53 protein-coding genes (2 of these 53 cut by a window edge) are annotated in these 56,937 nt (G+C 60.8%); 34 read left to right on the top strand and 19 right to left on the bottom strand.

Going from position 1 to position 56,937, the window contains the following annotated elements; translation table 11 throughout:
• Together GXB78_RS10790 and GXB78_RS10785 are read left to right on the top strand one after the other, a co-directional pair.
• Positions 1-675: the 3' portion of a purine-cytosine permease family protein gene (locus GXB78_RS10790; protein WP_329515374.1), read on the top strand. It extends 792 nt beyond the left edge of the window; 675 of the gene's 1,467 nt are visible here — the last part of the coding sequence; its start codon lies beyond the left edge, outside the window; it ends in the stop codon at positions 673-675.
• The gene (locus GXB78_RS10785) at positions 668-1,597 is read left to right on the top strand and encodes a PfkB family carbohydrate kinase (RefSeq protein ID WP_329515373.1); all 930 of its coding nucleotides are present in this window, start codon (positions 668-670) and stop codon (positions 1,595-1,597) included. The genes GXB78_RS10790 and GXB78_RS10785 overlap by 8 nt, the downstream gene beginning before the upstream one ends.
• 181 nt (positions 1,598-1,778) lie before the next feature.
• Here GXB78_RS10785 and GXB78_RS10780 read toward each other — a convergent pair whose 3' ends face one another.
• The 4 genes from GXB78_RS10780 to GXB78_RS10765 all read right to left on the bottom strand — a co-directional run bounded on the left by GXB78_RS10780 (position 1,779) and on the right by GXB78_RS10765 (position 3,629).
• On the bottom strand, positions 1,779-2,159 hold the full coding sequence (locus tag GXB78_RS10780; protein ID WP_329515372.1) for a Rho termination factor N-terminal domain-containing protein: 381 nt from the start codon (positions 2,157-2,159) through the stop codon (positions 1,779-1,781).
• Positions 2,160-2,220: 61 nt separating this feature from the next.
• Positions 2,221-2,478, bottom strand: a complete 258-nt coding sequence (locus GXB78_RS10775) for a hypothetical protein (RefSeq protein ID WP_101156278.1) — start codon at positions 2,476-2,478, stop codon at positions 2,221-2,223.
• A 44-nt stretch (positions 2,479-2,522) separates the two neighbouring features.
• Complete coding sequence (locus GXB78_RS10770) at positions 2,523-2,867, bottom strand: hypothetical protein (RefSeq protein ID WP_329515371.1); 345 nt, start codon at positions 2,865-2,867, stop codon at positions 2,523-2,525.
• Between the two features lie 84 nt (positions 2,868-2,951).
• Positions 2,952-3,629: an HD domain-containing protein gene (locus tag GXB78_RS10765; protein ID WP_329515370.1), complete on the bottom strand. Its 678-nt coding sequence runs from the start codon at positions 3,627-3,629 to the stop codon at positions 2,952-2,954.
• A 225-nt stretch (positions 3,630-3,854) separates the two neighbouring features.
• On the opposite strand from GXB78_RS10765, the gene GXB78_RS10760 reads away from it, so the two are divergent.
• The 6 genes from GXB78_RS10760 (at position 3,855) to GXB78_RS10735 (ending at position 9,725) form a co-directional block, all read left to right on the top strand.
• Positions 3,855-4,337, top strand: a complete 483-nt coding sequence (locus GXB78_RS10760; RefSeq protein WP_329515369.1) for a GNAT family N-acetyltransferase — start codon at positions 3,855-3,857, stop codon at positions 4,335-4,337.
• A 180-nt stretch (positions 4,338-4,517) separates the two neighbouring features.
• Positions 4,518-5,507 carry a 2-dehydro-3-deoxygalactonokinase gene (locus GXB78_RS10755; protein ID WP_329515368.1) on the top strand — a complete coding sequence of 330 codons (990 nt, stop codon included), beginning with the start codon at positions 4,518-4,520 and terminating at the stop codon, positions 5,505-5,507.
• A 19-nt stretch (positions 5,508-5,526) separates the two neighbouring features.
• The gene (locus tag GXB78_RS10750; protein ID WP_329515367.1) at positions 5,527-6,147 is read left to right on the top strand and encodes a 2-dehydro-3-deoxy-6-phosphogalactonate aldolase; all 621 of its coding nucleotides are present in this window, start codon (positions 5,527-5,529) and stop codon (positions 6,145-6,147) included.
• 62 nt (positions 6,148-6,209) lie between these two features.
• Complete coding sequence (dgoD, locus tag GXB78_RS10745; RefSeq protein ID WP_329515366.1) at positions 6,210-7,358, top strand: galactonate dehydratase; 1,149 nt, start codon at positions 6,210-6,212, stop codon at positions 7,356-7,358.
• Between the two features lie 191 nt (positions 7,359-7,549).
• Entirely contained in the window at positions 7,550-8,860 is a 1,311-nt protein-coding gene (locus tag GXB78_RS10740) for an MFS transporter (RefSeq protein WP_329515365.1), read from the top strand.
• 61 nt (positions 8,861-8,921) lie between these two features.
• On the top strand, positions 8,922-9,725 hold the full coding sequence (locus tag GXB78_RS10735; RefSeq protein ID WP_016770958.1) for an IclR family transcriptional regulator: 804 nt from the start codon (positions 8,922-8,924) through the stop codon (positions 9,723-9,725).
• Positions 9,726-9,734: 9 nt separating this feature from the next.
• On the opposite strand, the gene GXB78_RS10730 is transcribed toward GXB78_RS10735, so the two are convergent.
• Entirely contained in the window at positions 9,735-10,787 is a 1,053-nt protein-coding gene (locus GXB78_RS10730) for an NAD(P)-dependent alcohol dehydrogenase (RefSeq protein ID WP_039760107.1), read from the bottom strand.
• Between the two features lie 190 nt (positions 10,788-10,977).
• On the opposite strand from GXB78_RS10730, the gene GXB78_RS10725 reads away from it, so the two are divergent.
• On the top strand, positions 10,978-11,868 hold the full coding sequence (locus GXB78_RS10725) for an AraC family transcriptional regulator (protein WP_016770956.1): 891 nt from the start codon (positions 10,978-10,980) through the stop codon (positions 11,866-11,868).
• Between the two features lie 184 nt (positions 11,869-12,052).
• Here GXB78_RS10725 and GXB78_RS10720 read toward each other — a convergent pair whose 3' ends face one another.
• Positions 12,053-13,717, bottom strand: a complete 1,665-nt coding sequence (locus GXB78_RS10720) for an electron transfer flavoprotein-ubiquinone oxidoreductase (RefSeq protein WP_039760105.1) — start codon at positions 13,715-13,717, stop codon at positions 12,053-12,055.
• A 550-nt stretch (positions 13,718-14,267) separates the two neighbouring features.
• On the opposite strand from GXB78_RS10720, the gene GXB78_RS10715 reads away from it, so the two are divergent.
• The 10 genes from GXB78_RS10715 to GXB78_RS10670 all read left to right on the top strand — a co-directional run bounded on the left by GXB78_RS10715 (position 14,268) and on the right by GXB78_RS10670 (position 23,697).
• Entirely contained in the window at positions 14,268-15,017 is a 750-nt protein-coding gene (locus GXB78_RS10715) for an electron transfer flavoprotein subunit beta/FixA family protein (protein WP_253504288.1), read from the top strand.
• Positions 15,018-15,019: 2 nt separating this feature from the next.
• Entirely contained in the window at positions 15,020-15,949 is a 930-nt protein-coding gene (locus GXB78_RS10710) for an electron transfer flavoprotein subunit alpha/FixB family protein (RefSeq protein WP_016770954.1), read from the top strand.
• 81 nt (positions 15,950-16,030) lie between these two features.
• Positions 16,031-16,852, top strand: coding sequence for a substrate-binding periplasmic protein (locus GXB78_RS10705; protein WP_329515364.1), 822 nt, complete (start codon positions 16,031-16,033; stop codon positions 16,850-16,852).
• 9 nt (positions 16,853-16,861) lie between these two features.
• Positions 16,862-17,224, top strand: coding sequence for a DUF4398 domain-containing protein (locus tag GXB78_RS10700; RefSeq protein WP_329515363.1), 363 nt, complete (start codon positions 16,862-16,864; stop codon positions 17,222-17,224).
• Positions 17,221-18,033 (top strand): OmpA family protein, encoded by an 813-nt coding sequence (locus tag GXB78_RS10695; protein WP_329515362.1) that lies wholly within the window; start codon positions 17,221-17,223, stop codon positions 18,031-18,033. Before GXB78_RS10700 ends, GXB78_RS10695 begins: the two co-directional genes overlap by 4 nt.
• A gap of 201 nt (positions 18,034-18,234) precedes the next feature.
• A complete protein-coding gene (locus GXB78_RS10690) occupies positions 18,235-19,674 on the top strand; it encodes an aminotransferase-like domain-containing protein (RefSeq protein WP_024013893.1) in 1,440 nt (479 codons plus the stop codon).
• A gap of 78 nt (positions 19,675-19,752) precedes the next feature.
• Complete coding sequence (locus tag GXB78_RS10685; protein WP_329515361.1) at positions 19,753-20,226, top strand: translation initiation factor 2; 474 nt, start codon at positions 19,753-19,755, stop codon at positions 20,224-20,226.
• Positions 20,227-20,389: 163 nt separating this feature from the next.
• Positions 20,390-20,644 carry a YkgJ family cysteine cluster protein gene (locus tag GXB78_RS10680; RefSeq protein WP_329515499.1) on the top strand — a complete coding sequence of 85 codons (255 nt, stop codon included), beginning with the start codon at positions 20,390-20,392 and terminating at the stop codon, positions 20,642-20,644.
• Between the two features lie 40 nt (positions 20,645-20,684).
• A complete protein-coding gene (locus GXB78_RS10675) occupies positions 20,685-21,290 on the top strand; it encodes an START domain-containing protein (RefSeq protein ID WP_329515360.1) in 606 nt (201 codons plus the stop codon).
• A gap of 313 nt (positions 21,291-21,603) precedes the next feature.
• Positions 21,604-23,697, top strand: coding sequence for an LTA synthase family protein (locus tag GXB78_RS10670; protein WP_329515359.1), 2,094 nt, complete (start codon positions 21,604-21,606; stop codon positions 23,695-23,697).
• Positions 23,698-23,774: 77 nt separating this feature from the next.
• Here GXB78_RS10670 and GXB78_RS10665 read toward each other — a convergent pair whose 3' ends face one another.
• The gene (locus tag GXB78_RS10665) at positions 23,775-23,927 is read right to left on the bottom strand and encodes a DUF3309 family protein (protein WP_003183939.1); all 153 of its coding nucleotides are present in this window, start codon (positions 23,925-23,927) and stop codon (positions 23,775-23,777) included.
• 331 nt (positions 23,928-24,258) lie between these two features.
• On the opposite strand from GXB78_RS10665, the gene GXB78_RS10660 reads away from it, so the two are divergent.
• From GXB78_RS10660 to csrA, 3 genes are all read left to right on the top strand, one after another.
• Positions 24,259-25,074: an SDR family oxidoreductase gene (locus GXB78_RS10660; protein ID WP_329515358.1), complete on the top strand. Its 816-nt coding sequence runs from the start codon at positions 24,259-24,261 to the stop codon at positions 25,072-25,074.
• A 63-nt stretch (positions 25,075-25,137) separates the two neighbouring features.
• Positions 25,138-25,470, top strand: a complete 333-nt coding sequence (locus GXB78_RS10655) for a YnfA family protein (protein WP_329515357.1) — start codon at positions 25,138-25,140, stop codon at positions 25,468-25,470.
• Positions 25,471-25,603: 133 nt separating this feature from the next.
• Positions 25,604-25,789 (top strand): carbon storage regulator CsrA, encoded by a 186-nt coding sequence (gene csrA / locus GXB78_RS10650; protein ID WP_024013891.1) that lies wholly within the window; start codon positions 25,604-25,606, stop codon positions 25,787-25,789.
• A 5-nt stretch (positions 25,790-25,794) separates the two neighbouring features.
• Here csrA and GXB78_RS10645 read toward each other — a convergent pair whose 3' ends face one another.
• From GXB78_RS10645 to GXB78_RS10630, 4 genes are all read right to left on the bottom strand, one after another.
• Positions 25,795-26,022: a YheU family protein gene (locus GXB78_RS10645; protein WP_003172962.1), complete on the bottom strand. Its 228-nt coding sequence runs from the start codon at positions 26,020-26,022 to the stop codon at positions 25,795-25,797.
• A 169-nt stretch (positions 26,023-26,191) separates the two neighbouring features.
• Complete coding sequence (locus GXB78_RS10640; RefSeq protein WP_329515498.1) at positions 26,192-27,382, bottom strand: osmoprotectant NAGGN system M42 family peptidase; 1,191 nt, start codon at positions 27,380-27,382, stop codon at positions 26,192-26,194.
• Positions 27,383-27,554: 172 nt separating this feature from the next.
• Positions 27,555-29,303 carry an N-acetylglutaminylglutamine synthetase gene (gene ngg / locus GXB78_RS10635; protein WP_329515356.1) on the bottom strand — a complete coding sequence of 583 codons (1,749 nt, stop codon included), beginning with the start codon at positions 29,301-29,303 and terminating at the stop codon, positions 27,555-27,557.
• A gap of 3 nt (positions 29,304-29,306) precedes the next feature.
• The gene (locus GXB78_RS10630) at positions 29,307-31,079 is read right to left on the bottom strand and encodes an N-acetylglutaminylglutamine amidotransferase (RefSeq protein ID WP_329515355.1); all 1,773 of its coding nucleotides are present in this window, start codon (positions 31,077-31,079) and stop codon (positions 29,307-29,309) included.
• 363 nt (positions 31,080-31,442) lie between these two features.
• Between GXB78_RS10630 and GXB78_RS10625 the strand changes: the two genes are divergently transcribed.
• Complete coding sequence (locus GXB78_RS10625) at positions 31,443-36,269, top strand: NEL-type E3 ubiquitin ligase domain-containing protein (RefSeq protein WP_329515354.1); 4,827 nt, start codon at positions 31,443-31,445, stop codon at positions 36,267-36,269.
• 3 nt (positions 36,270-36,272) lie between these two features.
• Here GXB78_RS10625 and mnmC read toward each other — a convergent pair whose 3' ends face one another.
• Entirely contained in the window at positions 36,273-38,252 is a 1,980-nt protein-coding gene (gene mnmC, locus GXB78_RS10620; protein ID WP_329515353.1) for a bifunctional tRNA (5-methylaminomethyl-2-thiouridine)(34)-methyltransferase MnmD/FAD-dependent 5-carboxymethylaminomethyl-2-thiouridine(34) oxidoreductase MnmC, read from the bottom strand.
• Between the two features lie 347 nt (positions 38,253-38,599).
• On the opposite strand from mnmC, the gene pap reads away from it, so the two are divergent.
• Positions 38,600-40,114, top strand: coding sequence for a polyphosphate:AMP phosphotransferase (gene pap / locus GXB78_RS10615; RefSeq protein ID WP_329515352.1), 1,515 nt, complete (start codon positions 38,600-38,602; stop codon positions 40,112-40,114).
• Between the two features lie 103 nt (positions 40,115-40,217).
• Positions 40,218-41,402, top strand: coding sequence for a thiolase family protein (locus tag GXB78_RS10610; protein WP_329515351.1), 1,185 nt, complete (start codon positions 40,218-40,220; stop codon positions 41,400-41,402).
• Positions 41,403-41,541: 139 nt separating this feature from the next.
• On the opposite strand, the gene GXB78_RS10605 is transcribed toward GXB78_RS10610, so the two are convergent.
• Entirely contained in the window at positions 41,542-41,736 is a 195-nt protein-coding gene (locus tag GXB78_RS10605; RefSeq protein WP_329515350.1) for a DUF6316 family protein, read from the bottom strand.
• A 43-nt stretch (positions 41,737-41,779) separates the two neighbouring features.
• Between GXB78_RS10605 and GXB78_RS10600 the strand changes: the two genes are divergently transcribed.
• On the top strand, positions 41,780-41,914 hold the full coding sequence (locus tag GXB78_RS10600; protein ID WP_329515349.1) for a hypothetical protein: 135 nt from the start codon (positions 41,780-41,782) through the stop codon (positions 41,912-41,914).
• Between the two features lie 31 nt (positions 41,915-41,945).
• Positions 41,946-42,905 (top strand): DMT family transporter, encoded by a 960-nt coding sequence (locus GXB78_RS10595; protein WP_329515348.1) that lies wholly within the window; start codon positions 41,946-41,948, stop codon positions 42,903-42,905.
• A 109-nt stretch (positions 42,906-43,014) separates the two neighbouring features.
• Here GXB78_RS10595 and GXB78_RS10590 read toward each other — a convergent pair whose 3' ends face one another.
• Complete coding sequence (locus tag GXB78_RS10590) at positions 43,015-44,409, bottom strand: class II fumarate hydratase (protein WP_101156376.1); 1,395 nt, start codon at positions 44,407-44,409, stop codon at positions 43,015-43,017.
• 191 nt (positions 44,410-44,600) lie between these two features.
• Here GXB78_RS10590 and GXB78_RS10585 point away from each other — a divergent pair, with 191 nt between their 5' ends.
• The 7 genes from GXB78_RS10585 to GXB78_RS10555 all read left to right on the top strand — a co-directional run bounded on the left by GXB78_RS10585 (position 44,601) and on the right by GXB78_RS10555 (position 52,442).
• A complete protein-coding gene (locus GXB78_RS10585; RefSeq protein WP_016770936.1) occupies positions 44,601-45,116 on the top strand; it encodes a DUF2059 domain-containing protein in 516 nt (171 codons plus the stop codon).
• Positions 45,117-45,128: 12 nt separating this feature from the next.
• Positions 45,129-45,428 carry a BolA family protein gene (locus GXB78_RS10580; protein WP_329515347.1) on the top strand — a complete coding sequence of 100 codons (300 nt, stop codon included), beginning with the start codon at positions 45,129-45,131 and terminating at the stop codon, positions 45,426-45,428.
• 186 nt (positions 45,429-45,614) lie between these two features.
• Positions 45,615-46,556, top strand: coding sequence for an oxygen-dependent tRNA uridine(34) hydroxylase TrhO (gene trhO, locus GXB78_RS10575; protein ID WP_329515346.1), 942 nt, complete (start codon positions 45,615-45,617; stop codon positions 46,554-46,556).
• Positions 46,557-46,591: 35 nt separating this feature from the next.
• Entirely contained in the window at positions 46,592-47,194 is a 603-nt protein-coding gene (locus GXB78_RS10570; protein ID WP_329515497.1) for a DsbA family protein, read from the top strand.
• Positions 47,187-49,004 (top strand): ABC transporter ATP-binding protein, encoded by a 1,818-nt coding sequence (locus GXB78_RS10565; RefSeq protein ID WP_329515345.1) that lies wholly within the window; start codon positions 47,187-47,189, stop codon positions 49,002-49,004. Before GXB78_RS10570 ends, GXB78_RS10565 begins: the two co-directional genes overlap by 8 nt.
• A 137-nt stretch (positions 49,005-49,141) precedes the next feature.
• Positions 49,142-51,601, top strand: a complete 2,460-nt coding sequence (locus GXB78_RS10560; RefSeq protein ID WP_329515344.1) for an EAL domain-containing protein — start codon at positions 49,142-49,144, stop codon at positions 51,599-51,601.
• A gap of 79 nt (positions 51,602-51,680) precedes the next feature.
• Positions 51,681-52,442 (top strand): TenA family transcriptional regulator, encoded by a 762-nt coding sequence (locus tag GXB78_RS10555; protein ID WP_408005123.1) that lies wholly within the window; start codon positions 51,681-51,683, stop codon positions 52,440-52,442.
• A 104-nt stretch (positions 52,443-52,546) separates the two neighbouring features.
• On the opposite strand, the gene GXB78_RS10550 is transcribed toward GXB78_RS10555, so the two are convergent.
• From GXB78_RS10550 to GXB78_RS10530, 5 genes are all read right to left on the bottom strand, one after another.
• Positions 52,547-53,473 carry a GGDEF domain-containing protein gene (locus tag GXB78_RS10550; protein WP_329515342.1) on the bottom strand — a complete coding sequence of 309 codons (927 nt, stop codon included), beginning with the start codon at positions 53,471-53,473 and terminating at the stop codon, positions 52,547-52,549.
• Positions 53,474-53,835: 362 nt separating this feature from the next.
• Positions 53,836-54,576 (bottom strand): YciK family oxidoreductase, encoded by a 741-nt coding sequence (locus GXB78_RS10545; protein ID WP_024013876.1) that lies wholly within the window; start codon positions 54,574-54,576, stop codon positions 53,836-53,838.
• An 84-nt stretch (positions 54,577-54,660) separates the two neighbouring features.
• On the bottom strand, positions 54,661-55,332 hold the full coding sequence (gene mupP / locus GXB78_RS10540) for an N-acetylmuramic acid 6-phosphate phosphatase MupP (protein ID WP_329515341.1): 672 nt from the start codon (positions 55,330-55,332) through the stop codon (positions 54,661-54,663).
• A gap of 4 nt (positions 55,333-55,336) precedes the next feature.
• A complete protein-coding gene (gene ubiG, locus GXB78_RS10535) occupies positions 55,337-56,035 on the bottom strand; it encodes a bifunctional 2-polyprenyl-6-hydroxyphenol methylase/3-demethylubiquinol 3-O-methyltransferase UbiG (RefSeq protein WP_007908399.1) in 699 nt (232 codons plus the stop codon).
• Between the two features lie 58 nt (positions 56,036-56,093).
• A protein-coding gene (locus GXB78_RS10530) for a TRZ/ATZ family hydrolase (RefSeq protein ID WP_329515340.1) crosses the window boundary here: on the bottom strand, positions 56,094-56,937 show its 3' portion. Its footprint extends 491 nt past the window's final position; 844 of the gene's 1,335 nt are visible here — the last part of the coding sequence; the start codon falls outside the window, past its right edge; the stop codon is at positions 56,094-56,096.

Genomic DNA, 56,937 nt, shown 5'->3' with positions numbered 1-56,937 from the left:
GTGCTGCTGATCACCCTCGGCGGCTTGCTCTCGGTGGGCAACAATGACCTGGCGTCGGCGACTGACCCGATCGTGGCGATCCGCGACATGCTGCCAACCTGGATGGCCGTGCCGTACCTGATCACCGCGTTCGGCGGCCTGCTGCTGTCGAACAACCTGTCGGTGTACTCCGCCGGACTGACCACGCTGACCCTCGGCCTCAAGGTCAAACGCGTGTACGCGGTGGTGGTCGACATCGTCGCGATCTTCGCCGGCTCGATCTACTTCATGCTGATCGCCGACAGTTTCTACGGCCCGTTCATCACCTTCATTTCCCTGTTGGCAGTGCCGATCACTGCGTGGGTGGGGATCTTCGTCGTTGATCTGATTCACCGTCACTACTACAGCCCCAAAGACCTGCTCGACGTCAGCCCGAGCAGCGCCTACTGGTATCGCGGCGGCATCGAATGGCGCGCGTTCGGCGCCTGGGCGATTGCAATTGTGCTCGGTTTCAGCTTCACCACCATCGGCACCACGGCGGAAAACGTCTGGTTCAAGGGCTTTCTGTCCGACTCCTGGCTGGGCCACAACGGCCTCGGCTGGATCGTGACCTTCGTCGTCGCCGGTGGCCTTTATCTGATACTCGGCGGCGCGAAGGATCGTCGCGCCGCGCAATCCGAGAATGCTCATGCCTAAGATGTTGCACACCGGCCAGGTGATCATCGACCTGGTCATGGCCGTGGAAAAACTGCCGCAGATTGGCGGCGACGTGCTGGCGCAGTCGGCAGGGTTCGAAGCCGGCGGCGGTTTCAACGTGATGGCGGCGGCGGTGCGTAACGGCTTGCCGGTGGTCTATCTCGGTCGCCATGGCACGGGACGTTTCGGTGATCTGGCGCGCCAAGCGATGCAGGCGGAAGGTATCTGCATCGGCATCCGCGAACCGGCCGAGCGCGACACGGGTTTGTGTGTGGCGCTGACCGATGCCTCGGCGGAACGCAGTTTCATTTCCTACATCGGTGCCGAAGGCGAGGTGACCGAGGAGGACCTGAACAGCGTGGCAGCCGAGCCCGGCGATTACGTTTATCTCAGTGGTTACAGCCTGCTGCATGAGGGCAAGGCGCAGGCGTTGCTCGACTGGACACTGGCGTTGCCGGCATCGATTAATGTGGTGTTCGATCCGGGACCGCTGGTGGAATCGCCTGATGCGCCGATGATGCAGACGTTGCTGCCACGCATTGATGTGTGGACCAGCAATAGCGTCGAAGCGCTGCGGTTTACCGGGGCTGATGAGATTGGCGCGGCGATGGATCGTCTTGCCAGGCTTCTGCCCGAGAGCGTGTTGATGGTGGTGCGCGACGGGCCGCAGGGTTGCTGGATTCAGCAGCGCAGCGAACGTCGGCAGGTGCCGGGATTCGCTGTGAAAGCAGTGGACAGCAATGGCGCTGGCGACGCGCATGCCGGGGTGTTTGTGGCTGGGTTGGCGCAGGGGCTGGATGCTCTGGAAGCGGCGCGGCGAGCCAATGCGGCGGCAGCGCTGGCGGTGACTCGATGGGGGCCTGCGACTTCGCCGGGGACGACTGAGGTGGATGCTTTTATCCGCGAGTCCTGCGGCGACTGATAAATGGCTATCGCGAGCAGGCTCACTCCTACATCGGATCTGTGTCGTACACAAATCTCCTGTAGGAGCTGCCGAAGGCTGCGATCTTTTGGGACGCAGAGCGTCCCCGGCTGCATTCCCACGCAGAGCGTGGGAACGATCAAGATCGCAGCCTTCGGCAGCTCCTACGGTGGGCGTCGTTCTAGCCCGCCTTGCGCAACGCCTCGATCAATTCCTGCTTGCGCATGGACGAGCGCCCCGGAATGTTCTTCGCCCGGGCCTCTTTCATCAGGCTATCGACCGTCTGCGTATCCTTCGAAGTTTCGCTGTTGCGCGAATGGCCCTTGCGACTGGCCACCGCGCGGCGCGATGACTCTTTGCGCTCTTGCGACTTGGCGCTCGCCGGTTTTTTGCGCCCCGAGCCAGCGGACTTCTCGCCGCCGCCGGATTGCTTATTCACCGTCGCCCAGGCGCGAGCTTCGGCTTCATCTTTCGACACGCCCTTTTTCTCGTAGCTGTCTTCGATGTGCTCGGCCTTGCGCTTTTGTTCGCTGGTGTATTTGTCTTTGCTTCCACGAGGCATGGGATTTCTCCTCAAGTTGCGGATCCGGCCGCTCGCCGTTTCGACGGCGAGCGGCTTGGCACTACTGCAGATCCAGTTTGCGCGCCGCTTCGACGCCGGCTGAACTGAGCTTGATCGGCAGGTTCAGCGAGTGTTCGCCCGCTTCGCTGCAGGTCACATGACCATGGTGAATCAGCCCGCGATCCTGCAGGGAGGCGAGGGCGCTGGCCACGACTTTCTCGCCCCGGTAATTATCCAGCACCTCCTTGCCCAGGCCATTGGGATGGGCGTGGAGCAGGCGGGTGAGAACTTCTTTTTCCAGGTCTTTGTCGACGTTCATGGTTACCTCTTCATGGGAGTGAATAGGGCGCTCGCGTCGGCGAACTACTGACCGGCACCTTCGGAACCGGAGCCACCGGTGGTGGTTTTCGAGCCGACACCCGGGCCGGCATTGTCAGGGGGAGTGGCGGGAGAATCAGGCGTGTTCATGCCGCCCTGACGCCCTGGATCGCTGCCCTGGGTGCGCGGGTCGGTGCCGGTGGCTGGCGGCTGATTGATCAGCGGCACACCGGAGCCATCGGTGTTCATACCGGGGGCACTGTTGATGGCGGGCGCGCGTGGCGGGGTCGGATCGGTTGGGCCAGTGCCCGCTGCCGTGGACGACGCGGCGAACACCGCAGGGCAGAGCAGGGCGCTGAAGACGAAAGCGGTCAACCTTGACGGGATCATAGGGCTTCTCCAGTGATTGGAATCCTTACCCTTGGTTGGTCAGCCCTGAAGACGGATTGGTGCCTGATGATCGACGAACGGTCTTCATTGATGTGGCGTGTTTGCTGTTTGGACGATGCCGATTTCTTCCTTGAACTGCTCCATGAAGCCCTTCAGGCGTTGATGGCGAATCTGCGCCAGCCGCTGGCCGGTCGCGGTCTGAAAACCGTTGGCGAGATGCAGCAGTTTGGTCTGGAAATGATCGAGGCAAAAACGCGTGTCGTCGTACTCGCGCTCAAGCGCTTCGGGATCCTCTGGGTCGTACAGCGCCGAGCCCATGCGTCCGGCAACGTAGAAGGTTCGGGCAACGCCGAGCATGCCCAGCGAGTCGAGGCGGTCGGCGTCCTGGACGATTTTCGCTTCGAGGGTCAACGGGGTGATGTTGGCAGAAAAACTGTGGGTTTCGATGGCGTGGGCGACCTTGCTGATTTTCTCGTCGGGCCAGTTGATATCCTTCAGTGCGGATGACGCTTTGTCCGCTGCCAGTCGTGAGGCCTGCGAGCGCAGCGGGGCGTTTTTCTCGACCGATACGCAATCGTGCAGCAGCACCGCTGCGAGCAATACCTCGAGATCGCCGCCTTCGGTTGCATGCAAGGTGCGTGCGTTGTGCCAGACCCGTTGCAGGTGAGCGAGGTCGTGGGCGCCGTCGTCTGACGGTTCCAGTGCGTGCCGAATCAGCGCTGATGCCAGTGTCTCCATCGGCGCAAAACATTTAACGGTCATAAGCATCCTTTCAGAAAGTGCGATATCAACTGTGGGAGCGAGCCTGCTCGCGAAGACATTATGTCAGTTGACTCGAGGCTGACTGGAAGGACGCTTGCGCGAGCAGGCTCGCTCCCACAGGGGCAGCAGTGTTCAGCAAATTGGGCAGGTCAGTATGTTTTGCCATGTGACGCGCGCCGCTGCGCGCCTTAGTATGGCGCTTTAATTTGCACACAAGGCCCGTCCATGACGATCGAAATCCGCCCGGCGACCCCCAGCGATGCGCCGCAAATCCTCGCCTTCATCACCGAACTGGCAGATTTCGAGAAGGCCCGTCACGAAGTCATCGCCAGCGTCGCCGACATCGAACGCAGCCTGTTCGGCGAAGGCGCCACCGCCCATGGCCTGATCTGCCTGCGCGACGGCTTTCCGATCGGCTTCGCGGTGTTCTTCTTCAGTTACTCAACGTGGCTGGGCAGCAACTGCCTGTATCTTGAAGACCTTTACATCACTCCCGAACAACGCGGCGGCGGCGCCGGCAAAACCCTGCTGCGCCACCTGGCAAAAATCGCCTGCGCCAACGACTGTGGCCGCTTCGAATGGAGCGTGCTGGAATGGAACACCCCGGCCATCGAATTCTACAAATCCCTCGGCGCCCAACCCCAGGAGGAGTGGGTGCGGTATCGCATGGATGGCAAGGTGTTGCGCGAGTTCGCCGAAGGAAACTGAATTTCTAAAGTAAATCGCAGCCGTCGGCAGATTCTGCTCACTCTGTAGGAGCTGCCGAAGGCTGCGATCTTTTTTTGTTTTCATCCCAAAATATGGGATTGATATTTATATATTGAGATTTTAGCTCGCCCGGGTTTATAGTCCGTCGCACTCACTGCCAAAAACAAAACAGGTGAAGCGATGCAGGCGCAATTGATCGCGCTCGATTGGGGGACAACCTCATTACGTGCTTACAAACTCGCGGCGGACGGTGTGGTGCTGGAGCAGCGTGCGCTGTCGTCCGGGATCATGCAGTTGCCCAAGACCCCGCGAATCATCCACGGTCGCGAGTGCGCCGATGGTTTTGAACTGGCCTTCGACGGGGCCTGCGGTGACTGGCTCGACGCGCAGCCGGATTTGCCGGTGATCGCTTGCGGTATGGTCGGCAGTGCCCAGGGTTGGCGCGAAGCGGCTTACTGCGAGACGCCGGCCGACGTCGCCCAACTCGGAAACTCCCTACAGACCGTTATCAGTCTTCGCGGCACGCCAGTGCATATCGTCCCGGGCGTGATCCAGCGTTCGCGTCTGCCCAATGTAATGCGCGGCGAAGAAACCCAGGTCCTTGGCGTACTGCAAAATCTGCCGGCCGAGGCGGGTAACGACCTGCTGATCGGCCTCCCCGGCAGCCACTCGAAATGGGTGGAAGTGGTCGATGGCCGCATCACTCATTTCGACACCTTCATGACTGGCGAAGTCTTCGCCGTACTCAGCGAGCACAGCATCCTCGGCCGTACCCAACAACCGAGCGCGACCTTCGATGCGCAGGCGTTCGATCGCGGCGTGCAAATCGCGTTGTCGGCGGATGCCGAGCTCGGCGTGCTGTCGACCCTGTTCAGCGCCCGCACCCTCGGCCTCACTGGTGAACTGAGCCCGAGCGCTCAAGCGGATTATCTCTCCGGCCTGATGATCGGCCATGAGCTGGCCGCGCTCGCCAATGTGCAGCGGCGCCGTCGCAACCAAGCGAATCTTCCATCGATCGTGCTCATCGGCAATGCGCAACTGTGCTCACGTTATCGCCGTGCCCTCGACGCCTGCGGCTTTGCTCGGGTGACGCTGGCCGAGCAGGCTACCGAGCGTGGCCTGTGGCAACTGGCGCGTGCCGCCGGACTGATCGATTCCTCATCCCGTTAACCCTGACTGGAGGCCTGACATGCTCAAGCAAGCACTGGCACAAAACGGTCTGATCGCGATTCTGCGTGGCCTGCAACCGCAGGAAGCGGCGGCTGTCGGAGAAGTCCTTTACGCCGCCGGATTTCGCGTCATCGAAGTACCGCTCAATTCCCCATCGCCGTACGAAAGTATCCGCATCCTGCGTGATGCGCTGCCCGCCGATTGCCTGATCGGTGCCGGCACGGTGCTCACCCCCGAGCAGGTCGAGCAGGTGAAAGCTGCTGGCGGACAAGTGATCGTCATGCCGCACAGCGATGCCAAGGTGTTGCGCGCGGCGAAAGCGGCGGGGCTGTACCTGTCGCCGGGCGTGGCCACGCCGACCGAAGCCTTCGCCGCATTGGCGGAGGGTGCGGACATTCTCAAGCTGTTTCCGGCCGAGCAAATGAACCCGGCCGTCGTCAAAGCCTGGCTCGCGGTGTTGCCAGCCGGCACGGTGCTCGCGCCGGTCGGCGGCATTACACCGGACAACATGCAGGCCTTTATCGACGCTGGTGTGAAAGGCTTCGGCCTCGGTTCCGGCCTGTTCAAACCGGGCATGACCCCGCAGCAAGTGGAGGTCAATGCCAAGGCCTACGTGGCTGCCTGGAAAGCCCTGCGTTGAGAATTTTTTGGCGCTGTGTGCGCTGCATCTAATAAAAGCTGCATTTACAAAAGAGAGCAGAGATGAAAATCACCAAACTCACGACCTTCATCGTTCCGCCGCGCTGGTGCTTCCTCAAGGTCGAAACCGACGAGGGCGTGACCGGTTGGGGCGAGCCTGTGGTCGAAGGGCGCGCGCACACGGTCGCCGCTGCGGTGGAAGAATTGTCCGACTACCTGACCGGCAAAGACCCACGCAATATCGAAGACATCTGGACCGTGCTCTATCGCGGCGGCTTCTACCGCGGCGGTGCGATCCACATGAGTGCGCTGGCCGGTATCGACCAGGCCCTGTGGGATATCAAAGGCAAGGCCCTCGGCGTCTCGGTCAGCGACTTGCTCGGTGGCCAGGTGCGCGACAAGATTCGCGTGTATTCGTGGATCGGCGGCGACCGTCCGGCCGATACCGCGCGTGCGGCGAAAGAGGCGGTGAGCCGCGGGTTCACTGCGGTGAAAATGAACGGCACCGAAGAGCTGCAGTTCCTCGATACCTTCGAGAAAGTCGACCTCGCGCTGGCCAACGTCGCTGCCGTGCGTGATGCGGTCGGGCCGAACGTCGGCATTGGTGTCGACTTCCATGGCCGCGTGCACAAGCCGATGGCCAAGGTACTGATGAAGGAACTCGATCCGTACAAGCTGATGTTCATCGAAGAACCGGTGCTCAGCGAAAACTACGAAGCGCTGAAAGAACTGGCGCCGCTGACCAGCACACCGATTGCTCTCGGCGAGCGCTTGTTCTCGCGCTGGGATTTTAAACGGGTGTTGAGCGAAGGCTACGTCGACATCATCCAGCCGGACGCGTCCCACGCCGGCGGCATCACCGAAACCCGCAAGATCGCCAACATGGCCGAAGCCTACGACGTCGCGCTGGCCCTGCATTGCCCGCTGGGGCCGATCGCGCTGGCAGCCTGTTTGCAACTCGACGCGGCTTGTTACAACGCGTTTATCCAAGAGCAGAGCCTGGGCATCCATTACAACGAGAGCAACGACTTGCTCGACTACGTGAAGGACCCGCGGGTGTTCGACTACGACCAAGGCTTCGTGAAGATTCCGAACGGCCCGGGGCTGGGCATCGAGATCAACGAGGAATACGTGATCGAACGCGCCGCCGTCGGCCACCGCTGGCGCAACCCGATCTGGCGCCATGCCGATGGCAGCTTTGCCGAGTGGTGAGTCTCTGACTCGCTAGCATCAGATCGTTCCCACGCTCTGCGTGGGAATGCCTCAATGGACGCTCTGCGTCCGCTGCTGGGACGCGGAGCGTCCCGGGCTGCATTCCCACGCGGAGCGTGGGAACGATCAGTTCTCCGAGGGAGAGGAGATCTGCGTCATGACCTCAACAAACACAAGAAGAGGCATCTCTCATGCAAACGCACACCCTCTCCGGGCAGGCGTCTTTAGTCACGCCTAGCCGCAAGCGGTTTTTCATCATGGTGTTGCTGTTCATCACCGTGGTCATCAACTACCTCGACCGCAGCAACCTGTCGATTGCCGCGCCGGCGCTGACCAGTGAGCTGGGCATCGATCCGGTTCACGTCGGTCTGATCTTCTCCGCTTTCGGCTGGACCTACGCCGCGATGCAGATCCCCGGCGGCTGGCTGGTCGATCGCGTGCCGCCCCGTATCCTTTACAGCGTCGCGCTGCTGCTGTGGTCGGTGGCCACAGTGATGCTCGGTTTCGTCAGCAGCTTCATCGCGCTGTTCGTGCTGCGCATGGCCGTCGGTGCGCTGGAGGCACCGGCCTATCCGATCAACAGCCGCGTGGTCACCACCTGGTTCCCTGAGCGCGAGCGCGCCACGGCGATCGGTTTCTACACCTCCGGGCAGTTTGTCGGTCTGGCCTTTCTGACCCCGGTGCTGGCGTGGCTGCAACATGAATTCGGCTGGCACATGGTGTTCGTCGCAACCGGTGCCGTGGGCATTCTCTGGGCGGTGATCTGGTACGCGGTGTATCGCGAGCCACGCAATTTCAAGGGCGCCAACGAGGCAGAAATCGACCTGATTCGTGAGGGCGGCGGGTTGGTCGATATCCAGGCCGAGACGGCCAAGGTCAAAGCCAAATTCAGCTGGACCGATCTGGGCATCGTCCTCAGCAAGCGCAAGTTGTGGGGGATCTACCTCGGCCAGTTCTGCCTGAACTCGACGCTGTGGTTTTTCCTCACCTGGTTCCCGACCTACCTGGTGAAATATCGCGGCATGGACTTCATCAAGTCCGGCCTGCTTGCATCGCTGCCGTTCCTCGCCGCGTTCGTCGGTGTGTTGTGTTCGGGATTCTTTTCCGACTTCCTGATCCGGCGTGGCTACACCGTGGGCTTCGCACGCAAGTTGCCGATCATCGGTGGGCTGTTGATTTCGACCTCGATCATCGGCGCCAACTTTGTCGAGTCGACGCCGCTGGTGATTGCCTTCCTCGCCCTGGCATTTTTCGGCAACGGTCTGGCGTCCATCACTTGGTCGCTGGTGTCGACCTTGGCGCCGGCGCGTTTGCTCGGTCTGACCGGTGGCGTGTTCAACTTCATCGGCAACCTGTCGGCGATTGCTACGCCGATCGTGATCGGCTTCCTCGCCAGCGGTGATTCGTTCGCCCCGGCGATCACCTACATCGCCGTGCTCGCGCTGGTCGGTGCCTTGTCCTACGTGCTGCTGGTGGGCAAGGTCGAGCGTATCGAGTTGTAGTGCTCAGCGTCGGGCGACCATAATGCCGCCCGTTCCTTCGCTCAACGGTAAAAGGCTGGATATGCAGGAAGACGCCCCGGAAAAAACCAAGGACGCCGCGCCCACCGGCACCCAGACGCTGCTGCGCGGCCTCGGTGTAGTCCAAGCGGTGGCCAGCGGCGCGCGTGATCTCAAGGAGATTGCCCGGCTGATCGGCACCACGCGCAGCACCACCCATCGTCTGGCCAGTTGTCTGGTCGACGAGCGCTATCTGCGCGTGGTCCCGCAGATCGGTTATCTGCTTGGGCCGAAGCTGATCGAACTGGGTTTTCAGGCCCGCGAAGAGTTGCCTCTGGTGACCCTCGCCGGGCCGTATCTGGACGAGTTGTCGGCGCTGACCGGCGACACCGTGCACTTGGGCATTCGCGAAGGCGATGAAGTGCTGTATCTGCTGAAGAATCCGGGGCGCAATGGCCCGGAAATGCGCTCGCGGGTCGGCCATCGCATGCCGCTGGTGCGCACCGGGATCGGCAAGGCATTGATGCTCGATGACTCGCCGCAGGATTGGCGGCGGCTGTACGACATCAGCCTGCCGGCGGGTGGCAAAAGCCAGTTCTGGCCGCAGCATCCCCAGCAGTCGTGGGAACAGCTGGAGCAGCGCATGGGCGAATACGTCGCCGGTGGCTACGCCTTCGATCTGGAAGACAACGAACCGTCGATCCGCTGCGTGGCGGCGCCGATTCGTGATGCGAGCAAGGGCATTGTCGCCGCGATCAGTATCGCCAGCACGGTGCCGTACATGCCGCTGGAAAAAATGGCCGAGTTGATCCCCCTCCTCAAAGGGGTCACAACCCGGCTGTCGGCGGAGCTTGGTTTGAAGGTCTAGCGTTGAGGTTCAGGCCTTCAGCGTCGCCATGTCGATGACGAAGCGGTACTTCACGTCACCGGCAATCATCCGCGCGTAGGCTTCGTTGATATTGCGGATGTCGAGCATTTCGATGTCGCAGGTGATGTTGTGCTCGGCGCAGAAATCCAGCACTTCCTGGGTTTCGGCGATACCGCCAATCAAGGAGCCGGCCAGCACGCGACGGCTCATCACCAGTTTGCCAGCGTGGACCGGCGGGTTCACCGGCTCGATCAGCCCGACCAGAATGTGCACACCGTCGAAACGCAGGGTGTCGAGGTACGGATTGAGGTCGTGCTGCACCGGAATGGTGTCGAGCAGGAAGTCGAAGTAACCGGCCGCGGCCTTCATCTGCTCGGCATCGGTGGACACGATCACATGATCGGCGCCCTGACGGCGACCTTCTTCCGCCTTGCTCGCCGAACGGGTGAACAGCGTGACTTCTGCGCCCATGGCTTTGGCGAATTTGATGCCCATGTGGCCGAGGCCGCCCATGCCGAGAATCCCGACCTTGTCACCGGCCTTGACGCCGTAGTGCTTGAGCGGCGAGTAGGTAGTGATACCGGCGCAGAGAATCGGTGCGGCGCTGGCCAGTGCCAGGCGTTCCGGGATACGCACGACAAAGTGTTCGCTGACCACGATGCTGTCGGAATAACCGCCCATGGTGTTGCTGCCATCGACCCGGTCCGGGGTGGCGTAAGTCATGGTCGGGCCTTCGAGGCAATATTGCTCGAGGTTCGCCTGGCAGGCTTCGCAACTGCGGCAGGAGTCGACCATGCAGCCGACGCCAACCAGATCGCCTACCTTGTGACGGGTGACATTCGCACCGACTGCGGTGACTTTTCCGACGATCTCATGGCCGGGCATCAGCGGGTAAACGGCGATGCCCCATTCGTTGCGGGCCTGATGGATGTCGGAATGGCAGACGCCGCAGTAGAGAATTTCGATCGCCACGTCGTCGGCGCGCGGACTGCGGCGTTCGAATTTCATCGGGGCGAGGGGAGTGGTGGCCGATTGGGCGGCATAGCCGATGGCGGTGTACATGGGTGACCTCGCAAAAACAGTGACAAGTGAGGCGGTGAATTCTGGGCGCCAGACGCGGGTGCGGCCATGACGATTTCTCCGGGTCTCATGCCTAATCCTCCGGCATGCAGGTTTCGGCGATCGCATTGGCCAGCGGATCTGCGATGATGTTTTCATCCCTTTTTCCGTGATTTTTACGAAGACCTATTCAATGCAGTTGACCCGTCATCTTGATGCCAACGCCCGCCTGGTTTCGCTGATCGAACCGCTGGCGCTGCGTGATGGCTACAGCCAGACCGGCCTGCCCGGTGTGCAGATCCTGCGCGCCAGTTGCGACGTCGCCCGTGGCCCACATATCTACGAGCCGAGCCTGATGATCATCGCTCAGGGCAGCAAACTGGCGTTTCTCGGCCCGCGCACCATGGAATACGGCGCGGGGCACTACCTGATTCAGGCGTTGCCGGTGCCGTTCGAATGTGAAACCTTTGCCTTGCCCGATGCGCCATTGCTCGGCGTGTCGGTGGCGATCGATCGCGTCCTGCTCGGCGAACTGGTGCTGGCCATGGGGCTGGCGCCGGGGCGGCACATTCCGGCGCAGACACCGGAGTCGATGACCTCGGTGGTGCTCGACGACGGCATGCGCGGTTGCGTCGAACGGCTGCTTAGCTGTCTGCACGATCCGCTGGAATGCCAGATTCTCGGTCCGGCGCGAGTGCGCGAGTTGTTGTTCGTCGCGCTGCGCGGGCCACAGGCGGATGTGTTGCGTGCGTTGGTCGAACAGCAAGGGCAATTCGCCCGGGTGGCGGCATCGATCAGTCATCTGCATGCGCATTACACCGAGCCGCTGAATGTCGAGACACTGGCCGGGTGCGCAAACATGAGCGTGTCGACCTTTCACGAGCATTTCAAACGCAGCACGTTGTTATCGCCGGTGCAGTATCTCAAGCGCTTGCGCTTGTTGAAGGCGCAGACGTTGCTGGTGGCGGAAGGGTTGGGTGTCGCGCAGGTGGCGCATCGGGTGGGGTATCAGAGCACGTCGCAGTTCAGCCGCGAGTACAAACGTTACTTCGAGCGCAGCCCAGGAGACGAGCGCGCTGCTTGAGCCGACGATAATCCGCTGTGTGAGCGAGCCTGCTCGCGAAGGCGGTGTATCAGTCGACATCATCTTTATATGACACACCGCTTTCGCGAGCAGGCTCGCTCCCACAGTTGGTTTGTGGTGTCGGGGAAATTTTGGGCAACAAAAAGGCCCCCATTTCGGGAGCCTTGTTGTTCGGGGTTTCGACTTACATGTTCGGGTAAGTCGGGCCGCCGGCGCCTTCCGGCGCTACCCAGGTGATGTTCTGCGCAGGGTCCTTGATGTCACAGGTCTTGCAGTGCACGCAGTTCTGGGCGTTGATCTGGAAGCGCTTCTCGCCGTCTTCCTTGGTGATCACTTCGTACACGCCGGCCGGGCAGTAGCGCTGCGCCGGTTCGTCGTACAGCGGCAGGTTCTTGCTGATCGGGATGCTCGGGTCGGTCAGTTTCAAGTGGCACGGCTGTTCTTCTTCGTGGTTGGTACCGGAGATGAACACCGAGCTGAGTTTGTCGAAACTCAGTTTGCCGTCAGGTTTCGGATAGTCGATCTTCTTGCAGTCGGCCGCGAGCTTGAGGCAAGCGTAATCCGGCTTGGTGTCGCGCAGGGTAAACGGCAGTTTGCCGCCGAAGATGTTCTGGTCGAGCCAGTTGAAACCACCACCGATGATCGCGCCGTACTTGTGAATCGCCGCGCCGAAGTTGCGGCTGGCGAACAGTTCTTCGTGCAGCCAGCTGTTCTTGAATGCGTCGACATAAGTCGTCAGTTCGACCGTGCAATCCTGCTCGGCGAACAGCGCGTCTGCGACCGATTCAGCCGCGAGCATGCCGGACTTCATCGCGGTGTGGCTGCCTTTGATCTTGGCGAAGTTCAGGGTGCCGAGGTCGCAACCGATCAGCGCGCCGCCCTTGAAGACCATTTTCGGCAGCGAGTTCAGGCCGCCCTTGGCGATGGCGCGGGCGCCGTAGCTGACGCGCTTGCCGCCTTCCAGGTATTGCTTGAGCACCGGGTGATGCTTGAGGCGCTGGAATTCGTCGAACGGCGACAGGTAAGTGTTGCTGTAGGACAGGTCGACGATCAGACCGACCACCACCTGATTGTTTTCCAGGTGATAAAGGAACGAGCCACCGGTGTTCTCGGTGCCCATGATGTCCAGCGGCCAGCCGGCGGTGTGCACCACCAGGCCTGGCTGATGCTTGGCCGGATCGATTTCCCAGATTTCCTTCAGACCGATGCCGTAATGCTGAACGTCCGCATCGCTGTCGAGGTTGTAGCGCTTGATCAGTTGCTTGCCGATGTGGCCACGGCAGCCTTCGGCGAACAGCGTGTACTTGCCACGCAGTTCCATGCCCGGGGTGTACAGGCCTTCTTTCGGATGGCCTTCGCGGTCGACGCCCAGATCACCGGTGATGATCCCGCGCACTACGCCGTTTTCGTCGATCAGCGCTTCCTGAGCGGCGAAGCCCGGGTAGATTTCCACACCGAGGTTTTCGGCCTGCTGAGCCAGCCAGCGGCACAGATTGCCGAGGGAGATAATGTAGTTGCCTTCGTTGTGCATGGTCTTGGGCACAAAGAAGTCAGGAATCTTCTGCGCGCTGTCGGCGTTTTTCAGCACGAAAATGTCATCGCGTGTTACTGGCGTGTTCAGCGGCGCGCCGAGTTCTTTCCAGTCCGGGAACAGTTCGTTCAGGGCGCGGGGTTCGAACACCGCACCGGAGAGGATGTGCGCGCCGACTTCGGAGCCTTTTTCGACCACGCAGACGCTGATTTCCTTACCGGCGTCAGCGGCCTTCTGCTTCAAGCGGCAGGCGGCGGACAGACCAGCGGGGCCGGCACCGACGATGACGACGTCGAATTCCATGTATTCGCGTTCCACAGGCTATCTCCTACTCAAGGCTCAACAGTTTTTTTTCTAATATGGAGGTTTGATCTCGCATCCATATTGCCTTTACGTTAACGTCAAAGGGAATATTGGCGAATCCACCTTTCTCTCTAGGCGGCGCATTATATCTACACCACTCCCAGCGTCCAATACAAACGTTTGTTTGAATCGACTCCAGCCCTGATAAATCAAAGAAGCGCGGCTTATGACAGGGCATTTTGGCGTATTGACCAGAATGGGCGTTCCGGTCAAGATACGGGCGGTTTTGCGCTCGCCGTAGGCAGACTGGCGGTTTCAAGAGCACCTCTAAAGACAGGGCACAGGCAGTAGACGGTGATGCGCAGCGCAAGTCCGGCGCGCAGTTTACACAGCGTGAGAATGAATGACCCGACAGTCAGCCCTGACGAACGGTCATCAGCCTTCGCCAAGTGAATCACCTCACATTCAAGCCGGCGTTTTTAGAGGTGCCCTTGTCGCCCGATGAGCATCATCCGCCAGGTTCGCCTAGGCGACTTTCTTTTCACCGGAGAGTAACGAGGAATCCATGAAGGTTCTTGTAGCTGTCAAACGCGTTGTGGATTACAACGTCAAGGTCCGCGTCAAGGCGGACAATTCCGGCGTCGACCTCGCCAACGTCAAGATGTCGATGAACCCATTCTGCGAAATCGCCGTGGAAGAAGCCGTACGCCTGAAAGAGAAGGGCGTTGCGACTGAAATCGTCGTCGTCTCGATCGGCCCGACCACCGCTCAGGAGCAGCTGCGTACCGCACTGGCTCTGGGTGCCGACCGCGCCATCCTCGTCGAATCCGCTGAAGACCTGACTTCGCTGGCCGTGGCCAAGCTGCTCAAGGCCGTCGTCGACAAGGAACAGCCTCAGCTGGTGATCCTTGGCAAACAGGCGATCGACAGCGACAACAACCAGACCGGTCAGATGCTCGCTGCACTGAGCGGCTACGGTCAGGGCACGTTCGCTTCGAAAGTCGAAGTCTCCGGCGACAGCGTTGCCGTGACCCGCGAGATCGACGGCGGCGCGCAGACCGTTTCGCTGAAACTGCCGGCCATCGTCACCACCGACCTGCGTTTGAACGAGCCGCGCTATGCGTCTCTGCCAAACATCATGAAAGCCAAGAAGAAGCCTCTCGAAGTGCTGACTCCGGACGCTTTGGGCGTTTCCACCGCCTCCACCAACAAGACTCTGAAAGTCGAAGCGCCGGCAGCACGCAGCGCAGGCGTCAAGGTCAAGTCGGTGGCTGAACTGGTCGAGAAACTGAAAAACGAAGCGAAGGTAATCTAAAAATGACTATCTTGGTAATCGCTGAACACGACAACAAAGTGCTGGCCCCGGCCACACTGAACACCGTGGCCGCTGCTGCCAAAATCGGCGGCGACATCCACGTTCTGGTGGCAGGTCAGGGCGCTGGCCCGGTGGCCGAAGCCGCGGCGAAAATCGCTGGCGTGAGCAAAGTCCTCAACGCTGACAACGCCGCCTACGCGCATCAGTTGCCAGAGAACGTAGCTCCGCTGGTTGCAGAGCTGGGCGCTGGCTACAGCCATATCCTGGCTGCCGCGACCTCCAACGGCAAAAACATCCTGCCGCGCGTTGCTGCTGCGCTGGACGTTGACCAGATTTCCGAGATCATCTCGGTGGAAAGCGCTGACACTTTCAAGCGCCCGATCTATGCCGGCAACGCCATCGCTACCGTGCAATCGACTGCTGCGATCAAAGTGATCACCGTGCGTGCCACCGGTTTCGACCCGGTTGCCGCTGAAGGTGGTTCGGCTGCCGTTGAAGCGGTTGGTGCCGCGCACGACGCTGGTACGTCGAGCTTCGTCAGCGAAGAGCTGGCCAAGTCCGATCGTCCTGAGCTGACCGCTGCCAAGATCGTCGTTTCCGGCGGTCGCGGCATGCAGAACGGCGACAACTTCAAACATCTGTACGCTCTGGCCGACAAGCTCGGCGCTGCCGTCGGTGCCTCGCGCGCCGCGGTCGACGCAGGTTTCGTACCGAACGACATGCAGGTCGGTCAGACCGGCAAGATCGTTGCGCCACAGCTGTACATCGCCGTCGGTATCTCCGGCGCGATCCAGCACTTGGCCGGCATGAAAGACTCCAAAGTGATCGTTGCGATCAACAAGGACGAAGAAGCGCCGATCTTCCAGGTGGCCGATTACGGTCTCGTGGCGGATCTGTTCGAAGCAGTACCTGAGCTGGAGAAGCTGGTCTAATCCGGCGGCTTCACTTATAAAGAGCCCGGCCTGTTGGTCGGGCTTTTTTTTGTCTCGGATTTGAGAGGGGAGCGGTTGGCCATGGATCTGCGCTGCGGATGGTTGTTGGGTTTGATGCTGTTGCCGGGTTTGGTCTTGGCCGCTGGCAAGTGCGAGCGCCTGGTCGTCACCGGCAGCCCGGATGCGCCGCCGTACCTTTGGCAGGACCCGCAGAACCCCAAGCAATTGATCGGTGCCAGTGCCGATCTGTTGCAGCAAGTGGCCAAGGACCTCGGCATCAAAGTCGATCTGCTGTATGCCGGCAAACGCTCGCAAGCGCTCGACGAAGTGCGCAGCGGGCGCATGGACATGCTCGCCGACGCGCCGTTGACCGTGAATGAGCTGGAAAACCTCGACTACATCCATCCACCACTGCTGGAAAACGACTACCTGGTGTGGACGCGCAAAGGCTCGACGCTGACCTATGCCGAGGCCAGCGACCTTAAAGGCCAGGCCGGCGCGGTGTCGGAAAAGTCTCGAATGACCCAGGCATTCGGCACTTTCGCCGAGCAGAATCTGACCCTGACCCGCACGGCAAACCTTACCCAGGCACTACAGAAACTGCTGTTGGGCGAGGTGGAATATGTCCTCGCCGGGCGCTACTCAGGCCTGGCCGCCGCGCAGACATTGGGCATGACCAGCGATCTGTTGGCGTTCGAGCAACCCATCGATCGACCGGGACTGTTCCTCGCGGTTTCCCACAATTCAGCCTGCAACGATCCGTGGTTGCGCGGACAGCTCGCCAAAAAGATGACAGAATTGCCCGCGTCCGGACTGACGGAAGCCGCGCTGCAACGCAACATCGAGCGCTGGAAGGCGCAACAGCAACAGCCGCCACAACCTGTCAGTGCCCCAAAACAGTAGGGATTCTTAGTGAGTATTCGACCTCTTTTCGCGGCTGTGGCCGTTCTGGCCCTGGCCGGGTGCGCAACCGATCCGGCACCCAGTGAACAAATGCGTTTGACCGAACAAGCTATCGCGCAGGCCAAGGCAGTCGGCGCCACCGCTGACGAAGTGCCGGAAATGCAGATGGCCGAGACCAAATACAACCGTGCCAAAGGCAATATGGCGGACGAGTCCTATCGCAACGCGCGCATGCGTGCCGAGCAGGCCGAACTGGATGCGCGTCTGGCCGAAGCCAAGGTGCTGACGAAAAAAGGCGAAGAGCAACTCAATGTGCTCAATACCCGCATTGTCCGCCTGCGCAAGCAGCTGCAACTGGGGGAAGCGCAATGAGCCTGAAGTCCAACGCCGTCGGCATTCTGCTCCTCGCCGGTTGCGCCAGCCTGTACGGCTGCGCCGGCCAGCACAGCGAGGCGGCACTGCAACAGGCCAGTGCTGATTTCCAGAAGGTCAAGGAAGATTCCAACGTGCTGCGCATCGCGCCGAAAGATGTGATCCGCGCCGGCGAATCCCTGGCCCGTGCCGATCGGCTGTCGACCTATTGGGGCAGCGGTGCCGACGTTGTGCATTACGCCTACCTGAGCCAGCGCTACAGCGAAATCGCCCGCGAGCACACCAACCAGGCGCTCAACGAGGAACGCGCGGCCAAGCTCGAACTTGAGCGGCAACGTCTGCAACTGGCCTTGCGCGAATCGAAGCTGCTCAGCGTGCAGCAGCAGGGCAAGTGGCTGGAGGAACAGATCGTGGCGCTGGCCACCACACAGACCGATCGCGGTCTGGTGATGACCCTCGGCGACGTGTTGTTCGACACCGGCCATGCGGAACTGAAAAACTCGGCCAACCGTGTCGTGCTGAAAATCGTCCAGTTCCTGCAACTGAACCCCAAGCGCGTCGTACGCATCGAGGGTTATACCGACAGCACCGGTGGCAAACAGGAAAACCTCAAACTGTCTCGCGATCGTGCGCAATCGGTGGCTGACGTGCTGGTCGATCTGGGTATCGACGAAAAACGCATTCAGGTCGAAGGTTACGGCGACCAGTTCCCGGTCGACGCCAACGCCTCCGAGCGCGGCCGGGCACAGAACCGCCGCGTGGAAATTGTTTTCTCCGACGAAAAAGGCCAGCTCGGCGCCGCCCGCTGAGGGTTGCGTCTCTGGGAAGCCCGGACTGTCATGCAGTGCCGGGCTTTTTTACATCTGTCGATTGCCGCGCAAAACCGTACAGACAGGGCAGACACCACACTGTACGGTCGAGTAATCTGGCAACTGTCCCAGTACACTTCTAAACTGTTCCGGTATTGTTCCCGACAAGAATAAAACGCCCGTGAAATCGAGTGCTGCGTCATGACCAATCTCTTGCTCTACCAACGTATTGCTCAGCAACTGGCTGAGGACATCCGCCGTGGTGTCTATCAACCGGGGGAGCGCGTGCCTTCGGTGCGCAAGATGAGTTCGCAGCTCAACGTAAGCCACGCGACGGTGTTGCAGGCATATGCCAACCTCGAAGATCAGGGCCTGATCCGCGCCCGTCCGCAATCGGGTTATTACGTACACCAGACCCCCGCGCTGACCGCGCCGACGCCGGACATCGCCCGGGTCGAGCGGCCGGGGCTGGTCACCCGCAGCAGCATCATTCAACAGGTGCTGGTCGAATCCCGCCGCGAAGGCGTGTTTCCGCTGGGCGCTGCGGTGCCCAGCGTTGACTACTTGCCGGTGCGCGCGCTGCATCAGCAACTGGCCAAGGTCACCCGGTTCCACAGTCCGCGGGCGTTCAGCTACATGTTCAGCCCCGGTTTTGAACCGCTGCGCCGGCAGGTCGCGATTCGCATGCGTGACGCCGGCGTGGTGGTCGATCCGTCGGAAGTGGTGATCACCCACGGCTGTGTCGACGCCTTGCAGATGTCGTTGCGCGTGCTGACCCGCCCGGGCGATCTGATCGCTGCCGAATCGCCGACCTATTACGGCCTGCTGCAACTGGCCGATCTGCTCGGCCTGAAAGTCATCGAAATCCCCAGCGATCCCGCCACTGGTATGAGCCTGGAGGCCTTGCAGCTGGCCGCCAATCAATGGTCGATCAAGGCGCTGGTGCTGACCACGCGCCTGAGCAATCCTCTCGGCGGGACCATGCCGGAAGAGCGACAGAAACAGTTGCTGCGGCTGGCCTCGGATTTCGACATTCAGATTGTCGAAGACGATATCTACGGCGAACTGATGTTCGAACAGGGGCGCACCAAGGCGCTGAAGGCCTACGACCGGCTGGATCGGGTGATCTACTGCTCAAGCTTCTCCAAAACTCTGTCGCCAGGTGTGCGCATCGGCTGGATGATCGCCGGCAAGTACCAGCAGGAAATCCAGCGCCTGCAAACCTTCAGCACCCATTCGGCGTGCAGCGTTACGCAAATGGCGATCGCCGCCTATCTGGAAAACGGCGGTTATGACCGGCATTTACGCTACATCCGCCAGGAATACCGAAAAAACCTCAGTGCGTTCCAGCTGGCGGTGCAGCAGCACTTTCCCGAGGGCACGCAAATGTCCCGGCCCACCGGCGGTTTCATCCTCTGGGTGAGCTTGCCGGGGCGGGTCAATACCCAGGAATTGCATGTTCGCGCGCTGCAACAAGGCATCAGCATTGCACCGGGGCTGATCTTCAGTAACACCGAGCAGTTCAATCACTGTATTCGCCTGAACTGCGGCATTCCCTGGAACCGCGAGGCAGAACGGGCGCTGATGACGCTGGGTCTGTTGGCGACACAACTGTGTCAGGAAACCGCTGGCGGATTCTGAACGAGGGGGCAGGTGATGCTTGTCATGTGGCGCACAACAGGCGAGCATGTGGCCCTCTGCCGTTAGTTCGTTGGGTCCATGAAAGCGATTGTTCCTGCCGCGTGGGTATTGCTGGGTTTGCTGATGATCGGTCAGGTACCGGGTGTCATGGCGGCCGCAGCCCAGGAAAAACCGGCAGCGACGAGCACGACGAACAAAGCCGTGAAAACCGCGGCTCCAGCAAAAAAAGCCCAGGCGAAAAAAAACGCCACGGTGAAGAAGCGCCGTCCGGTTGCCTCGAAATCGAAATCCGCCAGCGAAGTGGCGAAAACCAAATTGCCGCCGGCAAAACTCGATCTCAGCCTGCCCAAGGATATGGTTGAAGAATTGAAGCCCAAGGGCACCGTGGAACTGCCCAAACGCGAGGCAATCCTGCCGCAGATGTTCGGCGAGAAAGACAACGGCTTCCAGCTCAACGGCCGCTTGCTCAGCAACGAAATGCAGTTGCAACTGCGCAACGAAGCGCGACGCGATGTCGAAGGCGCGGCACTGGATTTCGAATTCAAACAATAGATCAGGCTATCTGGGATGCGCAGGGCAGACGCTTCGTCGGAGACTGCCCGGTCACTTTTACTTATCCTTGAAAACCCGCTTGCAGCAATTTGAAACAGCCGTTTTAGCGGTTACTCTGTTTCCCGTCTCTTTACACATCGCCCGTCGCGAGGATCTGTTCGTCATGAAATGCCGTGAAGGCTGTGGCGCTTGCTGCATTGCCCCCTCCATCAGTTCGCCGATCCCCGGCATGCCCGATGGCAAACCCGCCGGCGAACGTTGCGTGCAACTGTCGGTCGATAACCTGTGCAGCATTTTTGGCCGCCCGGAACGTCCGCCTGTTTGTTCGGGTTTCGCTGCGGATGTCGAGGTTTGCGGCAGCAGTTCGGCAGAAGCGATCAGATTGATCGGCTGGTGGGAGCAGATGACGGCGGCGTGATGTGTTCACCAACGGAACTTCAACAATAAGGAATAACACTATGGGTTCGCTGCATCGTATCGCTGTGTTGTGTGGTCTGACTGCCGTACTTGCCACTTCGGTCGCCCAGGCGGAAGACTGGAAAGTCGCCAAGAACGAAGACGGTATCAAGGTTTCCCTGAGTGAAATACCCGGCTCGGACTACAAGTCCTATCAGGGCGTCGCGCTGATGAAGACCACCATCGCCAAACTGCGCGCCTTGCAGGAAGACGTCTCCGGCGCCTGCGCCTGGATTCATGAGTGCAAGAGCCAGAAACTGCTCAAGCATGAAGGCGATCTGAGCTGGACCTATTCGCAATTCAATACGCCATGGCCGGTAACCCCGCGTGATTCAGTGTTGAAGATCACCACTGTTGAAGGCGCCGATGGCAGCCTGACCCGCAACCTCGAAGGTGTGCCGACTTATCTGCCGGAAGAAAAAGGCTTCGTGCGCGTGCAACAAGTCAAAGGCTTCTGGAAATTCGTGCCTAAAGGCGATCAGGTCGAAGTGACCTATCAAGTACACACCGAGCCAGGCGGCAGCGTGCCGGCGATGGTCGCCAACAAGTTCGTCGTCGATGCGCCATTCAATACCCTGAAAGCGCTGAAACAACGCGCCGAGAAATAACCCATTCGCTGTAAGCAAAACGCCCCGACCGGTTCGGGGCGTTTTGTTTTGTCTCTAAATTGTATTTCCAGATATGCGTTGCACGAAATTTTCACAAAGCCTTCAAGACAATTCGCCCGCACTTGTTGCCTGCTACAGCGCTGTCATCCCTTTGCATGAAAGTCTCGAAGGGCAGGCAGTAATCAATGGCAATGGTGTGAACGATCGTGCAACATTTGCGCACCGCGCACGCCCCGGGGTCTGGACTGACCAATAGAGGGCCTGGCGCCGCTGTATTTTTGCAACTTCAACTTCCAATGGGTCCTAAAACGACATGGCAAACCCGGACGCCCTGAATCAGCAGCGATCTTCTGCTCGCCTGCTGCAACCGACCGTCAAATCGCATCTGGCCTACACGCTGCTGTGCGCACTGGTCATGATGGTCATGTTTTCCGCGCTGCGCCTCGCGCTGCTGGTCTACAACCGCGAGATGATCCTCGACACCCCGGCCGCGACCTTCCTTGAAGCGTTCGCCAACGGTCTGCGTTTCGACCTGCGCCTGGTGGTGTACCTGTGCATTCCGCTGGTGCTGGCGCTGTTCAGTGCCCGGGCCATGGCTGCGCGCGGCTTCTTCCGACTGTGGCTGACCATCGCCTCAAGCATCGCGCTGTTCCTCGGCCTGATGGAGATGGACTTCTACCGCGAGTTTCACCAGCGCCTCAACGGTCTGGTGTTCCAGTACGTGAAGGAAGACCCGAAAACCGTGATGAGCATGCTCTGGTACGGTTTCCCGGTGGTGCGCTACCTGTTGGCGTGGGTGATCGGCACGGTGATCCTGACCCTGGCGTTCAAAGGCGCCGACCGTGCCACCCGCCCGCGCGGGCCGTTCAGCGGCGGCAGCGTCAGCTCCCGTCAGATCGCGCCGTGGTACACCCGTCTGGCGGTGTTTGTGGTCTGCCTGCTGATCTGCGTGGTTGCCGCCCGTGGCACCCTGCGTCAAGGCCCGCCAATGCGCTGGGGTGACGTGTACACCACTGATTCCAACTTCGCCAACCAGCTCGGTCTCAACGCCACGCTGTCGCTGATCGAGGCCGCCAAGTCGCGCATGGGCGAAGATCGCGACAATATCTGGAAAGCCACGCTGCCGCAGGAACAGGCGCAGAAAATCGTCCGTGACATGCTGCTCATGCCTGACGACAAACTGGTCGACGCCGATATTGCCGCCGTGCGCCGTGATTACACGCCGCCAGCCGACAAGACCCTGCCGATCAAGAACGTCGTCGTGATCCTCATGGAAAGCATGGCCGGTCACTCGGTTGGCGCCCTGGGTGCTCCGGGCAACATCACGCCTTACCTGGACAAGCTGTCCAAGGAAGGCCTGCTGTTCGACCGTTTCTTCTCCAACGGCACTCACACGCACCAGGGCATGTTTGCGACCATGGCCTGCTTCCCGAACCTGCCTGGCTTCGAATACCTGATGCAGACCCCGGAAGGCAGCCACAAGCTGTCCGGCCTGCCGCAGGTGCTCAGTGCCCGCGACTACGACGACGTGTACGTCTACAACGGCGATTTCGCCTGGGACAACCAGTCGGGCTTCTTCAGCAACCAGGGCATGACCAACTTCGTTGGCCGTAACGACTTCGTCAATCCGGTGTTCTCCGATCCGACCTGGGGCGTGTCCGACCAGGACATGTTCGATCGTGGCCTGCAGGAGCTCAAGGCGCGGGAAAACGGCAAGCCGTTCTACGCACTGCTGCAAACCCTGTCCAACCACACGCCGTACGCCTTGCCGACGCCGTTGCCGGTCGAGCGCGTGACTGACCGTGGCAGCCTCAACGAACACCTGACCGCCATGCGTTACTCCGACTGGGCGCTCGGCCAGTTCTTCGAGAAGGCGCGCAAAGAGAAGTACTTCAACGAAACCCTGTTCGTCATCGTCGGCGACCACGGCTTCGGCAACGAGCGCCAGATCACTGAAATGGACCTGGGTCGCTTCAACGTGCCGATGCTGATGATCGCTCCGGGCATTCAGCAAAAGTTCGGTGCCCGTGACCACACCGTGGGCACGCAGATCGACATCGTGCCGACCATCATGGGCCGTCTTGGTGGTGAAGTGCGTCACCAGTGCTGGGGTCGTGACCTGCTCAACCTGCCGCAGGGCGACACCGGTTTCGGTGTGATCAAGCCATCGGGCAGCGAGCAGACCACCGCCTTCGTCACCGCCGACCAGATTCTGGTGCTGCCGCGCGACAAGGACATGGGCCCGAAAATCTGGCAATACCAGCTCGGTGCCAATCCGCACGCCGAAGTTGTGCCGGATGCACCGCGTACTGCCGAACTCAAGCTCAAACTCGAGGCGTTCCTGCAAACCGCGACCAAGAGCCTGATCGACAATACCGCTGGTGTGATTCACGGCAAGCCGGATTGATGCCGGGTTAACAAAAAGTCCACGCAATAAAAAAGAGGCCCTTGAACAAGGGCCTCTTTTTTTACAGCTTCAAATCGTCATATCTTGCCGAGTAACAACAGCACCAGCAGCACGACCAACACCACGCCGATAATGCCCGACGGGCCATAACCCCAACTTCTGGAGTGCGGGAAGACCGGCAGACCACCGATCAGCAACAGGATCAGGATGATGATTAGAATTGTGCCCATGGGTGATTTCCTTGTTCAGAGTCTGGAAGAGTCTTGACGCTCAGTGGGCAGCTGGAGAGCAACTAAATTCCAGCCGGCTTACATGTTCCGACTTGCCCCTATGAAAAAAAATTCAATGTTTTTTTAATGTATTTGGATTGCTTGGTTATTTCCTTTCCAGCAAAAAGATCGCAGCCTCGTTGCACTCGTCAGCTCCTACATGAGACCAACCGGAAAACGATGACGGCTGGAATCTTTTGATCCTCCATTCAGCAACTGGATGGAGCGTGGGCGGACGCAGTTCCTTCGCTACACTCGGCGCATCTTTCCCGGAACAACAAGGCTGTCCGCTATGCAAAATCGCATGATGATCACTGGTGCAGGCTCAGGCCTGGGTCGCGAAATCGCGTTGCGCTGGGCCCGTGAAGGCTGGCGGCTGGCTTTGTCCGATGTCAGTGAGCCCGGCCTGCAGGAAACCCTGAAGCTGGTGCGCGAGGCGGGCGGTGACGGTTTCACCCAGCGCTGTGACGTGCGCGATTACAGCCAGCTCACCGCCTTCGCGCAGGCCTGTGAAGAGAAGCTCGGCGGCATCGACATCATCGTCAACAATGCCGGCGTCGCCTCGGGCGGATTCTTCAGCGAACTGTCGCTTGAGGATTGGGACTGGCAGATCGCGATCAACCTGATGGGCGTGGTCAAAGGCTGCAAGGCGTTCCTGCCGCTGCTGGAACAGAGCAAGGGCAAGATCATCAACATCGCTTCCATGGCCGCGCTGATGCAGGGCCCGGCGATGAGCAACTACAACGTGGCCAAGGCGGGTGTGGTGGCGTTGTCGGAAAGTCTGTTGATCGAACTGGCGCAGCAGGAAGTGGCAGTGCATGTGGTTTGCCCATCGTTCTTCCAGACCAACTTGCTCGATTCTTTCCGCGGCCCGACCCCGGCAATGAAAGCGCAGGTCGGCAAGTTGCTGGAAAGTTCGCCGATCAGCGCAGCCGACATCGCTGACTACATCTATCAGCAAGTTGCCGCCGGCGAATTCATGATTCTGCCCCACGAACAAGGGCGCATGGCCTGGGCGCTGAAACAGAAGAATCCGCAACTGCTGTACAACGAGATGACTTCAATGGCCGAGAAAATGCGCGCCAAGGCCAAACAAAACATCGCCTGATCTTGTTCGTTGCCCGCCGCGTCGTTAGGGTGGCCGCCATGGTCACCCTGTCGAGACGCCTCCATGCTCAATTACCTGTGGTTCTTCCTTGCGGCGCTGTTCGAAATCGCCGGCTGTTTTGCTTTCTACATGTGGCTGCGCCAGGGCAAGAGTGCGTTGTGGGTGATTCCCGCGTTGCTCAGCCTGACCGTGTTCGCGCTATTGCTGACCCGTGTTGAAGCGGCCTACGCCGGGCGCGCCTATGCCGCGTATGGCGGCATCTACATCGTTGCTTCGATCGGTTGGCTGGCGGTGGTCGAACGGGTGCGCCCGCTGGGCTCGGACTGGATCGGCATGGCGCTGTGCGTGGTCGGTGCGAGCATCATTCTGTTCGGGCCGCGCTTTTCCGCCGCCTGATGCTTTTGTGCGAAGCGTCTGACAGCTGCGGGCGTGGGTGACTGTAGGGCAAGACTGATTTGCTCGTCGTGCATTGTGAAGCCGCTGTAAGCCGCGCATCTTCAGGGTTTGCCAGTCCTGAAGGATGAATCCCATGCTTGTACTCAGCCGTGTGGTCGGTGAGTTGATTTCAATCGGAGACGACATCACCCTGCGTGTTCTGTCGGTAAACGGCTCCAGCGTGCGCTTCGGCGTCGAGGCGCCGAAAAAAGTCCATGTGCACCGCGCCGAGGTCTATGACCGGATCAAGCGCAAGGAGGCCGCAGCGAAGGCTGGCTGACGGTTTCAGTCGAACAGATGCTTGGGCACGTCGTGCTTGAGCATCAACTGGCACTGTTCGCTTTCCGGGTCGAACACGATCAATGCCTGGCCTTTGGTCAATGCCTGGCGCACGCGCAGGACGCGGGTTTCCAGCGGGGTGTCATCGCCGTTGTCGGTACCGTCGCGGGTGACGAAATCCTCGATCAGGCGGGTGAGGGTGTCGACTTCAAGCGCGTCGTGGGGAATGAGCATGGGCACCTCGGTCAAATCGATGTCGGGATGCTACGGGGATTGGGTTTCGTCTGCCAGTTCTGTATCGGTCTTGCCGGCCCATTCGCGAGCAGGCTCGCTCCCACATTGGAATGCGATCCCCTGTGGGAGCGAGCCTGCTCGCGAAGGCGGTTATCGGTTCACCGAAGGCTCAACTGTCAGAACGTTGCCCCACCAGACTGTCCACCGGCGGCACCCGGGTCTCGCTTTCCATCTGCGTGTCATGCTCGATCTGATGGCTGAAGCGATCCAGTGAGGCATTGGCCGGCGCCGCATCGCTGGCGAACACCGGCGGGCTCAGAATGTACGCGCCAAGCAAGCGGCTGAGCGCCGCGAGGCTATCGATGTGCGTGCGTTCGTAACCGTGTGTGGCATCGCAGCCGAAGGCGAGCAGGGCGGTGCGGATGTCGTGGCCGGCGGTGACCGCCGAGTGCGCATCGCTGAAGTAATAGCGGAACATGTCGCGGCGCACCGGCAATTCGTGTTCGCCAGCCAAGCGCAGCAGATGCCGCGACAGATGATAGTCATACGGTCCGCCGGAATCCTGCATCGCCACGCTCACCGCGTGCTCGCTGGAGTGCTGGCCCGGCGCGACTGGCGCAATGTCGATGCCGACGAATTCACTGACGTCCCACGGCAGTGCCGCCGCCGCACCGCTGCCGGTTTCCTCGGTGATGGTGAACAGCGGATGGCAATCGATGTTCAGTTCCTGGCCGCTGTCGACAATCGCTTTGAGTGCGGCGAGCAGCGCGGCAACGCCGGCCTTGTCGTCGAGGTGGCGCGCGCTGATATGACCGCTTTCGGTGAACTCCGGCAGCGGATCGAAGGCCACGACGTCGCCGACATGAATGCCCAGCGATTCACAATCGGCCTTGGTCGCGCAGTAGGCGTCGAGGCGCAGTTCGACGTGGTCCCAACTGATCGGCATTTCATCGACCTGGGTGTTGAACGCATGCCCGGAGGCCATCAGCGGCAATACGCTGCCGCGAATCACTCCGGTGTCGGTAAACAGGCTGACCCGGCTGCCCTCGGCAAAGCGGCTCGACCAGCAGCCGACCGGGGCGAGGGTCAGGCGACCGTTGTCTTTCACCGCACGGACGGCGGCACCGATGGTGTCCAGGTGCGCCGACACCGCGCGGTCAGGGCTGCTCTTTTTGCCTTTCAACGTCGCGCGAATGGTGCCGCGCCGGGTCATTTCGAACGGAATGCCCAGCTCTTCGAGACGTTCGGCGACGTAGCGCACGATAGTGTCGGTAAAACCGGTAGGGCTGGGAATCGCGAGCATTTCCAGCAGGACTTTTTGCAGGTAAGCCAGATCCGGTTCCGGGATTTGGGTGGTCATGGTCATGGAAACTCCTGATGGGTTGAGCACACCGATGGTTTCGATGAGAGAAGGATTTGTGGCGCCTGATCGGTCCTCATCGCTGGCAAGCCAGCTCCCACAGTGTTGTGTATACCGCGGGAACTGTGGGAGCTGGCTTGCCAGCGATGGCGTCAGTGCAGCCGCCGGGTAATCAAGAGATCGCCGGCTGACTATGCGGAAACAACAGATCGACAAAGCGTTCCGCCGTCGGCTGCGGTTCATGGTTGGCGAGGCCGGCGCGTTCGTTGGCTTCGATGAACACGTACTCGGGCTGATCCGCTGCCGGCACCATCAGATCGAGGCCAACCATCGGAATATCCAGTGCCCGCGCCGCCCGCACTGCCGCATCGACCAGCGTCGGGTGAAGAATGTCGGTCACGTCTTCCAGCGTCCCGCCGGTGTGCAGGTTGGCCGTGCGCCGCACGAACAGATGCTCGCCGGCCGGCAGAATGCTGCTGTAGTCATAACCGGCGGCATGCAAAGTGCGTTGGGTTTCGTGGTCCAGCGGGATCTTGCTCTCGCCGCTGGTGGCCGCTTGCCGACGGCGGCTTTGCGCTTCGATCAGCGCACCGATCGAATGCTGACCGTCGCCGACCACTTCGGCGGGCTTGCGAATCGCCGCCGCGACCACTTCAAAACCGATCACCACAATGCGCAGATCAAGGCCTTCGTGGAAGCTTTCCAGCAGCACGCGACTGTCGAACTGCCTGGCGGTTTCGATGGCCTGCTGCACTTCCTCGATGGTGCGCAAGTCCACAGCAACGCCCTGGCCCTGTTCACCGTCGAGAGGTTTGACCACCACGCGCTGATGCTCGTCGAGAAAGGCCAGATTATCGTCGGCATTGCCCGCCAGTTGCTGCGCCGGCAGCTTCAGACCAGCGGCTTTCAGCACCTTGTGAGTCAGGCTTTTGTCCTGGCACAGGGTCATGCTGATCGCGCTGGTCAGATCACTCAGCGACTCGCGGCAGCGCACGCGGCGACCGCCATGGCTGAGGGTAAACAGCCCGGCGTCAGCGTCATCCACTTGCACGTCGATACCGCGTCGATGCGCTTCTTCAACGATGATCCGTGCATAAGGATTGAAGTTCGCCTCCGGCCCCGGACCGAGAAACAGCGGCTGATTGATGCCGTTCTTGCGCTTGATGGCGAAGGTCGGCAGGTTGCGGAAGCCCAGTTTGGCGTAGAGGTTTTTCGCCTGACGGTTGTCGTGCAATACCGACAGGTCGAGATACGCCAGGCCGCGACTCATGAAGTGCTCGACCAGGTGCCGCACCAGCACTTCACCGACGCCCGGACGCGAGCAATGTGGATCGACCGCCAGGCACCACAGGCTGCTGCCGTGTTCCGGGTCGTTGAAGGCGTTCTGATGATTGAGGCCCATGACACTGCCGATCACCGCGCCGCTGTCCTCGTCTTCCGCCAGCCAGTACACAGGGCCGCCCTGATGATGCGGGGTCAGCAGCTCCGGATCGATCGGCAACATGCCGCGCGCCTGATACAAGCGGTTGATGCCCTGCCAGTCGGTTTCGCTCTGCGCACGACGGATGCGGAAGCCGCGAAACACCCGTGTCGCCTGACGGTAATCGCTGAACCACAGGCGCAGGGTGTCGGATGGATCGAGGAACAGCTGCGTCGGCTCGAGGCCGAGAATCTGCTGCGGTGCGGCGACGTACAGGGCGATGTCGCGCTCGCCGGGCTGCTCGTTGAGCAGTTCCTGCGCCAGTGACGCCGGGTCGGGAAAGGTGTGACCGATCAGCAGCCTGCCCCAACCGCAATGCACGGCAATCGGGGCGGTGGCAGGTTCGCTGCCGTCTTCGGCCAGGCGCGCCTGCAAACGTTCATACGAGGGGGCCTGACCACGCAACAGACGTTGGTTGATGGACGTGGCATGGGGTTTCATCAATCAGATTCCTTGTTCACTGAGCCACAGGTTCAGGGCCGCCAGTTGCCACAGTTTCGAACCGCGCAACGGGGTCAGCTGGCCTTGCGGATCAGTCAAAAGCTTGTCGAGCATGGACGGGTTGAACAGGCCGCGATCCTGGCTTGGATCGAGCAGCAGCTCGCGCACCCAATCGAGCGTGTCGCCCTGCAAATGCTTGAGGCCCGGCACCGGGAAATAGCCTTTCTTGCGGTCGATCACTTCGCTGGGAATGACCCGACGCGCGGCTTCCTTGAGCACTTGTTTACCGCCATCCGGCAGCTTGAATTTGCCGGGCACGCGGGCCGAGAGTTCGACCAGTCGATAGTCGAGGAACGGCGTACGCGCTTCCAGGCCCCAGGCCATGGTCATGTTGTCGACACGTTTGACCGGGTCATCGACCAGCATCACCGTGCTGTCCAGACGCAAGGCTTTGTCCACCGCGGCATCAGCGCCAGGCTGGGCAAAATGCTCTTTGACGAAGTCGCCTGCTGCGTCGTGATCGACCAGCCATTTCGGCTGCACGGTTGCGGCATAGTCGTCATAGCTGCGGTCGAAAAACGCATCGCGGTAAGCCGCGTAAGGATCGGCCGCGCCGTCGACTTGCGGGTACCAGTGGTAACCGGCGAACAACTCGTCGGCACCCTGGCCGCTCTGCACTACTTTGCAGTGCTTGGCCACTTCCCGGGATAACAAATAGAAGGCAATGCAGTCGTGGCTGACCATCGGCTCGCTCATCGCGCGGAACGCGGCGGGCAGTTGCTCGATGATTTCTTTCTCGTCGATGCGCAATTGGTGGTGGCGGGTGCCGTAGTGCTTGGCGATCAGGTCCGAGTACTGGAATTCGTCGCCGCGCTCGCCGCCGGCATCCTGGAAACCGATGGAGAAGGTCGACAGATTCTCTACGCCGACTTCGCGCAACAGGCCGACGAGCATGCTCGAATCGACACCGCCCGAGAGCAGCACGCCGACGTCCACTGCCGCACGCTGACGAATCGCCACCGCTTCGCGGGTGCTGTCGAGGACGCGATCGACCCAGTCTTCAAGGTTGAGATTTTTCTCGTCTTCGCGTGGACCGTAAGGCAGCGTCCACCAGGTTTTCTGTTCGGTGCGGCCATCGGCTTCAACGCGCATCCAGCTGGCTGGCGGCAGTTTTTCAATGCCGGCCAGCAACGTGCGCGGCGCCGGAACCACTGCGTGGAAATTCAAATAATGGTTAAGCGCCACCGGATCGAGAATCGGGTTGATATCGCCGCCCTTGAGCAGCGCCGGCAGTGCCGAGGCGAAGCGCAAGCGCTGGCCAGTGCGCGACAGGTACAACGGCTTCACGCCGAGACGGTCACGGGCGATGAACAGACGCTTGGCGTCGCGCTCCCAGATGGCAAAGGCGAACATGCCGTTGAGTTTCGGCAGCAGCGCCTCGCCCCAGGCGTGATAACCCTTGAGCAGCACTTCCGTGTCGCCGCCGGAATAGAAGGCATAACCCAACGCTTCAAGCTCTGCACGCAATTCCGGGAAGTTGTAGATCGCACCGTTGAAGGCCAGGGACAGACCCAGTTGGCTGTCGATCATCGGCTGCGCCGAGCCGTCCGACAGGTCCATGATTTTCAGGCGCCGATGGCCCAGGGCAATCGGCCCTTGGGCATGGAAGCCCCACGCGTCAGGGCCGCGAGGGGCCAGGTGATGGGTGATTCTCTCGATCGCTGCAAGGTCTGCAGGTTGTTGATCAAAACGTAACTCGCCAGCTAATCCGCACATAAAGTCCTTACCGGTTTTTCCGTTGGGGAAGGTCAAGCCGTACCGCACGGAAAGTGCGGGTACTCAGAAACTGACCTGTCTCGGTATGTGGAGTTTTAGATCGATAAGTTATAAGTCAGCCGCGCTGCCTCCTGTCGTCACGCTATCAGCGCGGATCGAGCGGCGGATTTGCCTGTGTGTCGTTGCGCTTTTTGTGCATAAGCCCCCGATGGGCGTCGAAGTTTCGCGCGAGTGGTGCAGGGCTATTTTTTCCATACAAAAACGCGTTTGATCTGCGTGGATTTTGCTCAGGAATTTGAACTGTTATTGGCTGGCCGGCAGCGCTAGGGTCGGCGTTCAAACTCGCAATAAAGGACTATTGCCATGCCCAGCCAAGACAAGACCAATCCGCAGACTCAGGCCTCGGTCCTGAGCACCTTGTACGACGCTACCGGTGATCTCGATACCGCTGAAAGCCTGGAAAAAAGCTTGCCGGCGTATCTGCTCACGGCTTCTGCGGCCACGCTGAACAAGCTGGACGAAATCAATCGTGAATTGCACACCCTGCAAGTCAGAGTCGACAAGTATCTGACCCGGCTCAAACCCTTGCACGGCTTCTGCATCAGCGAACTCAACGCCGCGCTGAACGAAAAATGGCCAGCGTCCTATGACGTGGGCGAGGATGTGCTCAGTCTGCCGGGCGTCGATTGCGGCTGCGATGGGAAGGCGACGGATCAGGCCGATATCGACTTGGTCAAACATGCGACGCAAACCCTGTTGCAAGCGGCCATGCAGAATTTCACCGAAGACGAGGAGCAGGCCGACGGTTTCCCCGCCGGCAGTCTGGTGCGCGTCAAAAGTGTGCCCGCTGGCGTGAAAGATCTGACGCCGGCAGCGTTCGCAGCGTTTTGCCGCAAGCTGGATCTGGGCAAGAAATACCAGGAGCATCTGCAGCAGGTGTTCGGTCTGCGTGATGACAGCGGCAAAGTCGTGGCCACCAGTGCCATGACCCGTGATATCGCCGCATTGAAGCAATCGCTGCTGGAGCTGGACGCTCATCTTGCGGAGCTCAAGGGCGATATCACCGCGGCAGGTTTGCGCATGCTGCAGGATCTGATGCTGGCCGAGGGCGTCGCTTCGGCGCAAAACCTGCGCTACGGCAAAGACCCGATGATCATGCAGGGCATCAGAATCCTCGACAGCTGCGTTTGGGGCGTCGTCGTATTTTCCAAACGCTCCGTGGAACAACACCCTGAGGATGGATGCATGGTGTATATGCCCGGCGAGCCCGAGCGTGCTGTGTATGAGTACCCGAGTTTCAACGCGTTCAAGCGCTACCTCGCGCAACAACTCAAAAGCACGGAATATCAGGGGTATTTCGCCGGCAGCCTGGATGAAGATGACAAGGCGGACTTCTTCAAGGCATTGGCTGAAAAACCCGATCTGGGCGTCGTCGAACAATGGCCGATCAATGTGGCGCTTTTCGATTTCATGGTGCAAAGCCATGTCGGCAAGTTGCAGATCGACGCGCGCAAGCTGGCGGTGCCAACCGCTGATATCGATGAAGAGATGCGACACAAACGTCTGTTGGATTTCATTCAGCGCGGGGTGACCGTGGCGTCGGTGGCGGGGCTGTTCGTGCCGGTCCTGGGGCAATTGATGATGGGCGTCGCGGTCGGGCAATTGCTCGGTGAAGTGTATGACGGGGTCGAGGACTGGCGCCGCGGTGATCATCAGGAGGCGCTGTCACATCTGCTCAGTGTGGTCGAGAACATCGCATTGATGGGCGTTTTTGCCGGCGGTCAGAAGGCGCTGGGAACACTGGGCAAAAAACTGCTGCGCGCGCATCCGGAGTTCTTCGCGCAGTTCACCGCGATTCTCGGTCGGGCCGGCAAACCACGCCTGTGGAAGCCTGATTTGAGCCCGTATGAGCATGCTCTGCCGGCCGGATTCACCATCGATGCCGGCTCGAAGGAGTTCTACCAGATTGGCAACAAGACCATCGGCCGCCTCGAGCACCGCCTGTTGGCTGGCAACTTTGATATCGACACCCGGCACTGGCGCCTGGAACACCCTGCACGGGCACAAGCCTATGCTCCGGAACTGATCCGCCACGTCGAGGGCGGCTGGCGGTTACCCGCTGAAGAGTCCGAAGAATGGGGCAGCAGCGCCTACACGCTCAAGCGCATCGATCCGCAGTTGAGCGAGTTTGCCGACAGCGATCTGGACATCCTTCGCCGGCTGAGCAACACCTCGCAGCAGACCTTGCTGGAGACCTTCAACGACAATCTGAGCCTGCCGGTACGCCTGCGCGATACCGTCGAGCGTGTGCGCATCGGGCGCCAGCTGCGTGAGTTGACCACGGAACTGGAAAACGGCGACGTCCACTCCGAGCAACCTCTGGAAGAACAGATGCATGCTTTGGCGCAACTGCCGGGCTGGCCGACTGACCGATACATTGAGGTCATCGGTCATGAAGGAGATGTCGAGACCACTTATCCAGCAAACAGCACGCTCGACGAAACCCTGGGAGTGCCGGTCACCCAAGGCCAGTTGGCACTTGGGCGCTTGCTGCAAACCGTCATCGATGGCCTCTACGAGGATGAAGTCGATGCCTTGCTCGGCGGCAAAGTCGCGAAAACCACGCAAGCACCTGCGCTGGCGAAAAAACTGGGTGCTGCGCTCAGGTCGGATTATCGCGCGGCCTTCGAGCGGATGTACAAGCGCTATGACCACAGTGACGCGCAGGATCTGGGCAAATTGCGCCAGGTCTTCGCCGACGTTCCGGCGCGCCATGGTCAAAGGCTGATCGACCGCGCTTCGAGTGTCGAGCGCCTGCACTTGCGCTCGACCGGGAGCGCGCCCTTGCGGCTGGGGCAGCGGACGCGGGCCGGTGTTGCCGAGGTGCGGCTTGACCGGGCGCTGAGCGGGTTGCACTGCTCGTGGCTGGCCAATGCCGACACCGACAGGCTGGTCATGAAATTACTGCCGCGCCTGAGCGGCTGGAACGCGCAGCTTCGTCTGCAAATACGCGACAAGGCCTTGACCGGACCGATACTCGAAGACATCGGCGATGCGTCGGCGACCTCGGAAAATACCGGCTATCTGGTGAAATCCACGCAGGGCTACGAGGCGTTTGGCGGCGACAAAAAATCCTTGGGCAAGGTGGCATCCGGCCCCGACGCTTTATACGTGTCCATCCTCAAGGCATTGCCGCAACGTCAGCGCACAGCACTGGGGTTTGCCGATACTGGCCAGGTCAGTACGCAACAGTTACGCAAAAAGCTGCTCAATATTGCACTCGACGAACGCGAGGTCACTGCGCGGACATTGCTCGGCGGCAGCACTGAACCACTGGCTGTCGAGCCGGCCTGTGTGCAAGGTGATCAGGTCCCCGTGGCAGGCCATTCAAGCAAGCTTTTGCGCAAAGCCCGCAGGCTTTATCCGCGTCTGAGCGAGCCGCAGCTCAGTCAATTGCTCGATGAACTGGGCGATGATCCCTTGAGCCGTGCGACCCGGGTCAAAGCCCTGCGTCAGGATCTGCAGACCCTGCGTGACGTCCTGTTTGTGTGGAGCGAAGATGCCGCGGCCCTGAAAGCCATGGGTGGCGAACTGGCAGAAGCGCGGCACAGTCGGAAAATCGCCGCCGAGTTGATCGAAGAAGGATTTCGACGCTTTCATTGGGCCACGAACGAAGAGGGAAAAAGCCTCTGTACCCTCAACCTTGACGGCATGCGCATCGGTAAGGTGCCGACTTTGCCGCCGGCGGTGAGCTTCGACCATGTAGAGCAATTGTCGATGCGGAACATGGCGCTGGGTGATGATGTTGCGTACTTCCTCAAGTCTTTCAAACAGCTCGATTCGCTGGAACTGGGCAGCAACGCGATCACCCGGCTGCCTGAAATGTTGTCGCACATGCCGCGTCTGCAACGGCTGAGCCTGGCAAACAATCAGCTCAAGCTCACTGAGCAGACCCTGGCGAAGCTGAACAGCCTGAGCACCCTGCGCTACCTGAATCTGGACAAGAATCCGTTGGGTGCCACCCCTGATTTCAGCCGAATGTCGCAACTGCGTCGCTTGACGCTGAACGATACCGGCATCACCGAACTGCCAGAAGGCCTTGAACATTCTGCCCACATTGAACTGATGGATCTGAGCGCCAACAAAATCACAGAGCTGCCGGACTGGTTGTTCCAGAAATCACGACATTTCACAGGCGCACTCAAGCTGGGACTGAATCCCTTTTCCGAAACGACCAAAACGCATCTGGAAAACTATCGCGATAATTTCGGCATCGGTATGGACTACGTCCCGAATGACATCGCCCGGATGAACGAGCAACAGGCGCGCTCGCTCTGGTTGACCAAGGCCAGTGGCGAAGAGTGGGCAGAGCAGTTGCGCATCTGGGCGGCATTGCGCAGCGATCGGACGGCCGATGGGTTGTTCACTTTGTTGGCGCAACTGGGCGATACCGCAGACGGGAAAAAGGGCAGCGCTGACATGCAGCGACGCGTCTGGGCGGTGTTGAAGGCGGCGGAAGCTGACGAGCCGCTGGGTCGTCAACTGCTCGACATTGCGGCCGATCCGCTTCATTGCTCCGATCACGCGGCGCTTGTTTTCAGTCGCCTTGAAGTCGCAGTAGAAGTCGAGCGGGTGACCAGCGCGGCAAGCGGCCGCAAGGTCACTGGCAAGGCTCTGCTGGAACTGGGCCGCAGTCTGTTCAGGCTGGACAAGCTGGAAGAAATTGCCCTGGAGCATTCGCGCCGGGCGCCGAAGGTCGATGCACTGGAAATGAATCTTGCTTATCGCATCGGTCTGACCGATGAGCTGGGGCTGCGCGGTCAACCGGAAAATATGCTGTTCGATGCCCAGAGTGGCGTGACGGCCGCTGATCTTGAGGTCGCCAGGAATCGCGTCATGACTGCCGAACTTTCCCCGCAATGGCTGCAATACATGCAGGAGCGAACTTTCTGGCGCGACTATCTGCAGCGCACGTTTACACGAAAATTTGCGGCAATCGATGCAGTCTACGCACCACGGATGACCGCTCTGGATGAGAAGAGTGAAAGCCTGTCATCTGCCGACTACGCAAGCCAGGGTGCGGCCCTCCGGGTCGAAAAGGAACAGGCTGAAGAGGTTCTGTACAAGAGTCTGACGGAAGACGCGTTACGCTTGGCGGATCTGGGCATCTGTGCGATGCCGGAGGCATGACAATTACTTGCCGCGAATCAACTGCCGCAAGGCGAAACGATTGGGATGACAGGCTTGCGCCACGCTGCGTGGTAACGGTAGCGGCTCGTTGTCCAGCCACGCGGCGAGCAGTTCGCCGGACAGCGGCGCGGTGATCAGCCCGCGAGAACCGTGGCCGCTGTTGACGTACAGACCCTCGAGCCACGGGCAGGCGACGTCCGGCACTTGCCGGGCGTCCTTGCTCAACGCCGCGTAGGTGTTGGCGAAGGCTGCGCGATCGGCGAGCGGGCCGACGATCGGCAGATAGTCGGGACTGGTGCAGCGGAAAGCGGCGCGACCCTCAAGGTTCTCAAGCGGCTGCTCGCTGATCTTCAGACGTGTCAGCAGATCGCTGGAAATTTCTTCGAGCATCGCCAGATTGCCTTCGTGCTCGGCAATCGTTGGCGTCAGATCGTCGTTGTTGAAGTCGAAACTTGCACCCAGCGTGTGCTCGCCCAGACGCGCCGGGGCAACGTAGCCTTCGGCGCACACCACCGTGGCCAAGGCATGGCTTTCTGCGGTTTCAGCCAGGCGCGTGATCTGCCCGCGAATACGCTTGAGCGGCAGGTCGGCACTCTGGGCAAAGCGTTGGATTTCCGCGGCGCCGGCCAGGATCACTACCGGCGCGCTGGCGAGCAGGCGTTCGCCGTCGAAGGCTTGCCACTGGTCTGCGACTTTGCGCAGTTGCAAAGCTTCCTGATGATTGAGCAATTCAATATTGGCGTGCATCGCCTGGGCCTGACACAGCGCCGGCGGATGCACCCAGCCGCCCTCGGGGTAGAACAGACCGCCATGGGCCACGCCGACACCGGCACGCGCCTGGGCTTCAGGCTGTTCCAGCCATTGCAGAAGATCTTCGGGAAACGCCGCCGCCAGTTGCCCATGACGTTCGGCTTCCTTGGCATTGAACGCCAATTGCAGCACGCCGCAGTCGTCCCAATCAGTGCCGCGTTGCAGGCTTTCCAGCAGGCGCCGGGTGTAACCGAAGCCGCTGACAATCAACTGCGACAACGCGGTGCCATGGGCGGACAGCTTCAGATAGAGCACCCCTTGCGGGTTGCCCGAGGCTTCTTGCGCCACCTCAGCATGACGCTCGAGCAGACTCACCTGCCAGCCACGTGCCGCCAGGCTCGACGCCGTTGCACAGCCGGCCAGACCGGCGCCGATCACCAGCGCCCGGCGTTCGCCGGTAAGTGGAGCAGGGCGGGCGAACCAGGGTTTGGCCGGCACTGGCGCCGCCACCTCGGCGGGCCAGCCGAGGAATTCGCCACGCAGGATTTCCCATTTGTGGCCAATGCCCGGCGTGCGTTTCATCTTGAACCCGGCAGCATTGAGCAAGCGTCGCACCCAACCGGTGCTGGTGAAAGTGCTGATGGTCGAGCCCGGCGCGGCCAGACGCGCCAGTTCGACGAACAGTTCAGCGGTCCACATGTCGGGGTTTTTCGCCGGGGCGAAACCGTCGAGAAACCACGCGTCGATCTGCGCATCGAGTTGCGGCAGTTGTTCCAGTGCCTCGCCGATCAGCAAGGTCAGCGTCACCCGACCTCCGGCCAGGGTGATGCGCTGAAAGCCTGGATGAATCGCTACGTAGTGCTTGAGTAACTGATCGGCCAACGGCTTGAGCTCCGGCCACAACGCCAACGCTCGGTGCAGGTCCGCAGGCGCCAGCGGATACTTCTCGACGCTGACAAAATGCAGGCGCGCGCCCGCCACTGCGTGTTGCTCGAACAGCTGCCAGGCACAGAGAAAATTCAACCCGGTGCCGAAGCCGGTTTCGCCAATCACCAGGCGTCCATCGGCCGGCAGCGCAGCGAAACGCTCGGCCAGACGGTTCTGTTCGAGGAACACGTAACGGGTTTCCTCCAGCCCCGACTGGTCGGAAAAATACACGTCATCGAACACCCGCGAACGTGGGCGTCCGTGGTCGTCCCAGTCGAGTAGGGCGTGGGGCATTTCGGCTTTCATGGCAGGCTCGGCAAACACAAGGCGGCCATTCTAGCCGATCACGAGGGGGCTGCCTGATCCAGCGCAAGGCGCGCTTGGGCCATTCAAGGACAATGGAGGCTTTGCTATTTGAATTGATCGTTTTTGTGGCGAGGAAGCTTGCTCCCGCTCGGCTGCGCAGCAGTCGTAAAAACCTGTGAGCACTGTTTTTCAGACAGACCGCGGGCGCTGGTTTTGGGGCTGCTACGCGGCCCAGCGGGAGCAAGCTCCCTCGCCACAAGATTGCAGAGCCCTGAAAATCGGGGAATTTCTGCGCCTCGCCCGTGCCCAATCCGCTAGTCTTGCTGAACCCTGGAAGGAGCCGTCCCATGTTTGAATCCGCTGAAATCGGTCACGCCATCGACAAAGACACTTATGAGGCGGCGGTCCCTGCGCTGCGTGAAGCCTTGCTGGAAGCGCAGTTCGAGTTGCAGCAGCAGAAGCGCTTTCCGGTGATCATCCTGATCAACGGCATCGAAGGGGCGGGCAAGGGCGAGACGGTCAAACTGCTCAACGAATGGATGGACCCGCGCCTGATCGAAGTGCGCACCTTCGACCAGCAAACCGATGAAGAACTCGCGCGGCCACCGGCGTGGCGCTACTGGCGGATGCTGCCGGCCAAGGGGCGGATGGGGATTTTCTTCGGCAACTGGTACAGCCAGATGCTCCAGGGCAGGGTCCATGGGTTGTTCAAGGATCCCCGTCTGGATCAGGCCATTGCCGGCGCCGAGCGTCTGGAAAAGATGCTCTGCGATGAAGGTGCGCTGATCTTCAAGTTCTGGTTTCACCTGTCCAAGAAGCAGATGAAAGCGCGGCTCAAATCACTGGCCGACGACCCGCTGCACAGCTGGCGCATCAGTCCGCTGGACTGGCAGCAATCGCAGACCTACGACAAGTTCGTCAAATACGGTGAGCGTGTGTTGCGCCGCACCAGCCGCGATTACGCGCCGTGGCATGTCATCGAAGGTGCCGATGCCAATTACCGCAGCCTGGCAGTGGGCAAGATTCTCCTTGAAGGCCTGCAAAGTGCGCTCAAGCGTGCCGAGGTCAATCCCCACGAAGTCAGTGCCGCGCCGTTGGGGGCGCCGGTCGATCAGTTGAACCTGCTCGACAGCCTCGACCTGACGCAGCGTCTGGACAAGAAAGACTACGAAGAACAACTGATCAGCGAGCAAGCGCGCCTGTCCGGGCTGATGCGCGACAAACGCATGCGTCGCCATGCGCTGATCGCGGTGTTCGAGGGTAACGATGCGGCGGGCAAGGGCGGGGCGATCCGCCGTGTGGCAGCGGCGCTCGACCCGCGTCAGTACAGCATCGTGCCGATCGCCGCGCCGACCGAAGAAGAGCGTGCGCAACCCTACCTGTGGCGGTTCTGGCGACACATTCCGGCGCGGGGCAAATTCACCGTGTTCGACCGCTCGTGGTACGGGCGGGTGTTGGTCGAGCGCGTCGAAGGCTTCTGCACCCAGGCCGACTGGTTGCGCGCCTATGGCGAGATCAATGATTTCGAGGAGCAGTTGACCGACGCCGGGGTCATCGTCGTCAAGTTCTGGCTGGCCATCGACAAGGACACGCAGATGGAGCGCTTTCAGGAGCGTGAAGAGATTTCCTTCAAGCGTTTCAAAATCACCGAAGACGACTGGCGCAATCGGGAAAAGTGGGATGCCTATCGATCGGCGGTCGGCGACATGGTCGATCGCACCAGCACCGAGATCGCGCCGTGGACCCTGGTCGAGGCCAACGACAAGCGCTGGGCACGGGTGAAAGTCCTGCGCACCATCAACCGTGCGCTGGAAGATGCCTTCGAGAAATCCGACAAGAAGGCCCGGAAGCACAAGGACTGAGACGATGGATGCGCATACGCCGGGTGAATGATCCTCGCGGTCGGCAAGAAGGTGGACTTATGCTCAGGTCCACTCTCAACCGACAACAACAATGAGGTATGCCATGCGTGAAGTGGTGATCGTCGACAGCGTGCGGACCGGCCTGGCCAAATCCTTTCGCGGCAAGTTCAACCAGACCCGCCCCGATGACATGGCGGCCCATTGCGTCAATGCGCTGCTGACCCGCAACGATATCGACCCGGCCAGCGTCGAGGATTGCATCGTCGGCGCCGGCTCCAACGAAGGCGCGCAGGGCTACAACATCGGCCGCAACGTCGCGGTGCTCTCGCGTCTGGGCACCGGCACCGCCGGCATGACCCTCAACCGTTTCTGCTCGTCGGGTTTGCAGGCGATTGCGATTGCCGCCAACCAGATCGCCTCCGGTTGCAGCGAGATCATCGTCGCCGGCGGCGTCGAGTCGATCAGCCTGACCCTGAAAAGCGTCAACACCGATCACCTGATCAATCCGCTGCTCAAGCAACAGACCCCCGGCATCTACTACACCATGGGCCAGACCGCCGAAGTGGTCGCCCGGCGTTACGGCGTCAGCCGCGAGGCGCAGGATCGCTATGCGCTGCAAAGCCAGATGCGTACGGCGCAGGCGCAGGCTGCTGGTTTGTTCGCCGATGAAATCGTGCCGATGGCGGTGAAATACCGCGTCGAGGACAAGAACAGCGGTGAGGTGCAGATTGTCGACGGCGTGGTCGAGCGCGACGACTGCAACCGTCCGGACACCACTTACGAAAGCCTTGCCGGACTGAAACCGGTATTTGCCGATGACGGCTCAGTGACCGCCGGCAATTCATCACAGCTGTCCGACGGTGCCTCGATGACGCTGGTGATGAGTCTGGACAAAGCCCTGGAGCTGGGGCTCAAACCCAAAGCGTTTTTCCGTGGCTTCACCGTGGCCGGTTGCGAACCGGATGAAATGGGCATCGGCCCGGTGTTCTCGGTGCCGAAACTGCTCAAGGCCAAGGGCCTGCAAGTGGCGGATATCGATTTGTGGGAGTTGAACGAGGCGTTTGCTTCGCAGTGCCTGTACAGCCGCGACCGGCTGGAGATCGACAACGACAAGTACAACGTCAATGGCGGCTCGATTTCCATCGGCCACCCATTCGGCATGACCGGCTCGCGCCAGGTTGGGCATTTGATTCGGGAATTGCAGCGGCGCCATCTGCGTTACGGCATCGTCACCATGTGTGTGGGTGGCGGGATGGGGGCGACGGGGTTGTTTGAGGCGGTGCGCTGATCCTCAAGTTATTAGTTGTCTGTTCTGGCCTCTTCGCGAGCAGGCTCGCTCCCACAGTAGATCTTCAGTGAACACTGATTTTGTGTACACCAGAGATCCAGTGTGGGAGCGAGCCTGCTCGCGAAGGGATCAACCGGGTCTACCGGTCGGAATCCAGAAGCTGCATACGCGCGATGTAAGCCTTTATTTCCTGCTCTGCTTTCTCGGGACTGTCAAACGGCCCCTCAAGGGTATTTTCCCGGGTGCTGAAATACAGTTCGCCATTGACCCGGCACACGCGGTCGCTGCGAAAACGGGTGGCGGGGGCGCTGTCCTCGGCGCGCATGGCGTACATGTCGGTCTCCCTGATCAATGCGTTGAAAGTCTGCAATCAGCTTATGCCTGAAGCACTTGGCGCGCCTGCCCGGCCGATCAACGGCGGCGCGGCGGTTTACTGCTGCGACCTGCACAGTTTCATTCGCGGCCTGCCGGCAACTGTCCCTGTGTTGTGCGCGGTCGGGCGCCTAGAATGAGTGTTCTTGTCAGCAGGCTTTTGGGGTTCGCATGCACATTTCATCGGGGCGCTGGGTGTACGGACTGTTCCTGGCGCTGCTGACCGCGTTTCTGTGGGGCATCCTGCCGATCAAGCTTAAACAGGTTTTGCGGGTGATGGACCCGGTCACGGTGACCTGGTTTCGCCTGTTGGTGTCCGGCGGCTGCCTGTTCATTTATCTGGCCTCGGTCAAACGCCTGCCGAGTCGCAAAGTGCTCGGGCCGAAGGGCGGCTGGCTGGTGCTGATGGCGGTGCTGGGGCTGGTCGGCAACTACGTGCTGTACCTGATGGGCCTCAATCTGCTCAGTCCCGGCACCGCGCAACTGGTGGTGCAAATGGGCCCGATCATGCTGCTGATCGCCAGTCTGTTCGTGTTCAAGGAACGCTTCAGCATCGGCCAGGGCATCGGCTTGCTGGTGCTGCTGATCGGTTTTGGTCTGTTCTTCAATCAGCGCCTGGCCGAGCTGCTGACTTCGCTGTCCGATTACACCGCTGGCGTGCTGTTGGTGCTGCTGGCGTCGACGGTCTGGACCTTTTATGCGCTGGGCCAGAAGCAATTGCTGACGGTGTGGAATTCGTTGCAGGTGATGATGGTGATCTACCTGTTCTGCGCGCTGTTGCTGACGCCGTGGGTGCATCCGCTCGAAGCGCTGAATCTGAGCCCGTTGCAGGGCTGGCTGTTGCTGGCCTGCTGCATGAACACATTGATCGCTTACGGCGCGTTCGCCGAAGCGCTGGCGCATTGGGAAGCCTCGCGGGTCAGTGCGACGCTGGCGATCACGCCGTTGGTGACGTTTGCGGCGGTGGCGATTGCAGCGCGGATCTGGCCCGAGTATGTGCATGCCGAGCAGATCAATGCGCTGGGCTATGGTGGGGCGGTGCTGGTGGTGCTGGGTTCGGCGCTGGTGGCGTTGGGGCCGTCGTTGATTGCCGGGCTCAGGGCGCGGCGGGCCAGAGTTGTGCCTGGCTGAAGATTGGCGGTGCCTGTATTCGCGGGCAGGCTCGCTCCCACTTTGGAATGCAATTTTTCCTGTGGGAGCGAGCCTGCTCGCGAAGACGGACTTTCAGGCGCTACATGACTCAGCCCTTGGCGCCGGCCTCAATCATGTTCTCCGGGCGCACCCACGCATCGAACTCTTCATCGGTCAGATAACCCAGTTGCAACGCCGCCTCACGCAAGGTCAGCCCTTCGCTGTAGGCTTTCTTGGCGATCTCCGCCGACTTGTCGTAACCGATGTGCGGGTTCAGCGCGGTCACCAGCATCAGTCCGCGTTCCAGATGTTGGGCCATGGCCTCGGCATCCGGTTCGAGCCCGGCGATGCAGTGCTGCTGGAAGTTGCTGCAGCCATCGCCGAGCAAACGGATCGATTGCAGCAGATTGTGGATGATCACCGGTTTGAACACGTTCAACTGCAAATGCCCCTGGCTCGCGGCAAAGCCGATCGCCACGTCGTTGCCAAGCACCTGACAGGCGAGCATCGACAGCGCTTCGCACTGCGTCGGGTTGACCTTGCCGGGCATGATCGAGCTGCCCGGTTCGTTCGCCGGCAGTTTCACCTCAGCGAAACCTGCGCGCGGACCTGAGCCCAGCAGACGCAGGTCGTTGGCGATCTTCATCAACGCCACGGCGAGGGTTTTCAGCGCACCGGACAACGTCACCAGCGGCTCATGGCCGGCCAGCGCGGCAAATTTGTTCGGTGCGGTGACGAACGGCAATCCGGACAGCGCAGCGAGTTCGGCGGCAATCGCCTCACCGAAACCGTGTGGCGAGTTCAAACCAGTGCCGACCGCGGTGCCGCCCTGAGCCAGTTCGCAAACCGCCGGCAGCGCGGCACGAATCGCGCGTTCGGCGTAATCCAGTTGCGCGATGAAGCCGGACAGTTCCTGACCGAAGGTGATCGGCGTTGCGTCCATCATGTGCGTGCGCCCGGTCTTCACCAGCTTCATATGGCGCGCCGCCAGTTCAGCGAGGCCGCCGGACAACTCGGCAATCGCCGGCAGCAGTTGTTCCTGCACCGCTTTGGCGGTGGCAATGCTCATGGCGGTGGGGAAGCAGTCGTTGGAGCTCTGCGAGCGGTTGACGTGGTCGTTAGGGTGCACCGGCGACTTGCCGCCGCGCGGGTTGCCGGCCAGTTCGTTGGCGCGACCGGCGATCACTTCGTTGACGTTCATGTTGCTCTGGGTGCCGCTGCCGGTCTGCCAGACCACCAGCGGGAACTGCTCGTCGTGCTCGCCGGCGAGGACTTCATCGGCGGCCTGTTCGATCAGCCGGGCGATGTCGGCGGGCAGATCGCCGTTGCGGTCGTTGACCCGCGCGGCGGCTTTCTTGATCAGCGCCAGAGCGTGCAACACCGGTAGCGGCATGCGTTCCTGACCAATGGCGAAGTTGATCAGCGAGCGTTGCGTCTGAGCACCCCAGTAGGCGTCGTCCGGGACTTCGATCTGGCCCAGGCTGTCGGTTTCGATACGGCTCATCATGCACACTCCTGTTGGTCTGTTGGCGCAGTTTAGGCCGGCGTCGGCCCGGGTGGTTCCATCGGCTCGATTGTTGACCGCAAAACCCCGGCAATCAAGCGCGGCAAGGGTCGGGGGTTGAGCCACAGCGATTGTTAGGCGCAGAATGGTCGCCCTTGGGGTTCGACCTCGCTTTGCTTAAAGGAAACTCGATGACTCGTCTTCGCGCCATCTGTACCGCGGTTGCACTGGTTTGCGCCAGCGGCCAGGTGCTTGCCGATACCGCCAGCCACAACGCCAGTGCCGAAGCTTTCCTGACGCTGGCTCACGCTGACAAGCTGGGCACCCCGGTGTACATGCAAGTGCAGCAAATGTTCGCCCAGCGCTTTGAACAGACCAAAGCCCCTGAATCGAAGAAAGCCGTTCTCGAAACCTACCAGGCCAAGGCCAACGCCGCGCTGGACCAGGCGATCGGCTGGAACAAGCTCAAGCCTGACATGGTCAAGCTCTACACCAGCAACTTCAGCGAATCCGAGCTGAAGGATCTGGTTGCCTTCTACCAGTCGCCACTGGGCAAGAAAGTCCTGGAAAAAATGCCGCAGCTGACCCAGCAGTCGGCGCAGATGACCCAGGGCAAACTGGAAAGCGCAGTGCCGGTGGTCAACAAGCTGCTTGACGACATGACCAAAGAGCTGACCCCGGCAGCGGCGCCAGCCAAGAAGAAGTAAGCGGAGTTCGTGATGACCATGCAACAACGCATCGAATCGACGCTGGCCCTGTTACAGCCTGAGCACCTGCAAGTGCTGGACGAAAGCCACATGCACAGCCGTGGGTTACAGACCCACTACAAGGCTGTGGTGGTCAGCGCGCAGTTCGAAGGCCTGAACCGGGTCAAGCGCCACCAGAAAGTCTACGGCACGCTCGGCGAGCTGATGGGCGAGTTCCATGCGTTGGCGCTGCATACCTACACCCCGCAGGAATGGGCAGAGATCGACGGCGCCCCGGCGTCGCCGACCTGTGCAGGAGGAAAGCAGCGATGAGCTTCAAGCGGCAAGCTGCAAGCAGAATCAAAAGCGGCGACGTACTGCTTGCCGCTTGAAGCTTGAAGCTTGCAGCTTGCAGCTTGCAGCTGCTCCTCTGCTACAATCCCGACGCGCCGCTTAGCCGGCGCGTTTTTTTTGAATCCGGTTCACCCTTTGCGAGGGTAGCCACCTGGAGAAATACCCATGACACAACCGATTGTCGTGGCGGCACTGTATAAGTTCGTCACCCTCGAAGACTACGTTGACCTGCGCGAGCCACTGCTGCAAGCGATGGTCGACAACGGCATCAAAGGCACCCTGCTGATCGCCAACGAAGGCATCAACGGCACGGTTTCCGGCAGCCGCGAAGGCATCGACGGTCTGCTCGCCTGGCTCAAAAACGATCCACGCATGGTCGACATCGACCACAAGGAATCGTACTGCGACGAGCAGCCGTTCTACCGCACCAAGGTCAAGCTGAAGAAAGAGATCGTCACCCTCGGCGTCGAAGGCGTTGACCCGAACAAGAAGGTCGGCACCTACGTCGAGCCGCAGGACTGGAATGCGCTGATCAGCGACCCGGAAGTGCTGCTGATCGACACGCGCAACGATTACGAAGTATCGATCGGCACCTTCGAAGGCGCCATCGATCCGAAAACCACCAGTTTTCGCGAGTTTCCCGACTACATCAAAGAACACTTCGACCCGGCCGTGCACAAGAAGGTCGCGATGTTCTGCACCGGCGGCATTCGCTGCGAAAAAGCCTCGAGCTACATGCTCGGCGAAGGCTTCGAAGAGGTCTACCACCTCAAGGGCGGCATCCTCAAATACCTCGAAGAGGTGCCGCAGGAAGAAACCAAGTGGCGCGGCGACTGCTTCGTCTTCGACAACCGCGTGACCGTGCGTCACGACCTGACGGAAGGCGACTACGATCAATGTCATGCCTGCCGCACACCGGTCAGCGTTGAGGATCGCGCCTCCGAGCACTACGTCGCCGGCATCAGTTGCCCGCATTGCTGGGACAAGCTCAGCGAGAAGACCCGGCGCAGCGCCATCGATCGGCAAAAGCAGATCGAACTGGCCAAGGCGCGCAACCAGCCGCACCCGATCGGCTACAACTATAAGCAAGCATCCACCGAGGCTTAACCATGTCTGCGCGCCTGCTCTATGTGATGGATCCGATGTGCTCGTGGTGCTGGGGCTTTGCTCCGGTGGCCAAGGCACTGGTCGAGCAGGCGCAGGCAGCCGGGGTCGAGCTGCATCTGGTGGTCGGTGGTTTGCGCACCGGCAGCGGTTCGGCGCTGGAGCCGACCACGCGCCGCTACATTCTTGAACACTGGCAAGCGGTCAGCGAAGCCACCGGCCAGCCGTTCAAGTTCGACGGCGCGCTGCCCGACGGATTTGTCTACGACACCGAGCCTGCCTGTCGCGCTATTGTCACCGCGCGCAGTCTGGCGCCGGATTGCGCGTGGACACTGGTCGGGCTGATCCAGCAGGCGTTTTACGCCGAAGGACGCGATGTCACCCAGGCCAGCGTGCTGGTCGAACTGGCGGAGCAGGCCGGTGTGCCGCGCATCGAATTCGCCGCGTTGTTCGATCATGCCGAGCAGCACAAGGCGACTCAGGCCGATTTCACCTGGGTGCAGGATCTGGGCATCGCCGGATTCCCGACCCTGCTGGCCGAGCGCAACGGTCAACTGGCGCTGCTGACCAACGGCTATCAACCGCTCAGCGAGCTGTCGCCGTTGCTCGGCCGCTGGCTGGAGCGCGCGGCCTGTGTCTGACCGCGCCGCTGACACGCCAGCCGTAGAGCGTGTCGACCGGCTGAGCTGGGCCGAAGTCCGGCGTCTGGCATTGCATCACAAGAAATCCCTGTGGATCGCCAATGGCGTGGCCGTGCTGGCGACGCTGTGCAGCGTGCCGATTCCGTTGCTGCTGCCATTGCTGGTCGATGAAGTCCTGCTCGGCCACGGCGATGCCGCGCTGAAAGTCATGAACCATTTTCTGCCGAGCATGTGGCAGCAGGCGGCGGGCTATATCGGCCTGATGCTGGTGGTGACCCTGACCTTGCGTTGCTGCGCCCTGTGTTTTGGCGTGTTGCAATCGCGGCTGTTCGCGCGGCTGGCCAAGGACATCGTCTACCGCATCCGCGTGCGCCTGATCGAACGGCTCAAGCGTATCTCCCTCGGCGAATACGAAAGCCTCGGCAGCGGCACGGTGACCACGCATCTGGTCACCGATCTGGATACCCTCGACAAATTCGTCGGCGAAACCCTCAGCCGCTTCCTCGTCGCCATGCTGACGCTGGTCGGCACCGCCAGCATTCTGATGTGGATGCACTGGAAACTGGCGCTGTTGATTCTGTTGTTCAACCCGCTGGTGATCTACGCCACGGTGCAGTTGGGCAAACGCGTCAAACATCTGAAAAAGCTGGAGAACGACAGCACTTCGCGCTTCACCCAGGCGCTGAGTGAAACCCTCGACGCGATCCAGGAAGTACGCGCCGGCAACCGCCAGGGCTATTTCCTCGGGCGCCTCGGGTTGCGTGCGCAGGAAGTGCGCAACTACGCGGTCAACTCGCAGTGGAAAACCGACGCCTCGAATCGCGCCAGTGGTTTGCTGTTCCAGTTCGGCATCGACATCTTCCGCGCAGCAGCGATGCTCACCGTGCTGTTTTCCGACCTGTCGATCGGCCAGATGCTCGCGGTATTCAGTTACCTGTGGTTCATGATCGGCCCGGTCGAACAGCTGCTCAATCTGCAATACGCCTACTACGCAGCGGGCGGCGCACTGGCGCGGATCAATGAACTGCTGGCGCGCGCCGACGAGCCGCAGTATCCCGGCGGCGTCGATCCGTTCAAGGGCCGCGACACTGTTGGCATCGAGGTGCAAGGACTGAGCTTCGGTTATGGCGATGAACTGGTGCTGGAGCAGATGAACCTGTCGATCCTGCCCGGCGAGAAAGTTGCGATTGTCGGCGCCAGCGGCGGCGGCAAGAGTACCTTGGTGCAGCTGCTGTTGGGCCTGTACACGCCAGCGGCGGGGACCATCCGCTTCGGCGGGTCGACCCAGCAGGAAATCGGTCTGGAGACGGTGCGCGAGAACGTCGCGGTGGTGCTGCAGCATCCGGCACTGTTCAACGACAGCGTGCGCGCCAACCTGACCATGGGCCGGATTCGCAGCGACGAAGCCTGCTGGCAGGCTCTGGAAATTGCGCAAATGGCCTCGACCATCCGCGCGCTGCCCGATGGCCTCGACAGCATCGTCGGTCGCTCCGGCGTACGTTTGTCCGGCGGCCAGCGCCAGCGTCTGGCGATCGCGCGGATGATTCTCGCCGAGCCGAAAGTGGTGATTCTCGACGAGGCCACCTCGGCCCTCGATGCCGCCACCGAGTACAACCTGCACCAGGCGATGGCGAAATTTCTTCATGGCCGCACCACGCTGATCATTGCCCATCGCCTGTCGGCGGTGAAACAGGCGGACCGCGTGCTGGTGTTCGACGGCGGGCAGATCGCCGAGGACGGCGACCATCGCCAACTGATCGCCGACGGCGGTCTGTACGCCAAGCTCTACGGCAACTTGCAACAGCACTGATCGAAACCCTCGCCGGCCTGTCAGACGTTCTGCGCGCGGTGTAAAGCCGCGCCTTGCCTTGAACGAGAACCCCACCTAGTCTCGTCATAGCGAATTCGCCCGGAAGGCGAGCGGGCAGTGCTCATGCAAGGAATCTCATGAAGCAAAAGCAGACTCTGGGAACACCACGGTTGTTGGGTATCGTCTGGCCCTTTATTGCTGTCGTGGTGTTCCAGGCATTACTCGGGGGCGTGAGCCTTTACGTGCTCTCGGCCGTGCGTGGCTACGTGGCCGGCGAAAGCCTGTGGTCCAAGGGCCAGAAAGATGCCATCTATTACCTGAACCTCTACGCCGACAGCCGTGACGAGGCGATCTATCGCAAATACCTGACGGCCATCGCCGTGCCCCAGGGCGGCCACGAATTGCGCCTGGCGCTGGATCGTCAGCCGCCGGACCTGCAAGCGGCGCGCGAAGGCATTCTCAAGGGCGGCAATCATCCCGACGACGTCTCCAGCCTTATCTGGCTGTACCTGAATTTTCGCCACTTCAGTTATCTCGAAACCGCCATTGATCGCTGGACCATCGGCGACGCCTATCTCGACCGATTGCACGAAGTTGCCCAAGAGATGCATCAAGACATTTCCCGCAACCAGGCCAGCCCTGGCGATGTGCAGCGCTGGAAAGTGCAGATATTCGCCATCAACGATGCCGTGACGCCAGCGGCGAAGGCCTTCAGCGATGCCTTGGGCGAAGGCTCGCGGGTGATCATGCGCTTGCTGCTGTTCACCAACCTGGCCACCGCGCTGGGGCTGATCGTGCTGGCGCTGTGGCGCACGCACAAACTGCTCAGGCAGCGACATGAGTTTGCCCAGGCGCTGCAACTGGAGAAGGATCGCGCGCACATCACCTTGCAATCGATTGGCGATGGCGTGATCACCACCGACGTCAACGGCGCGATCGATTACATGAACCCGGCCGCCGAGGCCATGACCCACTGGAAGGCCGAACAGGCGGCGGGCCTGCCGTTATCGGCGCTGTTCAACCTGCTTGACGAAAACGCCCAGACCGAAGGGCTGACGTTGATCGAGCACATTCTCAGCGGCCAGCTCAGCGGCGGCAGCGAACACTCCAAGCTGATCCAGCGTCTGGATGGCAGCACCCTGTCGGTGACCCTGGTCGGCGCGCCGATCCGCAATGCCGGCAACGTCAGTGGCACGGTGCTGGTGCTGCACGACATGACTCAGGAGCGGCAGTACATCGCCAATCTGTCCTGGCAGGCCACCCACGATGCGCTGACCGGGCTGGCCAACCGCCGCGAATTCGAATATCGCCTCGAACAGGCCTTGCACAAGCTGACGCGCCAGTCCGGGCGGCATGCGCTGATGTTCCTCGATCTGGACCAGTTCAAACTGGTCAACGACACCTGCGGCCATGCGGCGGGCGATGAATTGCTGCGGCATATCTGCACGCTGCTGCAATCGGGCCTGCGCGAGGGCGACACGCTGGCGCGGCTGGGCGGCGACGAGTTCGGCATCCTGCTGGAAAACTGCCCGCCGGAGGTGGCGGAGAAGATTGCCGAGAGCCTGCGCCAGACCGTGCAGAACCTGCATTTTGTCTGGAAAGGGCGGCCGTTCCTGACCACCATCAGCATCGGCCTGGTGCATGTGGCGCACAATCCAGCCACGCTCGAAGCGTCGCTGCGGGCGGCGGACATGGCCTGCTACATGGCCAAGGAAAAGGGCCGCAACCGTGTGCAGGTCTATCATGCAGACGATTCCGAACTGTCCATGCGCTTCGGTGAAATGGCCTGGGTGCAACGGCTGCACATGGCGCTGGAAGAAAACCGCTTCTGCCTGTATGCCCAGCAAATCGCGCCGCTCAAACCGCAACCCGGCCAGGCCGGGCACATCGAGATCCTCCTGCGTTTGCATGACGAATCCGGGCGGATGATTTTGCCTGACAGCTTTATCCCCGCGGCGGAACGGTACGGTTTGATGACCCAGTTAGATCGCTGGGTAGTGCAGAACGTTTTCAAGGTTATTGCTCAGTGTATTGAACAGGAACATGAACTTCCTTTAGCGATGTGTGCGATTAATCTGTCAGGCATTACTATCGGAGATGACGCGTTTTTGCACTTCCTGCGCGAACAGTTTGTTAACTACGCAATACCGCCTGAAATGATTTGTTTTGAAATTACTGAAACCAGTGCAATTGCAAATCTGGGCAGTGCAATTCGTTTTATCAATGAACTCAAAGGCTTAGGTTGTCACTTTTCCTTAGATGACTTTTGTGCCGGAATGTCTTCATTCGCTTACTTGAAACATTTGCCTGTAGACTTCCTGAAGATCGACGGGAGTTTCGTCAAGGATATGCTGGACGACCCGATTAATCGGGCAATGGTCGAGGTGATCAATCACATCGGCCATGTTATGGGTAAGCAGACAATTGCCGAGTTTGTTGAAACTAACCAGATCGAACAGGCATTGCTTGAAATAGGTGTGGATTACGCTCAGGGTTATGTCATCGAGCGTCCGCAGTTGTTTACCTGTGACAGTTTGCAAAGTCGCCCTGCCAGGCCGCAGCCGTTGTTGTTCAAAGCGCCTGGCACGTTCCGTTGAAGTCTCTCGCCGATCCTTGCCATCACAACTCAAAAGGAGCCGAACAGTGATCGACACATTCAACCGAACCGGACCCCTCATGGAAGCTGCAAGTTATCCTGCCTGGGCACAACAGCTCCTCAAGGATTGCAGCGAGAGCAAGCGCCGGGTTGTCGAACATGAACTTTATCAGCGCATGCGTGACAACAAACTCAGCGCGAAAACCATGCGCCAGTACCTGATCGGCGGCTGGCCGGTGGTCGAGCAGTTTGCCTTGTACATGGCGCAGAACCTCACCAAGACCCGCTTCGCTCGCCATCCCGGTGAAGACATGGCGCGGCGCTGGCTGATGCGCAACATTCGCGTCGAACTCAATCATGCCGACTACTGGATGCACTGGAGTCGCGCCCACGGCGTCAGCCTCGAAGATCTCCAGGCGCAGCAAGTGCCGCCGGAGCTGCACGCCCTGAGTCACTGGTGCTGGCACACCAGCTCGGCGGATTCGCTGATCGTGGCGATTGCGGCGACCAATTATGCGATCGAGGGCGCGACCGGGGAGTGGTCAGCGGTGGTCTGCTCGACCGGGGTCTACGCGGCGGCGTTCCCGGAAGAGGACCGCAAGCGCGCGATGAAGTGGTTGAAGATGCACGCCCAGTACGACGATGCCCACCCGTGGGAAGCGCTGGAGATCATCTGCACCCTGGCCGGCCTGAACCCGAGCAAGGCTTTGCAGGCCGAGCTCCGGCAGGCGATCTGCAAGAGCTACGACTACATGTACCTGTTCCTCGAACGGTGCATGCAGCTTGAGACGTCGGAGCGGATGCTGGTCAATCGCGAGCGCAGGACCGTAACCGAGAGCTGATTGAAACTGTGGGAGCGAGCCTGCTCGCGAAAGCGGTGGGGTCATTCAACGAATGGTTGTCTGACACTCCTTCTTCGCGAGCAGGCTCGCTCCCACAATGATTTCTAGCCAGCCATCGCCAGCCGGTTCCGCCCCTCGCGCTTTGCGACATATAGCGCACTGTCCGCGCGGCGCAGCAAGCTGTCCGCCGACTCGCCCGGCAACAACGTCGAGCATCCCAGGCTCACGGTGATCTCGATCAACTGGCCATCGGCGAAATATTCCTGCGACTGCGTCGCCTGGCGCAAACGCTCGCCGACCATCGCCGCCGCCTCACGGCCGGTGTTGGACAGCAGGATCAGAAACTCCTCGCCGCCATAACGGAACACCATGTCGACGTTGCGCAGCTGCGCCTTGATCGACGCTGCGATAGCCTTGAGCACGTCATCCCCGGCGCCGTGGCCGTGTTCGTCGTTGACCCGTTTGAAGTGGTCGATGTCGAGCATCAGCACCGACAACGGCTGCACATGGCGGCGCGACATGTCGATCTCGCGTTGCAAGGTCTGCTCCATGGCCACGCGGTTGCCGGCGCCGGTCAACGGGTCGCGCAAGGCGCTTTGGGTGGCGGCGCGATAGAGCAGGGCGTTGCGCATCGGGTACAACAGGCAGGACAGCAGCGACTCGAGGTCGCCCTGTTCCTTGTCGTTGAAACGCTGATTGCGACGGAAGACCAGGTCGCCCATGTGCTCGCCTTCGTGGCTCAGGGTGTAGCTGACCGAATGGTGGCCGCGCGCACCGAATTCCAGGCGCAGGTCGCTGGCCTTATGCACATAGCTCAGCGCATCCAACGGCACCAGGCGCTGGATTTCGCGGAAGAACAGGCCAAGGATGCGCTGTGGCTCAAGGCTGGTTTGCAGTTGCAGGCTCATTTGCTGACGCAGTTGCGCCAGGCTGGTCGGGCGCTCGATCAGCGCCGGTAGTTGACCGAAGCCCAGGCGCTGCAATTTGGCACTGTCGAAGTCAATTGCATGGGTCTGGGAAGGAGATTTCATATGGCGTGAGCCCCTAAGCAGTAAGTCTGTCTTACAGGCTGGGTGAGAGCGGCTATGGGCTGCGCGTCGTACTGATCCATCAGTCCCGTAGGACGTTTGGCGTAAGTTTAGTCTGCCGCAAGACGATCAGTCAGCTATCGAAATCGGCGTTGCCCCATGGCCATCACACGGCATGTTTTGAGGGAATTTAGAGCGAAACGCGTGCCATTCGGTTCGATTTTATTTAAAGCTTTTCGAATCAATGACTTGCTTCGGGGTGCCGGAGCGCCGCGTTGGCTAATTGGCGGCTTTGTGACGCTTCTGAACGGCAATGGCTTGCCGCGACAGCATTCTGCCGCGGCAACAAATGCGACGTATGGTGTTTATTGAGCGTTGAAAGCCTGGCCATTGACGCCTGCGCTGTCGGGGCCCATCAGGTACAGATAGACCGGCATGATCTCTTCCGGGGTCGGGTTGTTCAGCGGGTTTTCCCCCGGATACGCCTGGGCGCGCATGCTGGTGCGGGTGCCACCGGGGTTGATGCTGTTGGAGCGCACCGGTGCGACGCCTTCGACTTCGTCAGCCAGGGTTTGCATCAGGCCTTCGGTGGCGAATTTCGACACACCGTAAGCGCCCCAATACGCGCGCCCTTTGCGTCCGACGCTGCTGGAGGTGAACACCACCGAGGCATCTTGCGACAGCTTGAGCAGTGGCAGCAGAGTGCTGGTCAGCATGAACATCGCGTTGACGTTGACCTGCATGACCCGCATGAAGTTTTCGCCGGACAGTTGTTCGATCGGTGTGCGCGGGCCGATGATCGAAGCGTTGTGCAGCAGGCCGTCAAGATGGCCGAACTCGGTTTCGATCATCGCGGCCAGTTCATCGTACTGATGGGGCAGGGCGGTCTCGAGGTTGAACGGGATCACCGCCGGTTGCGGATGACCGGCGGCTTCGATCTCGTCGTAGACCTCGGTCAGATTGGCTTCGGTCTTGCCCAGCAGCAGCACGGTGGCGCCGTGAGCGGCATAGGTTTTCGCCGCAGCCGCGCCGATGCCACGGCCGGCACCGGTAACCAGAATGACCCGATCCTTGAGCAGTTCAGGGCGAGCGGTGTAATCAAACATAAAAACCTCGTAATCCATTAAAAGATCGCAGGGGGCATGCATTCTCCTGTAGGAGCTGCCGCAGGCTGCGATCTTTTGATCTGATCAGCAGCTGCAAAGCGCGCTATCAAGCACCTTGCGCAATTCGAGCGGATGGTCCACCACCACGTCCGCGCCCCAATGCCGTGGGTTGTCGTCCGGGTGGATGTAGCCGTAGGTCACCGCAGCGGTCTTGGTGCCGGCATCGCGGCCCGACTCGATATCGCGCAGATCATCGCCGATGAACAGCACGGTCGACGGATCCAGATCAAGCATCTTGCACGCAAGGATCAACGGCTCCGGGTCCGGCTTGCTGTTCTTCACGTGATCCGGGCAGATCAGCAGCGCCGAGCGCTCGGCCAGCCCCAGGCGTTGCATGATCGGCTCGGCGAAGCGCAGCGGTTTGTTGGTGACCACGCCCCAGATCAGGTTGGCCTTTTCGATGTCAGCGAGCAGTTCGCTCATGCCGTCGAACAGCTTGCTGTGCACTGCGCAGCCGACCAGATAGCGTTCCAGGAACTCCAGACGCAGTTCCTCGAAGCCCGGCGATTCCGGGTCCATCGAGAACGTCACCGCAACCATGGCCTTGGCGCCGCCGGAAATCTCGTCGCGGATGTGCTTGTCGTTGATCGGCGGCAGACCGCGATCGGCGCGCATTGCCTGGCAGATGGCGATGAAGTCCGGCGCGGTGTCGAGCAGGGTGCCGTCCATGTCGAAAAGTACCGCTCTGATGGCCATCGGCTTATTCCTCGCGCAGGGTCTGGATCATGTAGTTGACGTCAACGTCGTTGGCCAGCTTGTAGTGCTTGGTCAGCGGGTTGTAGGTCAGGCCGATGATGTCTTTTACGGTCAGGCCAGCCATGCGGCTCCACGCGCCAAGCTCCGACGGGCGGATGAATTTCTTGAAGTCGTGGGTGCCACGCGGCAGCAGCTTCATGATGTATTCGGCACCGATGATCGCGAACAGATACGCCTTCGGGTTGCGGTTGATGGTCGAGAAGAACACCTGGCCGCCCGGCTTGACCATGCGGAAGCAGGCGCGGATCACCGAGGATGGATCCGGCACATGCTCAAGCATTTCCAGGCAGGTGACCACGTCGAACTGCTCGGGCATTTCCTCGGCGAGGGCTTCGGCGGTGATCTGCCGGTATTCGACGCTGACCCCGGATTCCAGCTGATGCAGTTGCGCGACTGCCAGCGGCGCTTCGCCCATGTCGATGCCCATCACCGTGGCGCCGCGCTGGGCCATGGCTTCGCTGAGGATGCCGCCGCCGCAACCGACGTCGAGGACTTTCTTGCCGGCCAGATTGACTCGTTCGTCGATCCAGTTGACCCGCAGCGGGTTGATGTCGTGCAGCGGTTTGAATTCGCTTTCGCGGTCCCACCAGCGATGGGCCAGGGCCTCGAATTTGGCGATTTCGGCGTGGTCGACGTTGCTCATGTTCAATTCCTCGAAAAACCTGAAAAGGGCTGTAGCCGCGGATATTGCGCCGCGGTGTTTACGATTCGGTGTGGCCGCTGATGCGCTGGCCCCAGTGGCGGGCGGTTGCGCCCAGCTGTTGTTCGTCCATGCGGGTCAGGCGCCGGTCGTCGAGCAGTTGCTTGCCGGCGACCCACAGGTGTTTGACGCAATCGCGCCCGGTGGCGTAGATCAGCTGCGACACCGGGTCGTACACCGGTTGTTGCGCCAGACCGGACAGGTCGAAAGCGACGATGTCCGCGGCCTTGCCGATCTCCAGCGAGCCGACCTGCGCCTCGATCCCCAGCGCACGCGCGCCATTGAGCGTGGCCATGCGCAAGGCGCGATGGGCGTCCAGCGCGGTGGCGGAGCCGGCCACGGCTTTGGCCAGCAGGGCAGCGGTGCGGGTTTCGCCGAGCAGATCGAGATCATTGTTGCTCGCTGCGCCATCGGTGCCGACGGCGACGTTCACCCCAGCCTGCCACAAACGTTCGACCGGGCAGAAGCCGCTGGCCAGTTTGAGATTGGATTCCGGGCAGTGGATCACGCTGCTGTTGCTTTCTACCAGCAGCGCGAGGTCTTCATCGCTGATCTGGGTCATGTGCACCGCCTGGAAGCGCGGGCCGAGCAGGCCAAGGCGGCCGAGGCGCGCCAGTGGCCGTTCGCCGGTCTGCTCGACGGCCTGCTGCACCTCGAACGCGGTTTCGTGCACGTGCATATGGATCGAGGCGTCCAGCTCCTCGGCGATCACCCTGATTTTCTCAAGGTTCTCATCGCCGACGGTGTAGGGTGCATGAGGGCCGAAAGTGACTTTGATGCGTTCGTGATGCTTGAGGTCGCCGAACAATTCGACGCCCTGACGAATGGCTTCGTCGGCGCTGCTG

The sequence above is a fragment of the Pseudomonas moraviensis subsp. stanleyae genome (assembly GCF_036283065.1).
GTDB lineage: Bacteria > Pseudomonadota > Gammaproteobacteria > Pseudomonadales > Pseudomonadaceae > Aquipseudomonas > Aquipseudomonas stanleyae.
Note: the sequence above shows the minus strand (reverse complement) of the source record. Positions and strands in the feature narration are given on the sequence as shown.

Coding starts and splice junctions, on each gene's coding strand:
- GXB78_RS10785 (WP_329515373.1), top strand. CDS start 668: ATGCCTAAGATGTTGCACACCGGCCAGGTGATCATCGACCTGGTCATG.
- GXB78_RS10780 (WP_329515372.1), bottom strand. CDS start 2,159: ATGCCTCGTGGAAGCAAAGACAAATACACCAGCGAACAAAAGCGCAAG.
- GXB78_RS10775 (WP_101156278.1), bottom strand. CDS start 2,478: ATGAACGTCGACAAAGACCTGGAAAAAGAAGTTCTCACCCGCCTGCTC.
- GXB78_RS10770 (WP_329515371.1), bottom strand. CDS start 2,867: ATGATCCCGTCAAGGTTGACCGCTTTCGTCTTCAGCGCCCTGCTCTGC.
- GXB78_RS10765 (WP_329515370.1), bottom strand. CDS start 3,629: ATGACCGTTAAATGTTTTGCGCCGATGGAGACACTGGCATCAGCGCTG.
- GXB78_RS10760 (WP_329515369.1), top strand. CDS start 3,855: ATGACGATCGAAATCCGCCCGGCGACCCCCAGCGATGCGCCGCAAATC.
- GXB78_RS10755 (WP_329515368.1), top strand. CDS start 4,518: ATGCAGGCGCAATTGATCGCGCTCGATTGGGGGACAACCTCATTACGT.
- GXB78_RS10750 (WP_329515367.1), top strand. CDS start 5,527: ATGCTCAAGCAAGCACTGGCACAAAACGGTCTGATCGCGATTCTGCGT.
- dgoD (WP_329515366.1), top strand. CDS start 6,210: ATGAAAATCACCAAACTCACGACCTTCATCGTTCCGCCGCGCTGGTGC.
- GXB78_RS10740 (WP_329515365.1), top strand. CDS start 7,550: ATGCAAACGCACACCCTCTCCGGGCAGGCGTCTTTAGTCACGCCTAGC.
- GXB78_RS10735 (WP_016770958.1), top strand. CDS start 8,922: ATGCAGGAAGACGCCCCGGAAAAAACCAAGGACGCCGCGCCCACCGGC.
- GXB78_RS10730 (WP_039760107.1), bottom strand. CDS start 10,787: ATGTACACCGCCATCGGCTATGCCGCCCAATCGGCCACCACTCCCCTC.
- GXB78_RS10725 (WP_016770956.1), top strand. CDS start 10,978: ATGCAGTTGACCCGTCATCTTGATGCCAACGCCCGCCTGGTTTCGCTG.
- GXB78_RS10715 (WP_253504288.1), top strand. CDS start 14,268: ATGAAGGTTCTTGTAGCTGTCAAACGCGTTGTGGATTACAACGTCAAG.
- GXB78_RS10710 (WP_016770954.1), top strand. CDS start 15,020: ATGACTATCTTGGTAATCGCTGAACACGACAACAAAGTGCTGGCCCCG.
- GXB78_RS10705 (WP_329515364.1), top strand. CDS start 16,031: ATGGATCTGCGCTGCGGATGGTTGTTGGGTTTGATGCTGTTGCCGGGT.
- GXB78_RS10695 (WP_329515362.1), top strand. CDS start 17,221: ATGAGCCTGAAGTCCAACGCCGTCGGCATTCTGCTCCTCGCCGGTTGC.
- GXB78_RS10690 (WP_024013893.1), top strand. CDS start 18,235: ATGACCAATCTCTTGCTCTACCAACGTATTGCTCAGCAACTGGCTGAG.
- GXB78_RS10685 (WP_329515361.1), top strand. CDS start 19,753: ATGAAAGCGATTGTTCCTGCCGCGTGGGTATTGCTGGGTTTGCTGATG.
- GXB78_RS10680 (WP_329515499.1), top strand. CDS start 20,390: ATGAAATGCCGTGAAGGCTGTGGCGCTTGCTGCATTGCCCCCTCCATC.
- GXB78_RS10675 (WP_329515360.1), top strand. CDS start 20,685: ATGGGTTCGCTGCATCGTATCGCTGTGTTGTGTGGTCTGACTGCCGTA.
- GXB78_RS10670 (WP_329515359.1), top strand. CDS start 21,604: ATGGCAAACCCGGACGCCCTGAATCAGCAGCGATCTTCTGCTCGCCTG.
- GXB78_RS10665 (WP_003183939.1), bottom strand. CDS start 23,927: ATGGGCACAATTCTAATCATCATCCTGATCCTGTTGCTGATCGGTGGT.
- GXB78_RS10660 (WP_329515358.1), top strand. CDS start 24,259: ATGCAAAATCGCATGATGATCACTGGTGCAGGCTCAGGCCTGGGTCGC.
- GXB78_RS10655 (WP_329515357.1), top strand. CDS start 25,138: ATGCTCAATTACCTGTGGTTCTTCCTTGCGGCGCTGTTCGAAATCGCC.
- csrA (WP_024013891.1), top strand. CDS start 25,604: ATGCTTGTACTCAGCCGTGTGGTCGGTGAGTTGATTTCAATCGGAGAC.
- GXB78_RS10645 (WP_003172962.1), bottom strand. CDS start 26,022: ATGCTCATTCCCCACGACGCGCTTGAAGTCGACACCCTCACCCGCCTG.
- GXB78_RS10640 (WP_329515498.1), bottom strand. CDS start 27,382: ATGACCACCCAAATCCCGGAACCGGATCTGGCTTACCTGCAAAAAGTC.
- ngg (WP_329515356.1), bottom strand. CDS start 29,303: ATGAAACCCCATGCCACGTCCATCAACCAACGTCTGTTGCGTGGTCAG.
- GXB78_RS10630 (WP_329515355.1), bottom strand. CDS start 31,079: ATGTGCGGATTAGCTGGCGAGTTACGTTTTGATCAACAACCTGCAGAC.
- GXB78_RS10625 (WP_329515354.1), top strand. CDS start 31,443: ATGCCCAGCCAAGACAAGACCAATCCGCAGACTCAGGCCTCGGTCCTG.
- mnmC (WP_329515353.1), bottom strand. CDS start 38,252: ATGAAAGCCGAAATGCCCCACGCCCTACTCGACTGGGACGACCACGGA.
- pap (WP_329515352.1), top strand. CDS start 38,600: ATGTTTGAATCCGCTGAAATCGGTCACGCCATCGACAAAGACACTTAT.
- GXB78_RS10610 (WP_329515351.1), top strand. CDS start 40,218: ATGCGTGAAGTGGTGATCGTCGACAGCGTGCGGACCGGCCTGGCCAAA.
- GXB78_RS10605 (WP_329515350.1), bottom strand. CDS start 41,736: ATGTACGCCATGCGCGCCGAGGACAGCGCCCCCGCCACCCGTTTTCGC.
- GXB78_RS10600 (WP_329515349.1), top strand. CDS start 41,780: ATGCCTGAAGCACTTGGCGCGCCTGCCCGGCCGATCAACGGCGGCGCG.
- GXB78_RS10595 (WP_329515348.1), top strand. CDS start 41,946: ATGCACATTTCATCGGGGCGCTGGGTGTACGGACTGTTCCTGGCGCTG.
- GXB78_RS10590 (WP_101156376.1), bottom strand. CDS start 44,409: ATGAGCCGTATCGAAACCGACAGCCTGGGCCAGATCGAAGTCCCGGAC.
- GXB78_RS10585 (WP_016770936.1), top strand. CDS start 44,601: ATGACTCGTCTTCGCGCCATCTGTACCGCGGTTGCACTGGTTTGCGCC.
- GXB78_RS10580 (WP_329515347.1), top strand. CDS start 45,129: ATGACCATGCAACAACGCATCGAATCGACGCTGGCCCTGTTACAGCCT.
- trhO (WP_329515346.1), top strand. CDS start 45,615: ATGACACAACCGATTGTCGTGGCGGCACTGTATAAGTTCGTCACCCTC.
- GXB78_RS10570 (WP_329515497.1), top strand. CDS start 46,592: ATGTGCTCGTGGTGCTGGGGCTTTGCTCCGGTGGCCAAGGCACTGGTC.
- GXB78_RS10560 (WP_329515344.1), top strand. CDS start 49,142: ATGAAGCAAAAGCAGACTCTGGGAACACCACGGTTGTTGGGTATCGTC.
- GXB78_RS10555 (WP_408005123.1), top strand. CDS start 51,681: ATGGAAGCTGCAAGTTATCCTGCCTGGGCACAACAGCTCCTCAAGGAT.
- GXB78_RS10550 (WP_329515342.1), bottom strand. CDS start 53,473: ATGAAATCTCCTTCCCAGACCCATGCAATTGACTTCGACAGTGCCAAA.
- GXB78_RS10545 (WP_024013876.1), bottom strand. CDS start 54,576: ATGTTTGATTACACCGCTCGCCCTGAACTGCTCAAGGATCGGGTCATT.
- mupP (WP_329515341.1), bottom strand. CDS start 55,332: ATGGCCATCAGAGCGGTACTTTTCGACATGGACGGCACCCTGCTCGAC.
- ubiG (WP_007908399.1), bottom strand. CDS start 56,035: ATGAGCAACGTCGACCACGCCGAAATCGCCAAATTCGAGGCCCTGGCC.